Here is a 54660-nt window from a genome sequence, read left to right on the forward strand (position 1 = left end):
TCCCATTCAGCACCTAGAACGCCAATCGGGTGCCGGAAGGGGTGTATTCCATGATCACGGCAAAACAGTTTTTTATCTCCGCCACTTTGTGCGCAGCGATGGTTCCTTTGGGCGGCATAGCTCAGGCAGGCTTTTTTGAGGCTCAGGCTGAGGAGACCGGTCGCTACACGATGGAAGCGGTTGATGGCGGCTTTCTCCGGTTGGACACGCAGACCGGTGCAGTCTCCGTGTGCTCAGGTAGCGGTGACGCGTGGTCGTGCACGCCGGCTGAGGACGAACGCTCCAAGCTTGAAGAAGAAAACGCACAACTGCGTGCCGACAATCTCGTCTTGCGCGAACAGCTCAGCGAGCTTGGCGAAAAGCCGAAGGTGACAACGCCTGAGGATGTGGACGCGGCCATGGACGCCTTCGAGACCGTGGCGGAACGTTTCGCGCGCATCATCAAGATCATGCGTCGTGAGATGGAAGAGCTGGATCAGGATCTCAACGCCCCCGTTGATCCGGATACTGACGCAGCCAACTAGACGTATCGGCTACGCGCCGATGCCGTCCACAAGCTGACTCTCCAGATGCGCCCGCATGGCGTCGGGAATGCCGATGGCCTTGCGTGCCACCAGATCAAGCGTCACCGCAACCGCCTCAGCGGTTGCAACCGCTTTGCCGGTCTCCACGTCGAACATCCAGTGCGCCCAGGTATAGGTCTTGGGCCCCACATGCTTGAGACCACTGCGCAGGGTGAGAATATCCCCTTCCTTGGGCCAGCTGCGGTAGACGAAGCGGTATTCAAGTGCGGCGCCGCCGATATTGGGATCGTTTGACCGGTCGTCGCCACGGGTCTGCGACAGCAGATTGGCAATGGAGTCGGAGACCAGACCCATGAAATGCTGCTGGTTCATGTAGCCATGTGGGTTGCACTGGTTCGGTTTGACCGTGCCCTGCCACGTATAGACCATGCCCATGTCATCCGCCTGCGCCAGGGTCGGCGCATCGACAGGCGGTCCCATATCCAGACCGCGCGGCTGGCCATGGGCAGGCAATTCCACAGTGTGTGCATTGATGGCCGTATCCATGCTGGTCGGCAGGGGTTGCGGCTCTCGCGTCTGGGCGTCGACCAGAACAACATCCGCATTGATCGTGGCTGCCACGGTACCTGATGCGGAGTTGGTGAGTTCCTCATAGACTTTGAGCGTATCGCCCTCGCGCCCGGTGACGCCGCCTTCAAGCGTCAGGCCGGCGCCGGGCCGCTGCTCGCGGTGAAAACGGATGTGGTGTTCGCGCGGCAGTAGCACACGGCTGGTCTGGTGCGCGACAGTGGGGCCATGCCCCAGATGATGCGACAGCACCGACAGACCCTCATTGGCCTTGGCCACATAGAACTGAACATTCATGTGGCCCATATCGTCACATTCCCATGTCTGCACACTTGAGCGCAGCAGCGGCACCAGATTGGTCATCAAAGAAACTCCGAATACGAATTAAGCAAAATCAGTTTGGGGTATGGGCGGCTTGACGGCGCGGCGTGTGGACAGATCCATCATCACGCCGACGCCTTCCGCAATGAAGCAGCATGCGCCTGTCACAGCATCGAACCCCACATGTTTGTAGTGCAACGCCTTGCCGGTCGGTGGCGTGAAGCCAGTCACAATCTCAAGAGCGCGTCCAGGGGGAGCCGGTGCAAGGCGCGTAACCCGCAGCTCAAGCGAGGCCGTGCCAAGCCCTGCTTCCGCCTGCTGTCGGCGACCAAAACCCACGAGCGACCAAAGATGCGCCTGTGAGCGAGAGACGCGCTGCAGGAAGGCAGGGATCGTCATTTTGTCGTGCAGGCAGTCAGCTTCCTGGATGGCGGAAAGATGCGTTCGCGTCAGACCCTGCGCCTTTGCTTCAGCCAGAGAAAGGGCACTCGGCGTCTCCTGCGTAATCGAGCGCGGCTTTGCATCTTCGCTGATGTCAGCCGTAGGGGCTTCCGGCGCGCGACCTGAGGCATAGGTGCTCAGCGCAGTTGCACAGACAAGGCCCGTGCCGACATTCTCAATGCTATGCGCGAGCTGATCACTGCCCGTAGACGCCGACATCACCCGCACGCGGTCGCCTGTGAGCATCTCTTTGTGAAATCGCAGATGCATCTGCAGGGGAATGTTGTGGCGGCTTTCGCTGCCACCATTAAGCGCGGTCAGGACACGTGCCCCAGCCTCGGCCTTGGCGGCATAGTGCTGGATGTTCATGTGCCCCATCTCGTCGCATTCCGCGACGGCAACGGCGCTCAAAAAGCTTTCAATCATGGGAGAGATACTTGCAGGCGGGAGGGCAGATGAAAGAGTTCGTCCCCACTATGGCATGCGGCCAGACGCTTGTCAGACGTCTCATATGTGCGGGGTCATGCATGCCGGGTCATGTGTACCGGGCGATGAGGGCTGAAGCGACATCTGTGTCGTCAACGTCCAGGGACGCAAGACGACCGCTGGTCGATAGCTGGGCAAGGCCAACAAGCCCGCACCAAAGGGCGATCGTATCAAGAGCCTGACTGTTGGCGTCATCACTCCGCCTGCCGCCTGCACCGACACCGCGGTCGATCAGGCGCAGAATTGCGATAATGCGCCCGGTAAGTGCGCGTTCGGTAGCTTCCGGCACATCTCCACGGTGCGCGGCAATCAGAAGCGGCCCCACCCGATGAAGTGCCTGCGTGCACACAGATGCCTGAGCTTCCAGTCCGTCCTCCTCCTGGCGCATTGTTTTTGCCAGCTGGTCGAGTTCCTCAACGGCCATGGCCGCCAGAAGGGCCTCTTTCGAGGCGAAATAGCTGTAGACAGCCCCCGCCGTGTATCCGGCGCGCGCGGCCACAGCGCGCATTGTCAGGCTCGATGTTCCAGCCTCGTCCAGAAGATCAGCGGCGGCGGCGAGTATGTGCGCTGCTCGCGATTCCTGTCCCTGCGCCTTGCGGATCGCGCGCGCGGCCCTGGTTCCTGCTTCGACCATTTTTCGTCTCTTGGCTCCGAAAATTTGGCGAGAGTATGAACAGTGACCATAAAATTGAACAAAGGTCAAATTTTGCAGTATGCGGGTGCAAGGTGATTGCGTGGACGACGCGGTAAATGCACATAGTGCAAAATAATAAACGCCGTTCAATATAGCGTGCTGTATCGAGGAATCCCTAGAGAAGCCTTAGGAAGAACCGGTCGATCTGGGCCAGGGCTCTTTCGGCAAGTTCGCCTGGAAAGGCAATGAAACCATGCGCTCCGCCAGGGTACACACCAAGTTCCGCCTTGTTGCCCGCGGCCATCCATCGACCGTGCATGAACAAGGTATCGTCTAGCAGTCCATCACGTGTCCCGACCACAAACAGCGCGTCAGGCATGGCGCCGAGGTCTCCATACAAGGGAGAGATATCCGGTGACCGCAGATCAGACCCATCCGGAATGAACCGGTCCACGAAATGGGTGACATCGCGGGTGGAGAGGGTCGGCCCGGTATTCCCGAAAGCTCGCATGCTAGGTGTCATGCCAAGATCAAAACAGCCAAACGTCAGATTAGCCCCTTTGAAAGGCGTCATGCCGTGACGCTCCTTCAGCCTCAGCAGGGTCACAGCCGCCAGATGCCCGCCGGCGGATTCGCCACCAATAAAGAGCGGACCGCCAGAAAATTCAGCCGCATTGCGTACCAGCCACAAGGCAGCAGCCTCGCAATCGTCGGGGCCGGCAGGATAGGGGTGCTCCGGCGCCAGGCGATACTCTACGGAGATGCAGGCCAGACCGCAGGTGTCCGCCAACCGTTCAAGCAGTGAATCCTGCTGATTTGCGCCACCAAAGACCCAGCCACCCCCATGCAGATGCAGATAAACACCCTGCGCCTGACCTTTTTCGCCCTCTGGCTCAATAATGTGCAGCGTGATCTTGCCGCCGGGGCCGTCGATCTCAATATCTCGCGCTCGCTCGCTGACAGGCGCCGCTGGAAACGGTCCTTCGCCGCGTTCCCGCATGGCACGCGCTTCTGCGGCTGGCATCGACCAGGGATCAGCGGCGTTGGTCACAAGATCCATGATCACCGAATTGATCTCGTCTGTTTCCTTGGTCACTGCGCCGGACATGAAAAGTGCCGGATTGAGAACCGTAGGCTCCGGTGGAGTTGTCATCGTTGTCACCCATGGCATTGAGTCGAATTTCCAATGCTGAAGCTTAACGCCATGCTTGGACAAGCACAGCCCGTTGATGCCTGCCCCCGGAACAGCCGGTGCAATACCCCAGGTCAACAGTGTGCGCGAATGCCGCACTCCATCCCGAAGGGACGGTGACGCAGATCAATTACCCGCGCGCTTGGCAGGAGGAAAATCCCCCCATGGTTGACACACCATTCAACGAAAGAGGGGGACACGCATCATGCAGTCCAAACACATCGTCAACACACTCGCGGCCGCGCTTCTTGGCGCAACGGCCCTCACAATGCCTACATTCGCTGCTGCTGAAGACGGCGTAAGCGGACAGAGCCCATGGCAAATTCGCGCGCGCATCATCGGCGTCATTCCCGATGAGGATTCAAGCCTCACGCCGAACATCGGCAGCGTCGATGCGGATGCAGCCGTGGTGCCGGAGATCGACATCTCCTATTTCTTCACACCAAACATTGCAGCCGAGCTGATTGCTGCGACCTCGCCCCATGACATGAAGGTCAACCTGAACGGCGGTGGCTCGCTTGATCTCGGCGACGTATGGGTGCTGCCACCCACCTTGCTGCTGCAGTACCACTTCATGCCCGAAGGTCAGATTCGTCCGTATGTCGGCGCAGGCATCAACTACACGCATCTCTACAATGCTGATGATACGCCCGGCACAAGCGTCGACTATGACGGTGGTTTTGGCTGGGCCCTTCAGGCCGGTGTCGATGTCCCCATCGGTGGAAACTGGTCCTGGAACCTCGACGTGAAGAAAATCTTCGTCAATGTCGAAGCGACGGTGAACAGCGCAGTCAAAGCTGACGTGGACCTTGATCCATGGGTTGTCGGTACCGGTATCGGCTACCGCTTCTAAAACCGCGAACCATAAAAATGAGAAGGGCGGCGATCTTGCGATCGCCGCCCTTTTCCGTCTGGTCGTGTAAAGGCACTCCTAGTGGGTATGCGCAACCCCTGCGCCTGTCGGCACTCGGATATCTTCCACCATGTCCTGAACTTCCGCCGGTGGCGCTGCTGTAAACATCCGCACCGCAAACGCGACAAGGAAGTTCAGCACCATGCCAACGGTGCCGATGCCTTCTGGTGAAATGCCCAGGAACCAATGCTCTGACGAGTTGAGTTCCGGCGACACGAACTTGAAGAACACGATGTAAGCGAACGTGAAGGCGAGGCCTGTCACCATGCCGGCAATCGCACCCTCGCGGTTCATGCCCCGCATGAAGATGCCCATGAGGATGGCCGGGAAGAGCGATGCCGCAGCAAGCCCAAAGGCAAAGGCTACGACCTGCGCCACAAATCCCGGCGGATTTATCCCCAGATATCCGGCAACGCCAATGGCCACAGCCGCCGCAATACGGGCGTAACGCAGCTCCTGCTTGTCGGAGATGTTGGGCATAAGCGTCTTCTTCATGAGGTCATGACTGATGGAGGTGGAGACCACCAGCAGAAGACCCGCTGCGGTGGACAGGGCCGCCGCAAGACCGCCCGCCGCTACCAGAGCAATCACCCAGCCGGGAAGCTGCGCAATTTCCGGATTGGCCAGAACGAAGATGTCCCGGTCCACATAGATCTCATTGTCAGAGGCCGTTGGTGCATTGGACAAGGCCCGCTCGCCATTTGGACCAGCCTCACCTGTGTAGGCAGGTTTGCCTTCATAGGGTGCGCCGGCACCGTACTGGATGACGCCGTCATTGTTCTTGTCCATCCAGCCGATGAGACCGATCTGTTCCCAGTTCTTGAGCCATTCCGGCGCTTCCTGATAGGACGTGTTGTTGACCGTATCGATGAAGTTGATCCGGGCGAAAGCTGCTACCGCTGGGGCTGTTGTGTAGAGCAGCGCAATGAAGATCAGCGCCCACAAAGCCGAGACGCGCGCATCTGATACCTTGGGAACCGTAAAGAAGCGCACGATCACATGGGGCAAGCCTGCCGTGCCCACCATCAGGGCGAAGGTGATGGCAAAGACATCAATGACCGCCTTGGATCCTTCCGTATACGCCGTAAACCCAAGATCAACGAGCGTCGCATCCAGCTTTGCCAGCACGGACATGCCCGACCCATCCGCCATGGTCGAGCCAAGACCCAGCTGTGGAATAGGATTGCCGGTCACGAGAATGGAAATGAAGATGGCTGGAACGAGATACGCGAAGATCAGCACGCAATATTGTGCAACCTGCGTATAGGTGATGCCCTTCATGCCGCCGAGCACCGCATAGACGAACACAACCGCCATGCCGAGGATGACCCCAAGCTCGATATCCACCTCAAGGAATCGCGAGAACACGATGCCCACCCCGCGCATCTGCCCGGCTACATAGGTGAATGAGATAAAGATCAGGCAGATGACGCCGACAATGCGGGCCGTCGACGAGTAGTACCGCTCGCCGATGAAGTCCGGCACGGTGAATTGGCCGAATTTGCGCAGATAGGGTGCCAGCAACAGCGCCAGCAGCACATAGCCGCCGGTCCAACCCATGAGATAGACCGAGCCGTCATACCCCGCAAATGCAATGATGCCGGCCATGGAGATGAAGCTGGCAGCACTCATCCAGTCAGCTGCCGTTGCCATGCCATTGGCAATCGGGTGCACGCCGCCGCCTGCCACATAGAACTCGCTGGTGGAGCCCGCGCGTGACCAGATGGCAATGCCGACATAGAGCGCGAAAGACGCGCCGACGAAAATGTAAATCAGTGTTTGCGTTTCCATTGGTGTTCCCCCTTATCCCGATCTAGTCGTCGTCGACGCCGTAGCGCCGGTCGATGCGCTTCATTGCAAACACGTAGTACGCAATGAGGCCGATGAAGACGTAGATCGAGCCCTGCTGGGCCCACCAGAAACCAAGCTTGAATCCGAAGAACTGAATGCTGTTGAGCGGCTCGGCGAACAGAATGCCAAAGCCGAAGGACACAACAAACCAGATGACCAAAAGAATGCCGAGGAGCCTGAGATTGGCGTGCCAGTAGCCCCGCACATTCTCTTCGCTCAGAACATCCGCGTCGTGATGGTCATGGGCAGGCATGTTGCCGCCCTCATGATGGTAGACGGTCTTGTCTCCATCGCCTCCCTGCGAATTGGACATCAGCATCCCTCCCTAGCTTAGCCCGCATGGATTCTTGATCTTGTTTTGCGAAAGCCTAACGGCAGAAAACTCAAAAGGATACCGGGCGGACCTTGACCTGAATCAAGACTGGCGGGGCGCAATCATCAGCACATCACGAATGAGGGCCGTCACCGCGTCGGGATCATTTGCCTTTGTGTGTGGGTCAAGTTTCCTGATTTCCGGCGACAGGCTGAACACGGTGCCCGCGATCGAAACAATGGAATAGTGCAGCAGTGTCGGATCACCGGGGCGCACCAGGCCTGCTGCCTGACCTTCCTTCAGAAGGGCAATCGAGTTTTCGTACAAGCGGCGAAGGTGGGTTTCGACCAGCCACGTCAGACGCTCACTCTCGTGCTTGCCTTCATGCAGGATGATGCGATGCAGGTCGGCGTCCGCAGCAAATGTGTCCACGAGGGAGCGAATGGGGTTCATCAGACGTGTTTCATAGTCCGCATCATCCGGCATCCGGTCAGCAACATCGGTTAAGCCCCGCTCCGCCTGGGCGAACACACCATCCACAACCGCACGCCAGAGTTCTTCCTTTGACGCGAAGTGATAGAGCAGGAGGCTCTGCGCCACACCTGCGGATTCTGCAATGCGCCGTGTGCTGGCGGCTTCAAATCCTGCTTCTGCGAAGCGGGTTTTCGCGGCCTCGAGAATGCGTTCCCGAGCGCGTTCCTTTGACAGTTTTTGAGTGATGGCCCCGGTCCTTCTGGCGTGCGTGCCCCGATAGATACCGCAAAGATTGATCGTACGATCAGAAAAACTTGATCAATCGATCAGGAATGTCTAGATTTGATCGATCGATCAATTGATCTAAGCCCAGGACGCGGCCCATGCAGCGAGAGACCCACCTTCTGAGCGAACTCCATGCAGCCCGCTTCACCGGGGACGACCCCCAATACGCCCTTGTTGTGTCTCATGGCATCGGCGCCCATGGCGGCATCTACGACATCTTCTGTGAACATCATGCAGCGCGCGGCGCCGACATCTGGTCATACGATGCGCCGGGGCATGGCAAATCCACCACCAACCGCCCACGCGGGCAGTGGACGATGAAGGAGTGGGTACAGGCGAGCCGCGATTGGTCAGCGCACGTAAAACAGCAGACCGGCCTTCCGGTTTTCACCCTTGGCTCAAGTCTCGGCGTTGCTGCGGCCATTTCCGCAATCAATTCCAGTGATGTGACCGGAGCCATCTGCATGGGGTCTCCGGCGGTGCCCGGAGCGCCCATGTTCAATGAGATGGGCGAAGCGTGGCGCAGCGAACCTGTAAAGCAGGTGCTAGGTCAGCTGGGTCGCGCGGCACGCCTCGACATCAACGTGTTTTTCAATTTTGACGAAGACTACGGCTACGCCGGTGCCGGCGAACAAAAGCAGCTCGACCCATGGAACACCTGGTCCTATGACCTTGAATCCTGGGCTTCCTTTTTTCAGTACGAGCCCGAACAGCCGCCGGAAGAAAACACAAAGCCCGTGCTCTATGCGGCTGGCGAAAAAGACCCGAGCTTTCCGCCGGACGTGATCAAGCTGGCAGCGTCCGCCATTGGTGGCCCGGTCACAGTCAATATTTTTGAAGATGCCGGGCATCAGCTTATGCTGTTTGAGACCGCCCGTTTCTCAGACGCAGTGCATGACTTCTGCCTGTCGGCCCTCAACGGTAAGGATGCCTGATCATGGTCAAACCCAACGCCCTCCATCACCTCGCGCTTTCAACCGGCGACATGAAAACGCAGATTGAGTTCTTCACTGACGTCTTGGGTATGGAGCTGGTTGCCCTCTACTGGATGCACGGTGTTGAAGGCGCATGGCACGGCTTTCTCAATCTCAACAACAATTGCGCCGTTGCTTTTGTGCATACGGGCAAGAACCAGCAAATTGACCCGGTGATGGGTGTGTCCCATGCGGGTAACCCCGGTGAAAGTTCAGCACCGGGAACGATGCAGCATCTCGCTCTCAATGTGGACAGCACCGCTGACCTCATGGCCATGCGCGACCGTATCCGCTCGCGCGGCGTGCCTGTGTTTGGGCCAATACACCATGGCTTTTGTTCTTCGATCTACTTTGCCGGCCCGGAAAACCTGTCCCTCGAAGTCGCAACGTCTGCCGATGTGGAGCATCCCCTTTCCAGCGACATGTGGATCGATCCGGAAGTGGCTGCACTGGCGGGCATCTCCGCAGAAGACCTCAAGCGTTACAAGGCACCTGCCTTTTATGATGGCGCCAATGGCGATGTGCCGCAGCCCGAATATGACGCATCAAAGCCGCATCAGTTCTATCCCAAGGAAGTATATGATCTGATGCTGGGCACACCGGACGAAGCGCTGACACAAGCAGCCAGCGAAACCACACCTCCAAGGTTGGCGTCCGCATCAAAGCAACAGTGACCTCACACGACCAGTGAAAGCAGTCTCCCCATGAAGGCCATTATCGCAGGCGGCGGCATAGGCGGACTAATCGCAGCACTGGCCTTCCGGCACTTTGGTTGGGACGTCGAAGTTCACGAGCGTGCCGCTGAGCTCGGCGAAGTCGGAGCGGGTATCCAGATCAGCCCCAATGGCATGAAGGTGCTGCGGGCACTCGGCCTTGAAGACAGCATTGCGAAAAACGCTTTTGAGCCTGAAGCCTTGGAAATGCGCATGGGGCGCTCAGGGCGCCGCATATTTCGAGTGCCTGTAGGTGATGCAGCAGTGGCCCGCTGGGGTGCGCCCTATTTGCACGTCCACAGGGCCGATCTTGTGGAGGCCCTTGCCGCCGAGCTTGAAGATCGTGCACCCGACAGTGTGCGTCTGTCGTCTGCTGTGACCGGGTATGAACAATCGGCCAATGGCATCACGGCCCTGACCGACCAAGGCTTATCCGCTGAGGGCAACGTACTCATCGGCGCCGATGGTATCCATTCGGCAATCCGCGCGCAGATGCTGGGCCCAGAGGAACCGGTATTTACTGGCAACGTAGCGTGGCGTGCCGTTGTGCCCATTGAAAAACTTGGTGACTTGGCCCCGCCTCCGACAGCCTGCATCTGGCCCGGCCCCGGCCGCCATGCGGTGACCTATCGGTTGCGCCGGGGCACGTTGGCCAATCTTGTAGGTGTGGTTGAGCGTGATGACTGGCGCGGTGAGAGCTGGACAGAGCAGGGCACCCGCGAAGAGGCGCTGGCGGACTTTGCCGGATGGCACCCGATCGTCACCAATCTCATTGAGCAAGCAGACGCGCATTTCCGCTGGGCGCTTTTTGACCGCGCACCACTCAAGCAATGGAGTGATGGTCGCGCCACGCTGATGGGCGACGCAGCACATCCCACATTGCCCTTCATGGCGCAGGGGGCAGTGATGGCAATCGAAGACGCGTTTGTTCTGGCCAAAGCATGTGCAGATTCGCCGACCGACATTCCATCGGCGCTAGAGCAGGTCTATGCGTCGCGCATCAAACGGACCAGTGGCGTGCAACTGGGGTCCCGGGCGAATGCGGCCACCTTCCACAAGCCGACAGCTGCCGCACAACTCGCGACCTACGGTCCCATGTGGCTCGCAGGGCGCATCGCGCCAAACATCGTGCGCGCCCGCCAGGACTGGCTCTATGCGGAAGACGTGACCGCGCGGACGTGACGGGGCAAGACGGGGAGGCCTAGAGCCCCAATTGCCGTGCCGTCAGATCGCGCATGATTTCCTCTGAACCGCCGCCAATCGCGTTGACGCGCACCTCGCGATAGATGCGCTCCACACGACCACCACGCAGATAGCCATTGCCGCCAAGGATCTGCATGGCTTCACGCGCGCAGAACTCCATGGTTGTCGTTGCCTGCACCTTGAGCATGCTGAGATCAGCCACCGGTGTTTCACCTTGAGCAACGCGCCAGGCGCAAATCTCAAGGTAAGCCTGTGTTGCCTGAATGCGCTGATACATGTCGGCGATCTTGTGGCGGATCACCTGATGGTCCGCCAGCCGCTTGCCGAATGTCGTGCGCTCGCGCGCCCAGGCCGCTGCATCCTCAAGACACACGCGCGCCATGGCATTGGCGCCAGCAGCCATGCCTAACCGCTCACCATTGAAGTTCATCATGATGCCGATGAAGCCATTGTTTTCAGTGCCGATGAGGTTTGCTTTTGGCACTTTCACATCATCAAAATACAGCGCTGCGGTGTCTGACGCCCACCACCCCATTTTCTTGAGTGGCGTACGTGAGAAGCCGGGCATGTCTGCCTCGATAAGCAACAGCGAGATGCCCTTGGTACCCTCACCGCCGGTACGCACCGCAGTGGTGACATAGTCAGCCCGCATGCCACCGGTGATGAACATTTTCGAGCCGTTAACCAGGTAGTAGTCGCCTTTGTCCTCCGCGCGGGTATGGATGTTGGCCACATCTGACCCGCCGGACGGTTCGGTAATACCAAGTGCAATGTGCTTGTCGCCATCCAGCACTGGCGGCGCAATCCGCTCCTTCATTTCTTCCGAGCCGATATTGATGATCGGCGGCAGTCCGATGCCATGCACCATAAGGCTGGCGTTGATGCCGCCGGCACCGACGCGCGCGAGTTCCTCAGACGTCACTATGCTGTGGTAGTGGTCGATCCCTTCCTTGATGCCGCCATACTGCTCTGGATAGCCCATGCGCAACAGACCGACATCCGAGGCCTTCTTGTAGAGCTCTTCGGGAAATTCTTCGGCCTCATCCCACTGGGATGCATAAGGCATGATCTCTTTTTCAATCCACTTGCGCAGAGTCTGCCGCCATGCGTCATGGTCCTCGTTTGAAAACGGGGACGGGGCGCGGGTGGTGTCAAAGTTCAGATCAGGCAGAGATTTGAGCGGCTTGGCAGCTTGAGACATCGGGCGTGTTTCCTGTGGTTCTTGTTCTGGACGCGCGGGCCGACCACGCTGTGTGTTGCCGCCATTGTGCGCCACGTTTGACGCACGTCAACGCGCGCTTGTGTGGAGGCCGCATAGGGTGAGGGTGCCCCTGCGTCTCAGGGGAGCAACCCGGAGGCTTACAAGCCCATGGAAAAAGTGTGTTTGGACAAACTGACCGATATCGGTCAGTTGATTGAGTTCAATATGTCATCAGAAGCTGCAAAGAAACTGCAGGCCCTGCACATCTGTTCAGAGCGGTCGGACTGCCAGTATTGGCAGTCCTGCATCAACCGCGTCGAAGATTTGTGGAACCGGCAGATGTACGCAGCTGAACCGGCCAGCCGCCTGCCGTCCTAGACGCTTTAAGGGCCGGTCAGGAGATGAAGGCTCAAACTGCTGCTGAATAAGGCGGCGCAGGATCATATTCCATCGCCCGCTGGGTGGCACGCGCATGGTCGGGCCCATGAATTTGGCCAACAAGCCAAAGCGCCATGTCGATGCCGGCCGACACGCCTGCGGCCGTAACGACTTTGCCGTCGCGCACATAGCGTGTGTTCTCAAGAACCTCTGAGGCTTCGTCGCGCTTGCGCAACTGGTCAATGAACCCCCAATGGGTCGTGACGCGCTTGCCTTTGGCAGCACCTGATGCGGTTAGCAACAAGGCACCGGTGCATACGCTGGTTGTCCACGTGGTGGACTTATCAACCGCAGCAATCCACTCAAGCAAAGTCTTGTTCTCAACTTCCGTCCGCGTCCCCTGACCGCCTGGTACCAGCAGCACATCAAGGGCAGGCGCGTCTTCAATTGAAGTGTGGGACTCGATCACCATGCCTTTGCGGCATTTCACCTTGTCGCCATTCTCAGAAATCAGAACAACATTGTCCGGTTCGGGCTTGCCCTGAAGCGAAAACACCTCATTGGACATGGTGAACACTTCATAGGGCCCGACAAAATCAAGCTCTTCCGCATCATCAAAAATCAATAGTCCGATATTCATGAGGTGTCAGTCCTACTGCATACCTGGATGGGTGGGGGACGAAATATCGAGCGGCGTGACCGGCCCGTGCGGCCCCATCACCGGCATCCGTCGGAAGCGGGAGCGATAGTCAGCAGGGCTCACGCCCACGCGGCGATGAAACGCCCGGCGCATCTGTTCAGCGCTGGAAAAACCGCACGCCCATGCAATGGATTCAGTGTCGTCTGTGGTTTCTTCCAGATGACGACGAGCTGCTTCAACGCGTGCCACTTCCACAAAGCGGCCCGGTGTCAGACCCGTCTCGCTCACAAAGGCGCGCGCCAGCGTGCGTTCGCTCATATGCGCGCGCTCCGCCAGTGCAGGAACCGACAGATCCTCAGACACATTGTCGAGAACCCATTGGGCAATGTCGCCGATTTTGCCTTTGGCCGCATGTTGTGCGACCAGCTGTGCCGAAAACTGGGACTGGCCGCCCGGGCGGATCATGAAGAGGACGTGACGGCGCGCCACAGACAGTGCCATGTCACGCCCGCAGTCCTGCTCAACAAGTGCCAGCGCAAGGTCCATCCCCGCGGTGACGCCAGCTGACGACCAGATGTGGCCATCCCGCACATAAATCGAATCCGCATCAACCGTCAGTGTAGGGAACATTTTGGCAAGGACATCCGCCACGTTCCAGTGCGTCGTGACGCGACGCCCATCAATCAGACGGGCTTCAGCGAGAATGAACGTTCCGGTGCACACCGACGTGATGCGTTTGGCCTTGGCGCCTGCGCGCGCAACCACGTCCAGAACGGCAGGGTCGCGCATGGCAGCGGTGGTCCCGTGGCCGCCGGGAACCATCAACGTATGCAGCCCCTCCAGATACTCATCTGTGATGTCAGCAAAGCTGATATCGGCAACCATCTGCATGCCGGAGTTTGTTCTGAACGGACCGGCAGTTTCAGCGGCGATTGTCAGCTCATATTCGGGGTAATTTTCATGCGGCTTTGGTTGATAGCCATCCATCACCCAGGATGCGGGATTCAGCCGGGCATCGTTGACGCCGGCCAGAATTTCAAATGGCCCGGTGATGTCGAGTATCTGGACATCGTGATAGGCGATCATCAGCACCCGCTTGGGCGCTGGTGAAGCTGAATTCTCAGCATTTTGGCGCTTTTTTGAGGTCATGCGACCAGCATAAACGCGCGGGGTGTCTGGCGGAAAGGCCAAACACCCCACATATTCAGTCAACGCTCTCTTGGAATGCGGAAGGACGCAGGTCGGCCCTAGGCTTTGAGCGTGCACTTGCCGTTGTTGATCACCACTACATCGCGTTCCTTCAGGCGGGCGCGGAATGAGGCGATGTTTCCGTCTTTCCAGACATCCACCAGAATGGTTTCGCCTGGAAACACCGGTGAGGAAAAGCGAACGTCGAACCCGGTGATTGCTGTGTGGTCATAATCCGCCACAGACCCGAGAATGGCCCGGCAGCAGGTGCCATAGGTGCACAGCCCATGCAGGATGGGGGCAGGAAAGCCCGCCGCCGTCGCAAACTCCGGGTCTGCATGAAGCGGGTTGCGGTCACCGGACAGGCGATAGAGCAGGGCCTGGTCCGGGCGTGTGTCCACCTCGATGGTTTCGTCAGGTGCCCGATCAGGAATTGCATGCGGCTTTGGTGCGCCTTCGCTTGGACCGCCAAACCCGCCATCGCCGCGGGCAAAGGTGGTGCTGGTCAGCGTGCACAGGGCATCACCTGAATCCGCCAACCGGATGTCGGTCTCGGTCACAATGACCGCGCCTTTGTCAGCGCCCTTGTCATACGCACCGATGACCTTGCTGTCGGCGATGATGTCAGCGGCGGCGGGCAGTGGCCGGTGCAGTGTGAGCTTTTGCTCCCCATGCACGACCATCAGATAATTGATGCCGGAATCCCGCAGCGGCCCGGCGCCCCAGGCAATGACAGTTGCCATCGTCGGCACCGTCTTGAGGTCGCTTTCATAGACGTAAGGAAGTTCCTTGGGTGCGAGCGGGTCGCGCGCCATGCCTACGCCCAGCGCATAGAGCATTGTCTCACGGTCCCCATAGGAAAACCGCTCGTCCTTTGAAGTCAGAGACATGATGTGATCGTAGTCGATGGCCATTTTGTTTCCTCGATCTGTAGATTTTTGCGGGCATTTTTGCAGGTTTTCCCGGCTTTTTTGCCCGTCTTTTTGAAAAATATCTTTAAGTGTCTACTGCGAGACAGACGCCGCTCTACCTTTGGTACACTCTAGGTGGCGAACGGTGAGTCGTGGTGACCAGATGTCTCTGCGCTTTCCAGGTTGAATGTCACTTTTGGTGCGTCTCATGACACTTGATGCCAGCATTATTGACCACCCGGACCGCAAGCCTCAACAGCCGGTGGGACCCGAAGCGCCGTCGCGCGATTGGCCAGCCGGAGTTCTACGTCTTTTGGCGGGCGGCGCCACGCTGGGCATTTGGATTGCGATTGCAGTATTGATCTACTCAATCGTCTAGCGGCCCCATTGCCTGTAGGCTCTCCTGAAGTTTTCAGGGTGAGGAGACAGCATCATGGGTGTCGGCAGATTTCTTGGGCCTCTAAGCATTGGCACGTTGTTGGCGCTTTGGTGCGCGGTCGCCAGCGCCCATGAGCACGCCTCCGCCGCTGAGCCCAAGGGCGGCGTTCCACTCCCCGCGGCAGACACCACCGTTGTGACACCGCCGGAAGAAATGACCGAAGCAATCCGGGCGGTATTCCCTGAAAGCTATTCACAGTTCATGACCGTGAGCTATGAGCGTCAGGACGCAGGCACGGGGCGGGACCCGGAAATCTGGCCAAAGGCCGCGAGCTTCCTGGTTCCCGTCAAAGCCTTCGATGCGACAATCGCCACCGAGCTGGACAGTCGTGTCGCCGCCCTGATTGGCCGCATGCTCCGCCCCGATGACGCTCACTGTGAGGACGTGTCAGTGGGCGAGCCTGAGGAGTACGGCTGGATGGCCTGGCCGGACAAACAAGTCCGCAAGATCACCGTCACGTTCAACGTCGCATGCTGATGGTCAGCCAGCGGAGCGATCACCGATGAGCAGTTTGACGGGATCGCCCTTGGCATCCGCAATTGCCCACAGCAGATATGGCGTGAGGAACAGGATGCCCCCTACCTGCGCCAGCGGCATGAGTAGAATGCCGGCGGTTGAAAATTTGTGACGCCATCCAATCCAGATCGCCGACAGGGTCAGGTAGGCCAGAAAATCCACATTGAACTGGCCTGACCAGTTCAGGGCGGTGATGTTGCCAACAAACACTTCACTTAAATTCATGCCGGTCTGGCTTGCCGCCGTATATGTCAGCGCGGCAACTGCAATGAAGTAGAAAATGGCAACGATGCGAAGGACCATCATGGTGCGTTTCCTTGTCGATGTATTTGTTTGAAAGCTAGCTGGCAGTGGCACGCTGGCGGCCGAGCATGACAATTCTCATATCCCCCTCGGCGTCGTTGAGGGCCCACAGCAGGTAGAGCGGCAAAACGCCCATCCCGCCGAGCACGCCCAACACACCAAGTGCAAGGCCACCTGACGAGAAGTGATGACGCCACGCCATCCACAGACCGGACAGCAGCAGGAAGCCGAAGAAATCGAGATTGAACTGGCCCGGCCAGGTCATTTGCGCCATGTCGCCAAAAAAAATCTGAAACAGGCCCATGCCGTGATTGATGACCACGACCAATGTGTAGGCCGCCAGGACCAGCCAGAAGCCGATCAGAAAGAGCCGGAAAGCTGTCATCTTGTCCCCCAATCCTCATCCCGCGCCCCTCGTTTTGAACTGCGACGCGGTTGTTGAGATACCCTACCAGTGGAAGGGGGGCAGACAATTACCTCATGGGTAATGGCTGGTTCGGGCCCAAGCGTCAGTGCTCGCCGAGCACCTTCCACAGGCTGGTGGACTGGCAGATCAATTCGTCGCCCACAAAAAAGTCTGCAGCGCAGAAAACAACCGCCCGTGTCTTGCGGGTCAGGCGTGTGTGTCCCACCACAAGGTCGCCTTCCTTGGCCGTGCCGGTAAAACTCGTCTGCATGCTGAGGGTCACACAGGGGCGGCGCTTGGTGGCATTCCATGCGGTGCCGCCAACAATGGCATCCGCGAATGTCATCACCATGCCCGGGTGCAACTTGCCATCTGCATCCACATGGCGGTCATCTACAACAAAGGCTTCTTTGCGCACGATGCCGTCATTCTCCGCCACTTCGCTGTAGAGCGGACCAACAAAGGCCTCGAACGGATCACGCAGCTCCATGGGCTTGAACCCATCGAGATCCTGATCCGGGCGCGGACAGGGCAGGGCAGGGCGTTCATTGTCGCCCTTAAGAGCGTCGCGTGCTTCAGTCATGGCGCACCACCTTATAGACGCCGGTCGCTGCCATGAGCATGCGAGGCGCGTCTTCGCCCTCGGCTTGCGCCTGCACATCACACGACAAAAAGACAACACTGCGCGTCCGGCGCGTGATGAGTGCCGTGGCAGTGACCTTGTCGCCCAACTTGCCCGGGCCTGTGAAATCGCAATTGACTGACAAGGCTTCCACAGCCCCGTCGGCCGCTTCCCGCGCGGCACCGGCCAGAACAATGGAGGCAAACGACATCATCATGCCGCCGTGCAGCATGTCGGCCCCGTTCAGGTGCTGTTGGTCGATGGTGAAGCTCAACGTAAAGGCGTCGTCCGTACCGCTGACGCGTGTGACCGGGCCAACATAGGCCTCAAAACCTTTTGGCTGAGGACTCTCGAGTGAAGATGTCATGAGTATGGGTGCCTGCGGGAGTGCGGGGATAAATGATTTCGCGCTCTATGTAGCCCTGCAGTGGCTGGGTTAAAAGGGGGCATGCACCAGCACGCCCAGACACTCGCCGTTCGTACACCCGGCTCTGGCCTTTTCGACATCACGTCAAAGGTCGAAGCGGTGGTTTCTCAGTCGGCCATCACAAATGGGCTGGCCACACTATTCATCCGCCATACCTCTGCCTCCCTGACCATTCAGGAAAACGCGGACTCGGATGTATTGGTGGATCTGAAAAACTTCTTCGAGCGCATCGCGCCTTTCACTGACACCTATCAGCACGCGACCGAAGGGCCGGACGATATGCCAGCGCACATCAAGTCAGCCCTTACAGCAACGTCACTGAGCATACCCATCAGCGCAGGCCGTATGGCGCTGGGGACATGGCAGGGCATCTATGTATTTGAACATCGCACCCGCGCCCACGACCGGGACGTGGTTGTCCATGTCATGGGCGAGAAATGGCAGCGCCGCTAACATGCCGATACGAGGTCGGATGCTTCGGGCCTGAATCAAACGGCCAGTCTAGATGTTGAGCGGCGCCATGCTGATGGGGCCGATCTCATCAGCGGTGGGCTCCGCTTCACCGATCCAGCGCGCCGGGACACCCATATCAATGAGCGCATCGCGAACCACCTGAGTGCGGGCGTAAGGCCCGTCTTCTATGCTGAGCGTAACGCGGCTCAGTTCCAGATCCGTGACCTCTTCAGCGATGGCAGCAACCGCCACCTGCGCCGGATCAGTCAGGTCTGTGGTCCCAGCCGGGAAATAGACCACATAGGAATAGCCAAAGGGCGCGGTCTGACTTTCAGACATCATGCCCATAAGGTCTGCGCGGTCTTCATTGCTCGGGGCAGCAGCGGTGATGGTCACAGCAGAGGTGACGATGGCCATCTCTTCTGCAGCAGGTACCGCGTGTGTCGTATCAGTCCCGCTGGCAAAAGCGGCCATGCCGCCGAGCGTGAAAGCACCCAGACCAATAAGGCTCATAATTCCAATCTGACGGCGCATGACACAGCCTCCCATTTTGTCGTGTTGGATGTGCCGCAAACAGAGTGTCTTGGACCTTCCATCAGGCACTTTCGATGGTGATGAGTCTCGGGCCTGAATCCGGCAGCTGCATGATCTCTCCAAGGTGAACGATTGGTCATTTCATGGCTCAAATGCGGCAATGACGCAGGGGCAATCTGCTAATGCGCTGATTCCAATGGGTTATTGAATGTGACCGGGCATGCCCGAATTAACTCTTCCGGCCCGGCCCTGAACCCCTTATGGTTCGCGCCGACTTGCGGGTTTCAATTTCGTACCCGCTGCCAAACCAATTCCAGTGTGGCCCTGCCACTCTGCGCAGACTTTTCGCGCGGAACAGCACCCAAGACCCGATAATCAAGGGGCCGGCACAAATTCCAACAAGGAGTGACAGCATGAGAGAAGCAGTCATCGTTTCCACTGCCCGTACCGGTCTTGCAAAGTCCGGTCGTGGTGGCTTCAACATGACCCACGGCGCAGCCATGGGTGGCCACGCCCTCAAGCACGCCATCGAGCGCGCCAACATCGAGCCCGGTGAAGTCGACGACGTCATCATGGGTTGCGGCACGCCTGAAGGCGCAACAGGCCAGAACGTCGGCCGTCTTGCTGCCATCTGGGCCGGCTGCCCGGTCACCACATCCGGTGTGACCGTCAACCGTTTCTGCTCTTCAGGTCTGCAGACCATCGCCCTGGCCGCTGGCCGTATCGTCAATGACGGTGTGGACGTGGTTGCTGCCGGTGGCGTTGAATCAATTTCGCTGGTGCAGATGTCCGGCGCAATGAACCTCAACAACATCACCGAAGAAAAGCTGATGGAGAGCTACCCTGCTCTTTGGATGCCGATGATCGAAACTGCTGACATCGTGGCAGACCGCTACAATGTGAGCCGCGAAGCGCAGGACGAGTATTCTCTCCAGTCGCAGCAGCGCACAGCAGCCGCTCAGCAGGCTGGCAAGTTCGACGACGAAATCGTGCCAATGAACACGAAGATGAAAGTCGTCAATCGCGAAACCAAGGAAGAGTCGATTGTTGACTACGTCGTCGACAAGGACGAGTGCAACCGTCCGCAGACAACCCTTGAAGGCCTGAATGGCCTGCCGCCTGTCCGTGGTGAAGGCAACTACATCACAGCCGGTAACGCCTCACAGCTTTCCGATGGCGCCTCCATGGTCGTCATGATGGAACGCAAGGAAGCTGAACGTCGTGGCCTCGACATCATGGGTGCCTTCCGCGGCTTCCAGGTTGCTGGTTGTGAGCCAGACGAAATGGGCATTGGTCCCGTTTTCGCTGTGCCCAAGCTCCTCGACAAGGCTGGCGTCAAGAAAGACGACATCGACCTTTGGGAACTCAATGAAGCATTTGCGTCCCAGTGCCTCTACAGCCGTGACAAGCTGGAAATCGACAACGACAAGTACAACGTCAATGGCGGTTCCATCTCCATCGGTCACCCCTTCGGCATGACCGGCGCACGTTGCACCGGCCACCTGATGATCGAAGGCAAGCGTCGTGGCTCTAAGCTCGGCGTTGTGACCATGTGCATCGGTGGCGGCATGGGTGCTGCCGGCCTGTTCGAAATGTAATTTCGAGCAGACCTTGCTACAGTTGAAAGGCCCGGCAGCAATGCCGGGCCTTTTTATTTGGTATGTTCATAGCCATGCGCATTTTCCTGATTGCCCTTGTCTGCATCTTTGTCGCTCTGACCACAGCCTTTCTGGTCGGTCGCTATATGATGGCGGCCCGAGAGACGACGCAGCGGGCTGAAGCCCCGCTCGGCCCCTACACCCGCTTCGTTGAAACGCGATCGGGCCGGGTTCACGTCCTCGACCAAGGTGTGGGACCAGTTGTCCTGCTGATCCACGGCACTGGGCGATCAGTCGCGGACTGGCAGGAAGGCTTGGCGGATCGGCTGTCCGCGACCCACCGTGTCATCGCCATGGACTATTACGGACACGGCCTCTCTGACCGGAACCATGGCCTGAGCTATGGTCACGTCCTGTGGACGCAACAGGTTATTGACTTGCTGGATGCTCTCGGGATCGCCCAGGTTATCCTTGTCGGACATTCGGTCGGCGGCGTCATCGTCTCGCGCGTCGCGGCGGATCACTCCGAGCGCGTGTCCCATGTGGTGACGGTCGGAACCGGAATGGCGCTTGATCCGGCACAAATCGTGCCGCTGATCCCAGGCGCTGGAGAAATCGTCATGGGGAGTACGGATATCTTCGGCGATACTTTCTCCGACGCGCACCGAGAGCGTTTGGAGGTTGCCTATGACATCAAGGGCACGCGCGCCGCGTTGCTGACCTACATCCGCCGCCAATACACCATCGACGGACTGCGTTTGCTCTATGGCGTCTACGAAGAGATCAAGGCGCCCGTGCTTCATGTAAGCGGATCTGAGGACGCGTCGATCCCAAACGCAGCGGCTCGTGCCCTGTCTGAGCGCACCAACGGTAAGTTTGTATCTATTGACGGTATTGGTCACGACGTACATATCGAAGCGCCCGACCAACTGGCTGCCGAGATCATTCGATTTGTGGAGGCATACCCCAGTCCATGACCGACATACGATTTTTCGATGATTTTGAACTGGGCGAGCAATGGCCCATCTCTGAAACCTATGAGATGACGCGCGACGAAATTGTCTCGTTTGCAACCAAGTGGGACCCGCAGCCGTTTCACGTAGATGATGCTGCGGCAAAAAAGTCCGTTTACGGAACACTGACGGCTTGCGGCACCCATGTTCAGGCCGTAGTTCTGAAACTTGCACAGGCACTGCCCCACGAAACGGCCGTCATCGGCGCCCTGGGGTATGACGAAGTGCGTTTTCACAAGGCGGCCTGCCTTGATGACGTTCTCTCGCTCACCATCGAGTGCATCGAAAAACGCCCATCGTCGTCCAAGCCTGACCGCGGCGTCGTCAAAAACCGCCACACGCTTGTCAATCAGGCGGGCGAGACCGTGTTCTCCCAGACAACAACCCTGCTCATTACGCGCAAAACCTGAGCGGACATTTGCGCCACTCACAGCGTTTGGAGACAGCTCATGAGTGACCTCAAAATCAGTGCCTGTCGCATATTCGTTCCGGATGTGGCGGCATCTTTGCCCTTCTACCGAGATCTGCTGGGCCTGCCCGTGCGCGCCGTCGTCAATGACGACGGGTTTGCGGTGCTTGATGCAGGCATCATGCTGATCCTTGAGCCGGTGGGCGGTGACCCAGACCTCACCGCGCGATTTACCGGTGTATCCCTTGAAGTGGCCGATATGGACGCCGCCTATCAGGAGCTGCGGGGCAAGGGCGTTGAGTTCACCGATGCCCCTCACACCGCGGACTGGGGCGGCAAGATGGCTCATTTCACGGATCCCGGTGGCAATACGCTGACGATTGTGGAATATCCAAAGCAATAGAAATTCACCGACACTCGACAAATACAAGGAATGCGAAACATGGGACGCCTCACAGGAAAACGCGCCATCGTCACCGGAGCCGGGTCAGGCATTGGCCGCGCCGCCTCTCGCCGCTTTGCAGAAGAAGGCGCAACTGTCCTCGCCGTTGACCTCAACGCGGATGCAGTCGCTGAAACTGTGGTCGGACGAGAGCGCATGACGGCGGAAGTCGGTGACGTGTCCAGCGAGGACTACGTGTCCAATTCGGTCCGCGGTTTTGTGGATGCCAATGGCGGTATCGACATTGTGTTCGCCAATGCCGGCATCTCCGGTGGCTATGTGCCCCTGCATGAGCAGACGCCCGACTACTGGGAAGACATTCTGCGGATCAATCTCATCGGCCCGTTCCTCTATGTGAAGCACGCCAGCCCCTACATGATCGACCAGCACGCGGGCTCCATTATATGTACCGCGTCAGTAGCGGGGATACGCGCCAATGCCGGGGGCAATCCGTACTCTGCGTCCAAGGCGGGCGTCATCTCGCTGGTGCAGACGGTGGCTTATGATCTGGCAGGCACGGGCGTGCGTATCAATGCCATCTGCCCCGGCCTCATCGAGACCGGCATGACCAAACCAATTTTTGATATGGCCCGCGGCAAAGGCTCTGAAGACCGTATCGGTCAGATCAACCCTTTGAAACGTGCCGGACGCCCCGAAGAGATTTCAAACATGGCGCTGTTCCTTGCCAGCGATGAAGCATCCTACGTCAACGGCCAGGCATTCCCTGTGGATGGCGGCCTCTCCGGCTCGCACCCCTACGCCATGGGCGGTGGCCAGCAGCGCGCCTACAACAAAGCGAAAGACTAGATGACTGGGTTCCGCATCATTTCCGCCATTCTCGGCCTTGCCTTCGCAGGCTCCATCATCTGGGGCTTTGCAGACGGCAGGTCGGTGGTCCCCTTGATGGAGATCATGCTTGCCGAGCCGTGGGGCGTCGTGACCCTCGCGGACCTCTATCTTGGGTTTGTGCTGGTTGCCGGCATCATCATCCTGCTGGAACCCAACAGGACGACCGGCATCGCGTGGGGCGCCAGCGTCGTGATCCTCGGCAATGTCATCACCGCCGCATGGATCGTATTCCGGCTCCCCGGCGTGCTGGCGCGGCTGCGGGGCTAACGCCACCTCCGATAGACCCTTCGGTCAAGCCGAAGGGAGAGCGGTTTAGCGGAATGAGGTCACCTGATTCTCGCTTTCCCTCCGGCTTGACCGGAGGGCCCATCTGACGGGCCTCAAAGCCCCAGAACCATCTTCGCCATGATGCCGCGCTGAACTTCGCTCGACCCGCCATAGATTGTGCCGGCGCGGTTGTTGAGCATGGCCGGGACCTTGGTCATCACATCTGCACTGCCCACCGGTTCGACATTTGATCCAGGCTGACGCGCCTGCATCTGGTCCGGCAAGGCCAGATTGCCAATCGCCTCAACCGCCAGCAGGTCAAGCTCCTGGCGCAGCTCAGTGCCTGCCACCTTCAGCATGGAGGACGCTGGTCCCGGGTTCTGGCCATTGGACATGGCCGCCATGATGCGGTTTTCCGTCATCTCCTGCGCGTCCAGCGCCACTTCAAAGGCCGTCAGCTTGCTCGCAAAGGCATCATCCTCGGCAACGCTGCCCCCATCGCCATTGGACTGATTGGCCGCAAGCGACTTGAGCCGTTCGACGCCCACCCGCAGGCGAGGCGCGTAGGAGCCACCGCGTTCAAATTCCAGAAGATATTTGGCGACCGTCCACCCATCATCTTCAGCGCCCACGCGATTGGCCTTTGGCACGCGTACATTGTCGAAGAACACCTGATTGAACTCGTGGTCACCCGCAAGCGTGATGATGGGGTCAACCGTGATGCCCGGCGTATCCATATCAATCAGCACAAAGGTAATGCCCGTCTGCGGCTTGCCTGAGCTGTCCGTCCGCACCAGGCAGAACATCCGGTTCGCATCATGGGCATGGGTCGTCCAGATTTTCGTGCCGTTGATCACATAATCATCGCCGTCGCTCTCAGCCTTGCACTTGAGCGAGGCAAGATCAGAGCCTGATCCGGGTTCGGAATATCCCTGGCACCAGTAGTCCTCGCCGGACAGCATGCGCGGCAGATAAAAATCTTTCTGCTCCTGCGAGCCGTGGCCGATCAGCATGGGCCCACACATTTGCAGCCCCAGCGGTGACAGGGTCGGGGCTCCCGCACGCGCGCACTCAGACGAAAAGATATGCCGCTGCGTCACGGTCCAGCCCGTGCCGCCATATTCCTTGGGCCAGCTCGGCGCCACCCAGCCTTTGGCATAGAGCTTCTTGTGCCAGAGCATGTTCCATTTCTTGTCGGTGAAGATGCCACTGGTCAGACGGCCCGCCTCCCGCAGCTCATCGCTGAGTTCCGCATCCAGAAAGGCACGCACCTCCTGGCGAAAGGTTTCGTCCGCGGGGCTGAGGGAAATGTCCATGTGAGTGTCTCCGCTGTGTATCAGTGCTTGTGTGTTTCTGCGCTTGTTGTTTTCACCGGCCATTCTAGGATGCTTACCGAACAGAAACCAACTCATCAAAAGAACAGCAGGGAGCTTCACCATGGATCTGGGTCTCAAAGGCAAAAAGGCCATCGTTACCGGCGGCACGCGGGGCATCGGCCGCGCCATCGCCGAAACCCTGGCAGCAGAGGGCTGCGACGTCGCCATCTGCGCCCGCAACGCGGACCAGATCGCTGACGCCGTAAAGGACATGTCAGCGGCCCATGGCACCAAGGTCTGGGGTGATGTCGCAGACATCTCCGACGCCGACAGCCTGAAGGGCTTCATCGCCAATGCCGCCAAAGAGCTCGGCGGTATTGATGTGCTGGTCTCCAACGCCTCTGCCCTGGCCATCGGCAACACCGAAGCCGCCTGGAAGAGTGGCTTTGACATCGACATCATGGGCGCCGTGCGCTCCGTTGAAGCAGCGCTGCCCGAGTTGAAAAAATCCGCTGCCGCAAATGGCGATGCCGCCATCATCGCCATTGGGTCGGTCTCGTCCGTGTCAGCCACTGACGCCTCAGCCTATGGCGCCGTGAAGGGCGCCATGGTGCACCTCGTCAAGGGTCTGGCCAAGGAACTGGCCGGTGAACACGTGCGCGCCAATGTCGTGTCTCCCGGCACCGTGTATTTCGAAGGTGGCGTCTGGCACATGATCGAGGAAAACATGCCCGACATGTTCAAAGCCACCATGGCCCGCAACCCCATGGGCCGCATGGCGACCCCGCAGGACATTGCGAATGCAACTGCGTTCCTCGCCAGTCCCAAATCCTCCTTCACCACCGGCATCAACATGATCGTGGACGGTGCCATCACCGATCGCGTCAACTACTAGCGGCAAAGTCTAACGGCGCGTGAGAGTGCGGGGATACACATCCGATGATTTATGAGTTCGATGACATTCTGACGCGCGAGGAACTCGCCAAGGTCATAACCACGGTCAAGCACGGCGGCTTCCACGAGGGAGCCGCCGGCGCTGGCTGGCAGGCTGAATCCGTCAAACACAATGAGGAGTCCGACGGCGCGATCGTGCAGGAGGTCGCCAAGGTTGTGGGTCAGGCCCTTGCCCGATCCGACAAGTTCAAGGCCCTGGCGTGGCCCAAGCGTCTCGCCGGTTTTCTGGTCAGCCGCTACAAGCCCGGCATGACCTACGGCACCCATGTGGACAACGCGCTCCTCAACAATGCCCGGTCAGACATGTCGTTCACATTGTTCCTCTCGGAGCCCGACACCTATGAAGGCGGGGAGCTTGTGATCGAGCAGGGCGATGGTGAGCGCATCATCAAGCCGCCAAAGGGCCACATGGTTCTGTATTCAACCGGCGCGCTGCATCATGTGGCGGAAGTCACCAGGGGTGAGCGGCTGGCGGTGGTCGGTTGGGTGCGCTCTTACGTGCGTGATCCGGGTGCCCGCGAGATGCTCTATGACCTTGATTGCGTGATGCAGGACTTGAGAGACCGCCCGGACGACCGTCCGATCCTCGACCGGGTGGCCAAGGTACGCACAAACCTGTTGCGCCTGTGGGTGGATGACTAGACGCGCATCTTGGCGCGTGAATCCAGCGCTTCTTCTTTTTCGCGTTTGAGTTCGCGTGAAAGTTCCGCCATCACATGCTCCAGCTCTGCCGGCGCCACCGTGCCATAAGCGCCAACAATGCTTGAGATGACCGCCGGCACATAGCGCTGCGGTTCCATCTTGTCATCACCGGCCCGCGCACGTTCCTTGGCCGCGGCCGCCAGAGCGGCACCGAAGGCAGGACGCAGGCTCTTTGGCAGCCGCGTGCTGTCAAAAATGGATTTGAAGACGTCCCCATTGCCCGGCTCCATGGCCGCTCGGACATGATCCTGCGTGGTCTTCGCCAGGCGGGCAAACGCCATTTCCACAAACCGCAGGTCTCCGGAGCACAAGGAGCGCAGAAGCATGGTCGGCGTCAGCCGTCCGGTGCGATGCAGCACGCCCACAAATTCTTCGACCTTCTCATCGTCAATTTCACCGGCAGTCATTTCGGCAACCGCCTGTTCGCGCGCATGAGCCACAAGCTCTGACGCCATTTCAGCGGGCAGCTGTTCCTGCTGAACCAGGAAGCGCCGCATCTCGTTCGCCACATCTGATTCAAGCTGATCCGCCACCACTAGCGACACACAATGCAGGCAGGTTTCAGCGCTCAGGTCCGGGCGCTTGGCAACAAGGACCGGAATACGTTCATGGTCCTGATGGTCAGACAGCGCGCGCTGCAGGGCGTCGGCTGTGATGCGCGCCCCTTCATTCTCAAGCAGCACGCTCACAACATTCGAGTTGCCCGTATCAATCAGGGCACCGGACACCTGCTCGGACACGGTCGGACGCTGGGCAATCGCCACCTGCTTGTCTTCCACCTCTTCCGCGATCACGGAAATCAGCAGCTCGTCAGACAAATCCGGCCAATGCTGCAGAACCGGCACGCTGACCTCAGCCACATCCCGGGCCATGCGTTCGGCCATGCCAGTGGGCAAGAGCGGATAAAGGGAAATCTGACGGGCAAGCGCAGAGCGCACGAGCGTGTCTGCGTCTTCTGCCATGCGAACCACCACGTCTTCGGCAATGGTAGCTTCAACGCCCTGCAGTTTTCCCTCGGCCATGAGCTGGCCGATTTTGGTCACAGCGGATTCGCGATTGAGCGGCGAGTTATCGCGCTCAAGCTTCACGACGTCTTCGAAACCAAGTGGAGTGGTCATGGGATGGCTCCCGCCGCAATGGAGTTGAACTTGTTCAACTGCAGCGTGCATCCATCCCAGTAAAAACCACGTTAACCCGTAAAGGCCAGAGCGAGGGCCGGGACCAGCTGATCAGGCCGCCGGTTCATCGGATACCCGAACCAGCAACTTGCCGATATTTTCCCCGGTAAACAGCCGATCAAGCGCCTTGGGCGCGGTCTCCAGCCCATCCACGATGTCCGTGCGATATTTGAGCTTACCCTCTGCCAGCCACTGGCCCATTTCAGCCTGGCCTTCCGCAAAGCGCTCCAGAAAATCAATGATGATGAACCCTTCAACCCGGGCACGCTTCATCAGGATATTGCGGAACATGTAGGGCCCCGGCACGTCGCCTTCCGCATTGTAGGTCGAGATCAGTCCACACAGCGGAATGCGCGCATTGTCGTTGATCAGGGTAAGGACGGCATCAAGGATTTCGCCCCCGACATTCTCAAAGTTCACGTCAATGCCGTTGGGGCACTCGCGCCGCAGGGCCTCGAGCACGTTTTCCTTTTTGTAGTTGATGCAGGCATCAAACCCCAGATCATCCACAACCCATTTGCATTTTTCATCCGACCCGGCGATGCCCACCACACGGCAGCCCTTGATCTTGGCGATCTGCCCCACAGTGGAACCAACAGCGCCCGCTGCCGCAGACACCACAACTGTTTCACCGGCCTTCGGCTGACCGATTTCCAGCAGCCCGAAATAGGCCGTCATCCCGGTCGCCCCGAGCACACTCATGAAGGCGTCCAGCGGAATGCCCAGACCTGCCGGAATCTTGGAGACCCCCGTGCCGTCGGACACCGTGTAGTCCTGCCAGCCGCCCAGGCCCGGCACCACGATGTCGCCCACGTCAAACCCGTCGAGGTTGGACTGCTCAACAACCCCCAGCGTGCCGCCGCGCATCACATCGCCAATCTCCACCGGCGGCATGTACTGGTCCATGTCGCTCATCCAGATGCGGTTTGTAGGGTCGAGCGACAGATAAATCGTCCGGATCAGGATTTCGCCGTCGCCCGCCTCGGGCTTGGGCGCATCAACCAATTCCAGATCACCATCCGAAATGTCGCCTTCCGGTCGCTGCCGCAACACCCACTGCCGATTTGAATTACGCATCCTGTTTCCTCCGGTTGGATCTGGTTTTCATATGCTTTTTCAGACCGATGGTGACTCGGGGCTTGCCCTTTGACCAGTGCCAAAAGCCCCACACGCCAATGGCTGCAGAGGTAGACCAGGTTTATCCCCTCAATAGGGAGGGAGAACGGGAGCACCGCCGTGGCAGCCCGGCCGTTGTGATCAAAAAATCGTTCGAGTGCCGCTCGTAAGCAGCGCTCCCGTTACGAATGGTCTTCGGCTTTTGCACAAGCGATGGGGCAAGGCGTTACCTCACAGTGTTCCACCGCAGCCCTGCTACCGGTCACACATGCATTCCGACACCGGTCTGGCCATGTGTCGCGTCCGCATGCACGTCCACCGGGGCGATCTTACTCTACGCGCCGGGCCGAGCCTTCGCCGCCTTGTGGTCGTTTGCGTTCGTTACCCGCAAGCACCCCACAAGGCCATCCGCCCCCATGCCCAAGCCCGGACGGTCCGGGATGCCCTCAAGCACGAGGCGCACCCAGTATGAGGCCGCTCAAAGGACCGGGGATAGATTCCTGAAATTTTTTCCGTAGCCCCGGACCTGATCCGGGGCCTACTCGCAACCGATCAACTGCACAGCCACCGAGAGTGGACCCCGGATCAAGTCCGGGGATGCGGTAGTTTGATAGGAGACGTGAAGCCTTCAATCCTGCAATCGCACTTACCGCATCTCGGGCACACGCGCACGTGCATCCAGACCGCGATTGCTGTCCGTCGCCAGTTCCTTCACCAGCGCGCTGACTTCAGGGTGGTCCGCAATCGCTGACATCGTCACCAGCGTTTTGGCCACAGCTTCTGCATTGAGCGCAAAGCCGAACAGTTCTTCCTGGAAGGTCCGTGGTTTGGGGAAGGTACGCAGCTGAACGGGCGCGCCTTCCTCGATGCCCACCACTTCGCGGGCGGCTTCAATCGTTGTGCTGAACCCGCCCAGCTTGTCCACCAGACCCTTGTCCATGGCGTCTATACCAGCCCAGACACGGCCACGGGCAATCTCTTCGGTTTCAGCGGCAGACAGATTGCGCCCACCGGCTACACGGTCCTTGAAGTCTTCATAGGCCGTGCCAAGCCACGCAGTGAACCGCGCGCGCTGTGGATCACTGAAACGCGTATCCATCGCCCAGATGTCCGCATTGTCATTTGTCGAGACCGCATCCACATTGACGCCGATCTTTTCAAACAATCCGCCTACGGAGAATTTGGCGCCGATGACACCGATGGAGCCTGTGACCGTGGTCGGGTGCGCCACAATGACGTCTGCCCCCGCCGGAATGTAATAGCCACCGGATGCGGCCACGGAGCCCATGGAGGCGATGACGGGAATGTCCCGGGCCTGCACAGCGCGGATCGCGTCCCACACCTGGTCTGAGGCTGAGGCTGATCCACCCGGTGAATCAATCCGCACCACAATGGCTTTCACTTCTTCGTCGTCTGCCGCATCCAGAATGGCAGTGGCCATGGTGTCTGACCCGATCATCGGCTCACCACCAAAAGGCCCCATGGGCGGAGATTCGCCGGACACGATGGCCCCCTGGCCATACACAACAGCAATCACGTCGCCTTCACTTGATGTGGCTTCCGCAGCCGCATAGCTCGCCAGCGACACGAAGTCGGCGTCGTCACCAGCGGCAGCCAGCACGAGGTCAGCTACTTCGCGTTCATAGGCCAGCTTGTCGATGAGCTTTGCTTCAACAGCCGCAACCGCACCAAACGGCGCAACAGCCAGCGCCGCATCAAGGTCAGCCACGCTCATGTCGCGGCCAGCTGTAATGCTGTCCGCCATGCTGGAATAGATGACATCTACCAGCCGCTGATTGGCTTCGCGCTGGGGCTCGCTCATCTGCGTATCCGTAAAGGTGTCCATTGCACCCTTGTATTCACTGAACGCCACTTTCTCCGCGGTGACACCAATCTGGTCCAGCGCGTCGCGGGCATAGGTCAGGCGCGCGCTCAGGCCAGCAGGCATGAAGCTGCCGGTCGGCTGCATCCACACGGTGTCTGCCTGTGCCAGCACCTGGTAGTCGCCCAGCGCTTCAGGAGCGATGTCCTGCGTATAGCCATAAACCGGTTTGCCCGATGCCTTGAACGGCGCCATGGCTTCAAGAATTTCATTGGCGGTGGTCGAGCCCACAAAACCCATGCCGCCGCGAATGTAGAGCGCTTCCACGGTTTCATCCTCGGCCGCCTGCTTCAGCCCGTCATGCAGGCTGGCCAGCGTCAGGACTTCATGTCCGTCTGCGAAGGCAAAGAAGTTTTGCACCGGCTGCTGAAAAATCTGCTCTGACAGATCGATCACCACCACCTTGCGCTCTGGCAGGGGTTCCTGCTCCGGGGTGACGGACGACGCCACCATGGCCACCAGAATGAACGGCACAATGAACACCGCAATCAACAGGGCGGTCAAAACACCGGCGATGGTTATGAAGAACTGACGCATGATACTGCTCTCGCTTGGTCAATGGTGCCGCGCACCGGGTGGGCGACCTTCTGAAGATGTGGGCTACCTGAATTTGTCTGTGGCCGTAATGAACTCGTGAATGATGCCTGGCTCGGTTGCTGTATGGCCGGCGTCGGGCACGATCTTTAACTCGGCATCCGGCCATGCCTGTTTCAGCGCCCATGCTGTCATGACCGGGGTTACCACGTCGTAACGACCCTGAACCATGACGCAGGGAATGCCCTGCAGCTTGTGGGCATTGGCAATCAGCTGGCCGTCCGCATCAAAAAAGCCGTCATTGATAAAGTAATGGCACTCGATGCGGGCAAAGGCCTCCGCAAAATCATCCGCCCCAAAGCGCGCTTCGCGGTCGGGGTCGGGCAGCAGGGAGAGGGTTGAGCCTTCCCACGTGCTCCAGGCCCGCGCGGCTTCAAGGCGCACGGCTGCGTCGTCGCTGGTCAGCCGCTTGTAATAGGCGGAAATCATGTCGCCACGTTCGGCTTCGGGAATCGGCACCACATATTTTTCAAACGCTTCTGGATAGAGCGCCGCCGTGCCGTTTTCGCCAACGCGCCCGGCATAAAACCAGTCCAGCTCGACTTTGCGCAGGGTGAAGATGCCGCGCAGCACCATCTCCGTCACCCGCTCCGGGTGGGTTTCCGCATAGGCCAGCGCCAGGGCGGACCCCCATGAGCCGCCGGTGACCTGCCATTCATCAATGCCCAGTTCCTCGCGCAGCATTTCGATGTCTGCGACCAGGTCCCAGGTCGTGTTCTCACGCAGATCAGCATAGGGCGTCGATTTTCCACAGCCGCGCTGATCAAACAGGATGATGCGGTAAGCATCGGGATCATGGCTGCGGCGCATGGTTGGGTTGGAGCCACCCCCCGGGCCGCCATGCAGCACCAGCGCCGGCTTGCCGTCCGGATTGCCGCATTCCTCATAATAGATCTCGTGGATGTCGGAGACCTTGAGGCGGCCGGTTCGGTAGGGAGCAATCTCTGGATAGTTATCCCGGCGCAGGGCTGTGGAAGACGTATCGGGCATCGGCTTTGGCGGGCTCCGGAAAAGGCTTGAGGCAGGATGCGAGATGATCAGTTTGGCACGGAAATGTGCCGCTTCCACGTCATAGTGTGCGCCCCCCACATATAGGGGTCCCAGGGCCGCCAACCCACCCCCATTAACGGGGATAGACTTGTGGATAAGTCCGACCTGATGAGTGATTTGCACGTGTTTGCATTAACCTGTTGCACCCATAGGTGGAGGTGTTTGAGGGGTGCGACCCACTACATGTTGTGTCAGAGGGTCTAAATATGGTGGTTGGCGTGGTCGCCGTTAACCATTTGCATTTACGGTGGAAAAAAGTTTTTGCGCCCAATCCCATTAACCAAGCGGCGGAGCGCTGATTTGCAAACCTGTCAATGGGGTTTGTTCGCCCTTTTTTCGTTAACAGACTGACACAATCACTTGACGGTAAATCGCCTGCAGATACTATATCTCGTGTTGGCAGCCGGTTCGGCGGACTTCAAGAGGGGAGTCCAAAGCACCACGGGAGAGTGAAATTCTCTTTCGGGCCTGCCAGTCCGGCCAGAACGGTCGTTTCATAGACGTTTAGGCGTGTTTTCCGAGGTGTATTTCTCGGTGCGGGAGAGGTGTGCCCGGCGTCCAGCGGGTTGGTGAGAAGCAACAGCTGGATCAAGGGCGCAGGTAAAATTGCCAATTTAGGCACACGGTTTTTTGCAAGGCATGCGGGCCTTGACCGGGTACCATCGAGGGGGAGCAGAAGAAGTCATGTTTCAGACGCAGGCAGTTCAGTTTGAGAAGCGCGGCCGGGTAGAGGTAGATCGCACCCGCGACGCCCTGCTGACCGATTTTGGCCGTGAGACCCTCGTGGACCGGTATTTGATGCCGGGAGAAAGCTTCCAGGACCTGTTTGCGCGCGTCGCGTCTTACTATGGCGACGACGATGCCCACGCCCAGCGCATCTATGACTACATCTCCAAATTGTGGTTCATGCCCTCAACGCCCGTGCTGTCAAATGGCGGCACTGAGCGCGGCCTGCCCATTTCCTGCTTCCTGAACGAAGCAAATGACAGCCTCGACGGCATTGTCGGCCTGTGGAACGAGAATGTATGGCTCGCCTCCAAGGGCGGCGGCATTGGCTCCTACTGGGGCAATCTGCGCTCCATCGGTGAGACAGTGGGCGGTGTTGGCAAGACATCCGGCATCATTCCCTTCATCCGCGTGATGGATTCACTGACACTCGCTATTTCTCAGGGCTCACTGCGTCGTGGGTCTGCTGCTGTCTATCTCGACATCAACCACCCGGAAATCGAAGAGTTCATCGAGCTGCGCCGCCCCACCGGTGGTGACCCCAACCGCAAGGCGCCCAACCTGCACCACGGCGTTGTGATCTCTGACGCGTTCATGCGCGCTGTTGAGAATGACGAAGAGTGGGCACTGGTCAGCCCCAAAGACGGCGCCGTCATGCGCTCTGTCGGTGCGCGTGATCTGTGGATTCGCCTGCTCATGGCCCGCATTGAAACGGGCGAGCCTTACATGCTGTTCGGCGACCACGTGAACAAGGCCGTGCCCGAGCACCACAAGCTCGCCGGCCTCAACGTGAAGATGTCCAACCTGTGCTCTGAGATCACCCTGCCAACCGGCATTGATCACCTGGGCGAAGAGCGCACGGCTGTGTGCTGCCTCTCCTCGGTCAACGCAGAACTCTATGACGAATGGTCGGGCGAAGAGCTCTTCATCGAAGACATCATGCGCTTCCTCGACAATGTCCTGCAGGACTTCATCGACCGCGCACCGGACGCCATGTCCCGCGCCCGCTATGCCGCCGAGCGTGAACGCTCCGTTGGTCTGGGCGTCATGGGTCTGCACTCCTACTTCCAGTCCAAGATGATCCCGTTCGAAAGCGTGATGGCCAAGGTCTGGAACAAGCGGATTTTCCAGCACATTGATGAGCAGGCCTCTGCAGCATCACAGAAGCTGGCCAAAGAGCGCGGGCCGTGCCCGGATGCTGCCGATTACGGCATCATGGAGCGCTTCTCCAACAAGACAGCCGTCGCGCCAACCGCGTCCATCTCCATCATCTGCGGTGGGACCTCGGCAGGCATCGAGCCGTTTGCCGCCAACGCCTATACCCACAAGACTCTGTCCGGCTCCTTCAGTGTACGGAACAAGTACCTGAAAATGCTGCTCGCAGAAAAAGGCATGGATGACGCGGACACCTGGTCTTCCATCACCATCAATGGCGGCTCTGTCCAGCACCTCACCTTCCTGAGCCAGGACGAGAAGGACGTGTTCAAGACCGCCTTCGAACTGGATCAGCGCTGGGTTGTTGAACATGCCGGCGACCGCTCAGAGCACATCGACCAGTCTCAGTCAGTCAACGTGTTCCTGCCCGCAGACGTGCACAAGCGCGACCTGCATCAGATTCACATGCTGGCCTGGAAGCGGGGCGTGAAGTCGCTCTACTACTGTCGCTCCCTGTCGATCCAGCGGGCTGAAAAGAAAGAAGAAGCGCCGCTCGTCGCAGCCAATGTGGAAGTCGCCCAGTTGCCGCTTCGCCAGCTCGACGATCTGCCGCTGGCTGCTGCTGCTGCCGACGGTCAAGCCGTCGCCATCAACCCGGCAGAATCCAACGATTACGACGAGTGCCTCGCCTGCCAGTAGGCCCGCGCACCTTCAAGACACACAAAGCCCGCGCGTTCTTTTGAACGACGCGGGCTTTTTGTATTTCGGCTTCTGTACGCCTATTGCGGGTTGGATGTGATCAGACACTATTTGTGGTGACAAAACACCTCCTCAACACACAATATAGTGGGCGTGCGCGCCGGTTCGCGCTATGTAAATGTTAACAACAATTCGCCAGTGACTCGCACGCACATCTCGCACGCACATTCGGAACGCAAGCTCATGACCCTTCTTGACGAACGCCTCACCTACAAGCCCTTCCGTTATCCGTGGGCCTATGAAGCATGGCTCACCCAGCAGCGCATTCACTGGCTGCCCGAAGAAGTGCCCATGGCCGAGGACGTCAAGGACTGGCATCACAAGCTCGACGACAAGGAGCGCAATCTGCTGACACAGATTTTCCGCTTCTTCGTGCAGGCCGATGTGGAAGTAAACAACTGCTACATGAAGAACTACATGGGCGTGTTCAAACCCACCGAAGTTCTGATGATGCTGTCTGCCTTCTCCAACATGGAAACCATCCATGTGGCCGCCTACTCGCATCTGCTTGATACGCTGGGCATGCCGGAAGTCGAATACGAAGCCTTCCTCAAATATGCCGAGATGAAGGACAAGTATGACTTCATGCAGGAGTGGGGCACGGAGACAAAGTCAGACGTTGCCAAGACGCTGGCAGTGTTCGGTGGCTTCACTGAGGGTGTGCAGCTGTTTGCGTCCTTCGCCGTGCTGATGAACTTCCCGCGTTTCAACAAGATGAAGGGCATGGGCCAGATCGTCACCTGGTCGGCCCGCGATGAGAGCCTGCACTGCAACTCCATTCTGCGCCTGTTCCGCACCTGGGTGGATGAGTTCCCCGACTGCTGGGATGAGCAGACACAGCGCGATGTCTACAAGGCGTGTGAAACCATCATCCACCACGAAGACGCCTTCATCGATCTGGCGTTTGAAATGGGCGGCGTCGAAGGCCTCGATGCCCAGGGCGTAAAGGACTACATCCGCTACATCGCCGACCGTCGCCTGAGCCAGATCCGCCTGCAACCGATCTACGGCATTGAGAAGAACCCACTGCCCTGGATGGACGAAATGCTCAACGGCATCGAGCACACCAACTTCTTCGAAAACCGCGCCACGGAATATTCCAAGGCCTCGACCCGCGGCAGCTGGGAAGACGCATTCGCAGACTAAGGTCAGCGAACATCACAAACACAAAAGAACCCGGCCGGTGCATACCGAGCCGGGTTCTTCGTTCTAGGCCGCCAACGCCCCCAGCTTCTCGGCCTTGCCGATCCAGCGGCTGATCTTCTTGTCGCTGGCGAGCTTCACTGAGCCCCACTGCAGGATGTTCTTGGACTTGATGCCGCAGAAATCCAGCACCTGGTTCTTGATGACCCGGCGGCCGGGGCTGCGATAGAGCAGGGTGTCGAGCAGCGGCGGTGTGTCGGACGTGATGATGGCGTCTGCCGTCTTGCCTTCCAGCAGCTTGTCCCATTTGACGCCGCGCTGGTGATATTTGAACGCAAAACCCGGTGTCAGCGCACGGTCCAGCACCGCCTTGGCCTTGGTAGGCATCGCGCCCCACCAATAGGGATGCACGATCATCACATGATCCGCCCAGCGCATATTGGCCTGCCACTGCAACAGGTCCGGCTCAAGCGCCCCGCTTGAGCCGATCTCAGCCTTGGTGTCGTCCGCATAGGGATCATCGTAGCCCTCAAAATTGAGATCAAACGCCATGTCGCTCAGATCCATGCGGCGGATCTCCGCACCCTGGCGTGCAGCGCCTGCGGCATAGGCATCAGCAATGCCGCTGTTCAAAGTGTTGGCTTTGGGGTGTGCCACCCAGATGAATATTTTCTTCGCTGAATTGCTCATGTCACCGGCTCCTGTTGCGGTTGTGCTTGACACCATGTCAAGTTGACACGGTGACAAGTAGGCAGTACTTTACACCATGTCAAGTGAGCAATCAGATACCCGTCACAAAATTCTGCAATCCGCCAGCGATCTGCTGGAAAACGGCACGCCAGGCGACGTCCGCATGTCGGATGTTGCCAAGGCCGCCGGCATCAGCCGGCAGGCGCTTTACCTGCATTTTCCCAACCGCGCAGATCTGCTGATCGCCACAGTGCGCTATCTCGATCAGCTCAATAATGTGGATAAAGTCCTGGCACCCAGCCGGGCCGCTACGTCCGGCATTGAGCGGCTGGAACTCTTTATCGAGGCTTGGAGCAACTACGTCCCCAAGATCTACGGCAATGCCCGCGCTCTCATAGCCATGAAAGACACGGACGATGCCGTCGCCGCCACCTGGGAAGATCGCCAGCAGGCCATTCGCCATGGCTGCGAGGCTGCCATCAAGGCTCTGAAGAAGGACGGAACCCTCTCTCCCAACCACACGGTCAAACAGGCCACAGACATTCTATGGATGCTGGTCTCCATCCAGAATTGGGAGCACCTGACAAAAACCTGCGGCTGGTCGCAAAAGCGCTGTGTGGACATCACAACCCAGATGGCAAAGACCCTCCTGGTGGTCGAGCAGCCGACCTAGATGGCTGCCGGGCCAGGTTGGGTATCCCCAATCACCTGCCCAAGGGCCTCAAAGTCAGCCTTGAGCGGTGACGTCTTGCGAAAGGCCAGACCCACCAGGCGCGACGGCTCAGGATTTTCAAACCGCATGACGCGCACTTGATTGCGCGCAGCTTCAAGACCCACACTCATTTCCGGCAGCAGCGTCTGCCCCATGCCGCTGGCCACCATCTGCACAAGGGTGGACAGACTGGAGGCCCCAAAGGAGTCCGCATTGTCCGTGCTGCGAAGGGAACAAAAGCTCAAAGCCTGCTCTCGCAGACAATGCCCTTCTTCCAGCAACAGCAGCGGCGCATCATCAAGTGCGTCAATGCGGGCGCGTTTACGCTTGGGGGCGGGCACATCCGCCGCTGTCGCCAGCAAAAACCGGTCCTCAAACAGCGCAATCGTCTCAAGGCCGACCGCGTCCACCGGCAACGCCAGCAACGCCACATCAAGTGTGCCATCTTCAAGCTGTGCCAGCAGATACTCGGTCAGGGTCTCGCGAATACGCAGTTCCAGATGGGGATAGCGCGCCTGTAGTTCCGGCAGAACGGTGGGCAGCAGATAAGGTGCAATGGACGGAATGACCCCCAGCCGCAGCCGCCCGGTCAAAATCCCGCGCCGCTGGGACGCAAAGTCAGACAAGCCTTCAATCTGCTGCAGAATGCCCGCGGCCCGCACCGCAATCTCCTCACCCGCATCCGTCAGCCGTATCGTCCGGCCACGCTCCACAAGCGCTACACCCAGTTCGCGTTCCATTTCCTGTATCTGCATCGACAGAGCAGGCTGTGTCACCGCACGGTCTTCCGCCGCACGCCCGAAATGTTTCAGCCGCGCCACCGCATCGAAATACAAAAGCTGTTTGGTTGAGATCATATCCATAAGATATTCTGATCGAATGGCTCAGTAAATACGATTGGAGCTTATTTTTGAGTGTCGATACATTTGTGTCATCGGCTCACGCAAGGATGAGCCCACATGTTCGGAGGAGATGACCCATGAGTGACGCACAAGCATCCGGCTGCCCCTTTCACGGCGGCGCCAGCGGCGCGGCAGCCAATACACGGTCCAACCGTGACTGGTGGCCAAACCAGCTCAATCTCAAAATCCTGCACCAGAACTCTGCCAAGTCCGATCCCATGGACCCGGACTTCAACTATGCAGAAGCCTTCAAGTCGCTCGATTTTGCTGCGCTGAAAAAAGACCTGACCGCCTTGATGACCGACAGCCAGGACTGGTGGCCGGCTGACTACGGCAATTACGGCGGCCTGTTCATCCGCATGACCTGGCACGCGGCTGGCACCTACCGCACCGGTGATGGTCGCGGCGGCGCAGGCACCGGCATGCAGCGCTTTGCCCCCCTCAACTCCTGGCCCGATAACGGCAACCTCGACAAGGCCCGCCGCCTGCTGTGGCCGATCAAGCAGAAATACGGCAACAAGATTTCCTGGGCCGACCTTCTGGTGCTCGCGGGAAATGTTGCGATCGAATCCATGGGCGGTAAGACCTTTGGCTTCGGCGGTGGCCGCGTGGATGTCTATGAGCCGGAAGAAGACACCTATTGGGGTCGTGAAACCGAATGGCTGATCGGCAGCGACAATCCTGAAAGCCGCTATGGCGGTGGTCGTGACCTCGACAGCACCGACAGTGCAGCAGCCGAGCTGGAAAACCCGCTCGCCGCCGTGCAGATGGGCCTCATCTATGTGAACCCGGAAGGCCCTGACGGCAAACCGGACCCGCTGGCCTCTGCCCGCGATATCCGCGAAACCTTCGCCCGCATGGCCATGAACGATTACGAAACCGTGGCCCTGACGGCCGGTGGTCACACCTTTGGCAAAATGCATGGCGCTGGCGACGCTGCCAATGTGGGTGTCGAGCCCGAAGGCGGTGCCATTGAGGCGCAGGGCTTTGGCTGGCTCTCCACCTATAAGAGCGGCAAGGGTGGCGACACCATTACGTCCGGCCTTGAAGGTGCGTGGACGCCCAACCCCGTCCAGTGGGACAACGGCTACTTCGATGTGTTGTTCAAGTATGACTGGGAACTGACCAAGAGCCCGGCCGGTGCTCACGTGTGGACGCCCAAGGACCTCCAGGAAGAGGACATGGCCCCGGACGCCGCTGACGGATCGAAGAAGGTTCCCATCTTCATGTCCACTGCGGACATGGCCATGCGCATGGACCCGGCCTACGAAAAGATCTCCCGGCACTTCCATGAAAACCCGGCAGAGTTTCAGGATGCGTTCGCCCGCGCCTGGTTCAAGCTCCTGCACCGCGACATGGGCCCGGCCGGTCGTTATCTCGGTCCGGAAGTCCCGTCAGAAGAACTGATCTGGCAGGACCCGATCCCTGAAGCCACGCACCCGGTCATCACCGTGGCAGATGCGGATCATCTGAAGAGCCAGATCGCAGCAACCGGCCTCACGGTGTCCCAGCTGGTGTCAACGGCCTGGGCGTCGGCCTCGACCTTCCGCGGCTCCGACATGCGTGGTGGTGCCAATGGTGCCCGTCTTCGCCTCGCACCGCAGAAGGACTGGGCGGTCAACAAACCTGCGGAGCTCGCCACAGTGCTGGCTAAGCTGGAAGCCGTGCAGACTGCGTTCAACGACGCCCAGACTGACGGCAAGCAGGTGTCTCTCGCTGACGTCATCGTGCTCGCCGGCAACGTCGGCATCGAGCAGGCTGCCAAGGCAGCCGGTCACGAGGTCAACGTGCCGTTCAATCCCGGTCGCACCGATGCGAGCCAGGAGCAGACAGACGTTGAGTCCTTTGCGGTGCTTGAACCTGCAGCAGACGGTTTCCGCAACTATGCCCGGGCAAAGTTCTCGGTGTCAGCGGAAGAGCTGCTGGTGGACAAGGCGCAGTTGCTGACATTGTCCGCGCCCGAAATGACGGTGCTGGTTGGCGGCATGCGCGTGCTCGACACCAATGCGGATGGCTCCAAACATGGGGTGTTCACAAGCACACCGGGTGCGCTGACGAATGACTTCTTCGTCAACCTCCTCGACATGGCAACCGCGTGGAAGCCGGTCGATGCGGACGAAGAAGTCTTCGAAGGCCGCGACCGTGCCACCGATGCGGTGAAGTGGACGGGCTCTCGTGTTGACCTGGTCTTTGGCTCCAACTCGCAGCTGCGGGCGCTGGCCGAGGTCTATGCCCAGGACGACGCGAAGGAAAAGTTCATCGTCGACTTCGTGCTTGCCTGGACCAAGGTTATGGAAGCGGACCGCTTCGACCTCAAATAGGTCACGCCGCACACGCAACAGGGAAGGGCCGGGCAGCAATGCCCGGCCTTTTCATTATCCGTTCAGCATCACCAGTTTGCCCACCAGCTTGCGATCAAGCTGGTCACGCAGGGCCTGTGGGAGGTCTGCCATGGGACGGGTGATCACCGGTGCCGGTGTCAGTTTCCCATCCCCGATCCATCCCAGCAGCGTGCCGAACTGTTCCATGGCCACTGCCGGATTCGCCCGCACTTCACCACCCCAGTCAGCGCCGACGATCGAGCAGCGCTTGAGCAGGGGAATGTTCAGCCCGACCTTGGGAATGTCACCCGCCGCAAAACCCACCACCAGATGCCGCCCGCCCGGCGACAAAGACCGCATGGCCGCTTCTGCCAACGTGCCGCCGACCGGGTCATAGACAAGATCAAGCCCGGTCTCCTTGGTCAGGGTTTTGAGCGCATTACGCCAATTGTCCTGCGTATAGTCCACGGCTTCGTCCGCACCTGCCGCAATGGCAGCTTCGCGCTTGGCGTCAGTGGATGCCGCTGCGATGACCCGCAGGCCCATGGTCTTGGCAACTGCGATCGCCGCCTGACCCACACCGCCTGCCGCTCCCAGCACCAGCGCGGTCTCTCCCGCCTGCGCCTTGCCGCAATCACGCCACGCATAAATCGCCGTGGCATAGGAGATGGCAAACCCTGCAGCCAGTTCGTCACTCAATCCATCCGGTGTGGGGATGCACCCCATCGCCGGGGCCACCAGTTTGTCCGCATAGGCGCCGGGCGCGGTGCCCATTACCCGCTGACCAACGGCAAGGTGTGTAACCTTGTCACCAACCGCACTCACCACACCGGCAAACTCGTTGCCCGGTACATAGGGGAGGGGAGGCTTCACCTGATAAAGCCCTTGAACCAGCAGCCCGTCCACAAAGCCGACGCCCGCCGCCGTCACATTCACCACCACGTCATGGGGACCAGGCACCGGATCAGGCATATCCTTGAATGTGAGGTCCTCTGGTGGGCCAAACGCCTCAACGACTGCAGCTTTCATGTTTGTGATCTCCACTGGCTGTGTTTTCCCAGTCATGCGGGGTAACGTGCAGCTTGTCTAGGCGGAGGGGCTACTCAATGGTGCGTGCGTTTTCAGGATTTGTCGCCGGTGCATCCGCACTGCTGCTCGCAGGCTGCGTTTCATGGGACTGGTCGGAGCCGGATGATTTCTTTGCGTTCTACGAATTGCCCGAACAACCGCAGATGGCCGATGCCACCTTCTGCCACGCCTATGGCTGTCAGGTGCGCTCGCAGGTTGATCTGCGGCCCCACTGGCAGGCCGTGCGCGCTGAATTCGCCAATGTGAAAACCGCTTCGGAAGAGCGATACGCCATGGCGCAGGCCGTGGGTGTGATTGAAACCGCCGTCGGCCCCATTCTTGGCACGGCGGATGATCCCGGCGGCGTGCTCAACGCGTCATGGTCCGGCGACCCGGCCTATCAGGACTGCATCGACGAAGCCGCCAACACCACAATGGTTCTTGTGCTGATGGAACAAGACGGCCTGATCCGCCACCACAATCTTCATTCACCGTCCATTCGCGGCGCGTTCATTGACGGCCGCTGGCAGCACTACACCGCCGTGATTGAAGAAACAGCCACAGAAGAACGCTACGTCGTCGACAGCTGGTTCCGCACCAATGGCGAACCGGCCTACGTCATGCCGTTTCAGGAATGGTACACGGGCTACGGCATTCCCGCTGACGCCTAGTTCCTATCGCCGCGTCAGCCGCAGCAGTAGTAGTGCGACCACGCTCATCACCAGCACGGAGACGGCGCCCGCCCATACGCCCGTTTCAAGAAATGGTGCGGCAGCTGCCGTGCACAGGGCGGTGGCGGCCATGGACGCAAACAGGATGAACGCACTGGCGCGCGCTGCATGGCTGGGCATCATGTCGATGGCACGCGCAAACCCGGCGCCGCCCCGCAGCCCAAGGCCGATGCAGGTGGGCACCGCCGCCAGCGCATGCATCCACCATAGGGGCTGGGCTGCCAGCAACGTGTATCCCACCAGCAGAATGCCGCCTGCGATCTGTAGCTGATTGCCCACGACGATGAGACGGTCAGCCCCCCAACGCCGCACCAGCTTGCCGGTCATCTGGGCGGCGACAAGAAAGACACCAACCCACAATATCTGTGTGCCGACAAAAGCAGACGGTCCGCTGTCCATATGCAGCCGCAGCAGGGCCGGCGTGCTGAACACGAGCCCCAGAAACCCGCCAAGAGCAGCCGCATGAGACAGCGCATAGCCCATATAGGCCGGGTGCCGCAGCAACGCGGTGTATCCCAGCAGTGCACCCACAAGATCACGGCCCTGTTTCGGCCGCTCCCGCGGCATCGCCAGGAAGGCAATGATGCCCGCAGGAATGGTGATGATCGCCAGCAGCCAGAAGTTCCACGCCCAGCCAAACGTGATGAAGATCCACGCGCCCAGTATCGGAGCAAAGGCAGGGATCACCGCGTCAATGGAGCCGATGATCGACATGGCATGGATGGCGCGTGCTTCTTCAAACAGGTTGCGGATCAGCGGCGCCGTCAGTGCGGCACTGGCAGCCCCCGCGGCCCCCTGCACGAAGCGGGCAGCAATCAGCGCGTCAGCACTTTGCGCCATGGCGCAGGCAATGGTGGCCGGCACGAACAAGGCAACCGATGTCCCAAGCACGGCGCGCCGTGAATAGATGTCGCCAAACGCGCCCATGAAAATCTGGGAAATGGCAAAGCCCGCGGCAAAGGCGACGAGCGTCATCTGCGCGGATTCAAGGCTGATCCCCAAAATCTCCGGCAGCGCGGGAACCGATGGCAAATAGAGGTCCGTCGCCGCCAGCGCCAGCATGTTGAGCGCCACGATAGACCCGAGCATCAGCGCCCGCCGGCGCGGCGACACAGTCTCAGCGTAGGTCTCTATCGGGTGATCATCAGCGTTGGTCACGGCGGCGTCCTCAAACAGGGCCGCGCACTATCGGGCTCGTGGGCGGAAAATTACAGCCCGAACTCTGACATATCTACTATGCGCCCCTGCTCGATGGAGCGGTGGGCTGCCAGCCCCATGGCCACAGAGCGCAACCCGTCCCCCACAGACACCAAAGGCTTTGTGCCCGAGCGGATGGCGTCCTGAAACGCCAGATGCTGGTAGTAGGACGCCCCATGGTGATGCCCCGCATCCAGCACCTTCTGATCCACCTCAATATGCGTCCGCACGGTGTCGTTGCCGGTGTTGAGCGTGTGGGCCAGCTCGCTTTGCGGAATGGTCACTTCCAACGCGCCCTTGGTGCCGGTGACGGTCAGGTGCTCGCGCTGCTCCAGCGCGGTTACAAACATGCACAGCTCGTGGCAGGCCCGCACCCCATTGTCGAATTCAACAATCACAAACGCATTGTCCATGATGTCCGGTGTCTTGCCGTCATAGGTCTCGTCCAGATGGTTCACGTCCTGCCCGCCTGACGCCATCACGCGGCGCGGCTCGGAGCCGATGATGTGGCGCATCAGATCAAAGAAGTGGCAGCTCTTCTCCACCAGCGTCCCGCCGGAGTTCCGGTTGAACCGGTTCCAGTCGCCGACCTTTTGGAGAAACGGAAAGCGATGCTCCCGGATGGTCAGCATCTTCACGTCGCCCACAGCGCCCGCGCGGATTTCATCCACAAAACGTGTCACCGGCGGCATCCAGCGATACTCAAGGCCCATCCAAACCACACCGGGATGGGTGGACGCTGCCAGCTCGATCCACTGGCAATCATCAAAGGTGGTGCATAACGGCTTTTCGATCAGCAGATGCTTGCCGGTTGCCAGCGCATCCTCCACCACGTCCTTGTGGGTGTGGTTCGGCGTCGCGATGATCAGCGCATCAAAGCTGTCCGGTTTGGCAAACAGGTCGCGATAGTCCGCGTAAAGCTCAATCGGCTTGCCCTCCATGGTGAGCTTCGCCCAGTCGCGCGAGCCTTCATGGGGGTCAGCCGCGGCCACCACTTCCGCCCCATCGATAATCGCGATGTTGCGAATATGCTCATTGCCCATCATCCCCGCGCCAATGATGGCGTAGCGGATCGTTTCGCCCATACCGTTGCACTCCAGCCTGTGTTATGGGGTGCAGTCTTATGCGACCTGCCAGAGGAAATAAATGTCCGAAATCGTGATCGACAGGAATCCGCGTGCTCTCGGGGCGAGCGATATCAAGGTTGCGCCCATCGCCTATGGCATGTGGCGCTTTGCCGGAACCACCGGTGCCCAGGCAGAAATAGACGCCAACGCCAAGGTCGAAGGCGCGCTGGAAGCCGGCATCACGCTTTTCGATACAGCAGACGTCTACGGTCTGGATTCCGATGCCCCCTTCGGCGCGGCGGAAGAACTGTTCGGCCACGTCCTCAAGGCGCGACCCGCTTTGCGTGACCAGATGGTGATTGCCAGCAAGGGCGGCATCATTCCGGGTACCCCCTATGACAGCAGTGCAAAATATCTGCGTGACGCGTGCGAAGCATCCTTGAAGCGCCTGCAGATCGAGACAATCGACCTCTATCAGGTGCATCGCCCCGACCTGCTCACTCATCCCGCAGAGCTGGCGGACACGCTTCAAACCCTGCGCAAGGAAGGCAAGATCCGCGAATACGGCCTTTCCAATGTGACGGCGCACCAGATATCGGCCCTGCAGGCCCATCTCGATCACCCCATGGCCACCCAGCAGCCGGAACTGTCAGCCCTTGCCATCGAGCCCGTGACCGACGGCGTTCTTGACCTGTGCATGGCGACCAACATGACGCCCCTGGCCTGGAGCCCGCTTGCCGGTGGCCGCCTGATGCTGCACGCATCAGAAGCGCCCACATCGCAATTGTCTGATGTGATCACCACGCTGGACAAACTGGCGGACAAACACGCCGCCAGCCGCACCGCCATCGCCCTGGCCTTCGTGCTGGCGCACCCGTCAAAGCCCGTCGCCATCATCGGCAGCCAGACCCCGGCCCGCATCGCCGACGCCATGAGCGCCCTCGATGTAACTCTCAGCCGCGAAGACTGGTATTCCGTCTACGAGGCCGCGCTGGGCGCGCCGCTTCCCTAGGAAATGCACTCCATGACAAATCCTGTTGAAATCTCCTGGTTCTCCGCCCTGTGCGACGATGATGCCGAGTTTCTTGGCACCCAGGACCCGGCTTTTCTGTCCACCTTCGAGCACTGCAAGGAAATTGTGGATGCTGCGGAGGCAGGTGGCTTTGACAATATCCTGCTGCCGTCCGGTTTCTCGCTGGGGATTGATCCTGTTGCGTTCGCGGCAGGCGTTGCCCCCACGGTCAAGAACATGCGCCTGCTGCTGGCCGTGCGCTGCGGCGAGATGTGGCCGCCGCAACTGGCGCGCCAGATTGCAACTCTGGACCAGATGCTCGGCGGCCGTCTGACCGTCAATATCATTTCTTCCGACATGCCGGGACAGACCATGGAGTCCGCGCCGCGCTATGGCCGCACGCTCGAGGCCATGGAGATCGTCCGTACACTTCTTGATGGCAAGCCCGTCGATATCGACGGCGAGCATTATCAAATGCAGCTGGACCCCATGCGCATCGGCACGGTGTCGGGCAAATGCCCGCCTTTCTATTTTGGCGGCATGTCCCCGGCCGCCCGCGAAGTCGCCGCCAAGGGTGCTGATGTTTTCCTTATGTGGCCGGACACCAAGGACAAGGTGCAGGCGCTGGTGGATGACATGCGCACCCGCGCGGCAAACCATGGCCGCGAACTCAAATTCGGCTACCGGGTGCATGTGATCGTGCGCGAGACCGAGGAAGAGGCGAGGGCGCACGCCCGCCACATCATGTCCAAGCTTGATGTGGAGGAGGGCGAAAAGCTCCGCGCCCGCGCGCTGGACGCAACGTCTGAAGGCGTCCGCCGTCAGGCCATGATGCGCGACGGCGCGGATGACGAAGGCTTTGCCGAGGAAAATCTGTGGACCGGTATCGGCAAGGCACGCTCAGGCTGTGGCGCGGCCATCGTCGGCAACCCGGATCAGGTGGCCGCCAAGCTTGAGATGTACCGCGAAATGGGCTTTTCCGCCTTCATTCTGTCAGGCTACCCCCACGCGAAGGAGGCCGAGTACTTCTCCCGGCTTGTGCTGCCGAAGATCAATCACGGCCCCCTGTTGAACGCGCGCAGCTAACCACTAAACCTTGCCGTAAGGCAGCATCCGCTGGAACACCTTGTCCCGGTCGATGAGCCAGTGCTTCATGGCCGCCGCCACATGCACGATCAGCAGCGCTGACAGCGCCAGCCCGCCAATGGCGTGCATCACGTGGAATACCTGCGTCAAAGCCGCGTCAGACGGTGCCAGGCCTGTGAGGTTGATCAGGCCATAAGGCTTGATGTCCCCATCCACATAGGTCAGCGCGTGTGAGATGCCGATGATCGGTTGATAGATCAGCAGCGCATACAATCCGTACACGTTCCATTTCGACGCCGTCTTCTGCCAAGCTGGCATGCTGTCAGGGTAGGCGGGCGGCGTATGCGTACGGCGATACCGGATGCGATAGAAGGTCAGCAGCAGTACCACGATGCCATTGCCGGAATGGATCATCAGCGTCTGCAACCGCTCATCCAGCGGCATGCCTTCAAAGCCCGGCGGAATGACGCCGAACGAAAACAGGATTGCCACCAGCACCAGCAGCGCTGTCACCCAGTGAATTGTCTTGGCGGTGCCCGAAAACTTTTCCGAAGCCATGAGTCTGTCCTCCCCTGTTCCGGCATGACCATGCCGGTAGTAGGAGTATGGGGAGGCGTGCGGAGGGTTCAAGCAATAATTTGATCGGTCGATCAGAAAGTGGCAAAAACCGTTAGTATTCAGCCCTTTAGTTCAGGCTGCCCGGTTTCAGGATCTGTGACGATCAGGGGCAGGCCGGCTTTTTTCCACTCACCCAGCCCACCGGCCATATGCGTTGCCTCCGCTGCGCCGCCCTCAAAACACTTTTGAGCCGCCATGGCGGATCGTTTGCCGACACCGCAATGCAGGATCACCGGCTTGCCGCCTGTGGGCAGAGCAGATGCATCAAACGTCGACAGGGGAAAATTGAACGCGCCGGGAATACGCTCGGCGCCATATTCGCGCGGCTCACGCACATCAATGACGACTACGTCGCCCGCATCCATCTTCGCCTTGACCTCGGCAGGTGACAGCTCGTGCAGAATTTTGTCGCTCATCGGCGAAACTCCTCATGTCTTTGGCTATTTACGCAACACGCATTGCATCCACTGGTACCTTTGGGAGCGGCACCTTACGTAGCGTGTGCACCGCCACCTCATAGTCAACGGTGCTGTATTTTCAATTATTGAACAATGAGCCAGATCATATGCCCGACAAACAGCGCGTCGAACGCTTTATTGACGCAGTCGTCCATGGCGACCACGTGGAGGCCATCCGCGATTTCTATCATGAGGACGCCACCATGCAGGAAAACCTCGGCGAGCCACGCCGGGGCCGCGACACACTCATGGCGCACGAGGCCAAGGCCCTGTCCAACATGCAAAAGATGGAGACGAAGCCCGTCGCCACGTTCCTCGTGGACGGTGACAATGTGGCCATCCGCTGGACCTTCATCATGACCGACAAGGCCGGTACTCGCCGCCAGCTGGAGGAAGTGTCCCTGCAGCGATGGGACGGCGACCGCATCGCGAGCGAGCAGTTCTACTATGACAGCAAAACCGCCTGGCAGATGATGGACGACTAGTCAGCCTCCGCCAATATTATCATGTTCCAACAATGTATTGCAGATGGAGACTTCCAAGTTAAATTTGCAAAAAGGAACTTACGGAAACACCAAGGAGGACGTGATTTGGAAAAGAGGTATCAAGTCTTTGTAAGTTCAACATATGCAGATCTAAAAGATGAAAGAAATGAGATCATTCGGACACTTTTGAACTTGGATTGCATACCTGCAGGTATGGAGATTTTTCCTGCTTCCGATGATGAGCAGTGGAGGTTCATTCAAGGAGTTATCGATGATTGCGACTACTATATAATAGTAATTGGGGGTAGATACGGATCGTTGTCAGAAGATGGCATAGGATATACTGAGAAAGAATTCGACTACGCTGTGGCGAAGGGGATTCCAGTGCTTGCTTTTATTCATTCAAAACCTGATTCTATTTCGGTCGAAAAGTCTGATATTGACCCAGTATTACGAGCGAAACTAGACGACTTTCGAGAAAAGGTATGCACTGGACGCTTGGTAAAGATGTGGGAAGATTCCTCAGGGCTTGCTGGCCTAGTTACCGTAAGTCTTGTTGATGCAATCAAGAGGTTTCCTGCGGTTGGTTGGGTGCGAGGTGAAGGGGTGGCAAGCGAAGGTTTGCTCAGGGAAATAAATGAGCTGAGAAAGGAAAATGACTCTCTGAAAGACGAAGTAAATCAAATCAGCAAATCAAATTTACCAGATATCGAAGATATAGCCGGATTAGACGAAAAATTTTCGATACGATATACTTATCCGGGCAGGTATTCAGTAGAAAAGGGCGTGTATGAGTGTACATGGGGCGAAATATTATCGGCAATTGGACCTAAGTTAGAAGAATACCCCACCGACACAATAATGAGTTACGCACTTGGAAATTATTTAAAGGGAAAGGGCCGTAGCGCAAATCTATCTGTGAATATTCAAGATATTGAAACAATACGAATACAGTTTTCAGCCTTGGGACTTATAAGTACAAGCTATACTAAAACAACCGCCGGTACTATGGGGCTTTTCTGGCGACCCACGAAACGGGGACTATCAAAGGCAATGGAGTTGCGCGTGGTTCGGTCGACAAAACCTGACGCCTAGACCTTTCGCACCGGATCAGACCCATCCCAGCTGTCCGCCGCATCGCGGATGGACTGGAAGAACTTGCCCTTGCGGCCATTGGTTTCCGACAACTCGATGACGCTGCCGGGATGGTCCTGCTGTGTAAAATACACAAAGCGCCCATCGGCACCGATCTGGCCGGAATGACCGACCTCAAATCCGCGGTCGGTCATCTGCACCATGTCGCGGTCAAAATCTGCCGTCCAGAACGCCACATGCTGCAAGCCTTCGTGGCCCGCGTTCAGAAAATCCAGATACATCGACGGCGCATCATTGCGCTGCTGGATGAGTTCGATCTGCAGCGGTCCGGAATTGGCCAGCGCAATGCTCATCTTCACGTCTGACGGCTTGCCGCCATACTCAAAATTACTGACCGGCACGTCCTCAATGTAGAAGAACGGCCCGACGCCCATCACCTCGGTCCAGTGGCGCATGGCGCGCTCGATGTCGCGAACCACATAGCCGTTCTGGCGGATGTCGCCTAAAAACCTGCTCATTGATTATTCCGCCGCAGCCGGTATCTGTGCCGCCGCCGGACGCGCCTGACTGCCGCGAATGAGCTTGCCGCCCAGCACACCGGTCGGCTCCCCATCGCGGAACGCCACGGCGCCCGAAATGATGCTGGCCGTATAGCCGCGCGTCTTCTGCACAAAGCGTTTGCCGCCTGCGGGCAGGTCATAGACGATTTCCGGCTTGTCCATGGTGAGGTTGTCAAAGTCGATGACATTGACGTCCGCCTTCATGCCCGGCGCCAGCACGCCACGGTCATAGAGACCCACAAGCTCTGCTGTCTTTTTCGTCTGTCCACTGATGATCCACTCAAGCGGCAGCTTGTCGCCGCGTGACCGGTCGCGGCCCCAATGGGTCAGCATGGTGGTAGGGAAGCTGGCATCGCAGATGATGCCCACATGCGCGCCGCCGTCGCTCAGGCCGAAAGTGGTGTTGGGATGCTTCAGCATTTGCTCCACGTACGACAGATCGCCCGGCAGATAGTTCATCAGCGGGAAGTAGATCAGTGCCTTGCCGTCATCTTCCGCCATCCAGTCCAGCAGCACGTCGCGTGGGTCGCGGCCGTCCCGCTTGGCGTGGGCCTCCACGCTGTCTTCCGGCGCCGGCTCGTAGTTCGGCGGGCTGCCCAGCGGGAACATCTTGTGGAACCAGGTGAACAGCTGCGTTGAAATCTCGCCTTCCTTGAACTCGACTTTTTCAGCCAGCAGGCGTGACCGGAAATCAGGGTCCTTGAGTGCTGCCACCTGCGCTTCGAGCGTCCGGGGCATAATCTCGTGCCACGTCTTGTAGAGCAGGAACGGGTTGAGAGACGCCGTCAGTCCCATCACCACGCCGGTGGGGCGGGCGGGCACCTGGCCACGCATGGGCAGGCCGGCCTTGTTGGCATCAGCAATCTTGTCCAGCACCTGTTTCCAGGTGTCCGGATGCCGGTCGTCTTGTTCAATGGTGAGCGACAGCGGACGGCCGGAAATTTCCACCATGTTGCGCAACATGCCGAACTCCCAGTCCACGTCGCGGAAGTCGGCAATGAGCTGAATGACACCCTTGCCGGAGCGTTTCATCGCTTCGGCAATGCCATTGAGTTCCATCTCTTCCGCCTTGTAGGTCGGCGTATGTTCGCCATCCTTGTCGCGGTGCTTTTCCGTGCGGGAGGTGGTGACACCCAGCGCCCCGGCCTCAAGGGCGTCTTCAACCAGCGCCCCCATCTTGTCCGTGTCTTCACGCGTCGCAGGCTCAAGCCGCGCGCCACGTTCGCCCATCACATAGGCACGCAGCGCGCCGTGCGGCACCTGCAGACCCACATCCAGCGCAAGCGGAGATTTTTCGACCACATCCATGTAGTCAGGAAAACTCTCCCAGCCCCACTTGATGCCCTCGGCAAGCGCCGTACCCGGAATATCTTCCACACCCTCCATCAGGCCGATGAGCCATGAGTGACGGTCCGGCGCGCAGGGCGCAAAGCCAACCCCGCAATTGCCCATGATGGCGGTGGTGACACCATGAAAGGTGGAAGGCTGCAGATAGGGGTCCCACGTGACTTGGCCGTCATAATGCGTATGCGCATCCACAAAGCCCGGCGTCACGATCTGGCCCTTGGCATCAATCTCTTCGCGGCCCGCATCCGTCACTGTGCCGACGATGGAAATCGTCGTGCCGTCAATGGCCACATCAGCTTCATAAGGCTTGCCGCCCAGCCCGTCATAAACGAGCCCGTTCCTGATCACGAGATCATGCATCGAGGGTTCCTCCACCTGATAACTGAATGTCTTGATGACTTTGTTTCTGATTGGAAGCGAGTGTAGCTCTTTCCAGCGCTCCGCCAAGCAATTGCGCGTTTATTTCTATTTGAGAAACAATAATTCCCCATTTATCCGGTTAATCCCGTAAGGGAAAACATCCATCTTGGTCCCATCAGCAATTCAGCAGCGCCTTCCCGGCGCCGCGAGCCCAAATGGAGAGATCAGATGTTCAACCGCAACAAAGACACCGCAGCCCCGTTCACTGTCCTGCACATTGATGCCAGCGCCAGAAAGTCAGGCTCCGTGAGCCGGGATCTCAGCGACCGCATCGTCTCAGGACTGATGAGTGGCAACAAAGACGCCAAGCTCATCCGCCGCGACCTCGCCGACGGCGTCCCCTTCATCGACGAAACCTTCACCGCCGCCATCAACACGCCGGAAGACCAGCGCACGGCAGCGCAGAAAGACGCCCTGGGCGTCTCGGACCAACTGGTCGCGGAACTACAGGCCGCCGACGCCATCGTGATCGGCTCCCCGATTTACAATTTTAGTGTCCCGGCGGTGTTCAAGGCATGGATCGATCAGGTGGCCCGCGCAGGGGTGACCTTCAGCTACACGGAAAATGGCCCCGTTGGTCTGCTGGAAAACAAGAAGGCCTATGTCGCGCTAGCCTCCGGCGGCACGCAGGTCGGCTCCGACATCGACTTTGCATCCGGCTGGATCAAGCACGTCATGGGTTTCATCGGCATCCATGATGTGGAGCTGGTCGCCGCCGATCGCACCATGATGGACGACCAGTCCGTCGCCCGCGCCGAGGCTGCTGTGGAAAATCTGGCTGCATAGCAGCGCCGCAACCAGGCAGGAGGTGCAGTCACCTCCTGCCTATTTCGGAATGACCGGCACCAGCAGATGCGAGTCATAGTCCCCGCCGGTGTGGATGACATGTTGTCCCGCATTCACGGTTGTCTTATGTGCCAGCGCCATATGGTCCATCTGATCACGGCCCTGCACGGACACCTCAAGGGTTTCGCCCGGCATGAATCTGGTGCCGCTGGGCAGGATCTCGATCTCGACAGGCACGATCTCGCCACTGGACAGCGGCAGGCTGCGCTCATGGGCCAGCACCGGTTGCGCCGGGGTCGAGCGATCCGGGTCGAGTTCACGCTGCGACACCCGCAGCCAGCCAAGCGCGACCGGCCCCTTGGTGTAGCTCGCCTTGGCATAGAAAGTGATTTCCTCGCCCGAAGCATCGTATTTCCGGATTGCCACGAAGAGGTCCATGTCATCGGCCCCCTCAGCCTCAACCCATAGCTTGAGCTTCATGTTGCCGGTCAGCTCCGTCTCCTCGCTGAATGTCTTGCGGAAGACGGCACCACCCTCCACGGCGTCGTACCGCTTCACGGCACTGTCCGTAGGTTGACTGTCAGCCAATGCATCTGTGGCGGCATCCAGGTAGAGCGGCGTCAGCACTGTGGCGGGCAGGGGCCAGGTGTCTTCGCTGCGCACGCTGTAGGTATCAAGCGTGTCACGCACCTCCAGCCGGACGCGCGGTCGGGTGTCAAAGCCGTTGTCCGCGCCTTTGAGGAAGTGGTCGAAGAAGGCCGTCTGCATCTCCAGCGCCTCGGGGCTGTAATAGACGTCCCATTTGGGCTGCCCGTGCGTGTAGAGCCACTTCTGCTGCGATCCGATGCGCTTGAAACCCTCAAACGAACCGCGCGTATGCATGCCGTGGTCAGACCAGCTCGCCGCGATCAAAGCCGGGACCGTGATCTCCTCCAGCGCAATGCCTGACGGCGGCATCACGTTTTCCTGCAGCCACTTCATCAGCATCGGTCTTTCACCGGCAAAATTGACGATCGCTGCTGGCGGCAGATTGATGTCATTGGCCTTGCTGCGCACCCGCGTCAGCCAGAACTCGGTAAAGGCTGTTTCCGGAATGCCGCCATGAAACAGGACTTCGCGATAATTGTCGCTCTGGCCTTCCCACGGCATGATCGCCTTGAGGTGCTCAGGTGCACTGCTGGCAGCCACCCATTGGGCGATGGCGAGGTACGAGACCCCCGTCAGGCCCACATTGCCGTTGCTCCAATCCTGTGTCCCGGCCCAGGTGATGGCGTCATGAAAGTCATGCCGGTCCTGCATGCTCAGCACGCTGGCCACGCCTTCGGATTTTCCATAGCCACGGCTGTCCAGCGTCACCACCGCATAGCCCTGCTGCACCCAATAGGCCGGGTCCGGACCTTCCCAGGGGGTCCATGGGCTCACTTTGATCTGGCCCATGTTATATTCGGGCGTCGCATTGCGGCGGATGTAATCCGGATACTGGTTCGGGCCTTCGTCCTTATGGTAGGCGGTCAGCATCATCACCACGGGGAAGGGCCCTTCCGGCTTCGGGCGATAGACATTGGCGGACAGCCGAACGCCGTCGCGCGTTTCAACGCCTACGTTCCGGTCAATGATGACCTGGTCTTCAAGTCCGGAAATGTCCTTGATGATGATCGGGCTGTCCGGCGTGCCGATGAAGTCGGACAGGTCGGACGGCTCATGCAGCTCAGGTCCCGAACTGAAGATGACTGCAATCCCCGCAATCAGAATGGCCACGATGCCGGCCGTCACGATGAATAACTTTCTCATTGTCATTTCCTTCTTCGAACTGGATGCCCGCGTCTATGTGGTTTTGGGGAACAGGGTGCTCAGCACACGGTTGATATGCGCCTCGACGCCGGCATCGCCCGCGATGTCATCGCGGTAGAACTTGTTGGTGAAGGGTGCGAGAGCGAAGGGAACCGAGCAGAGCATCACCAGAAAGATGAAGAACGACTCCGGATCGTGCTCTGTGAGATATCCGGCCTTTTGCACCCGCTCGAACACCGGCGTGATCAGCTC

59 protein-coding genes (1 of these 59 cut by a window edge) are annotated in these 54660 nt (G+C 59.2%); 27 read left to right on the forward strand and 32 right to left on the reverse strand.

What is annotated here, in order from left to right; translation table 11 throughout:
* The first annotated feature begins 50 nt into the window (after positions 1–50).
* A complete protein-coding gene (locus ABXH05_RS09675) occupies positions 51–524 on the forward strand; it encodes a hypothetical protein (RefSeq protein WP_353560818.1) in 474 nt (157 codons plus the stop codon).
* 9 nt (positions 525–533) lie between these two features.
* Here ABXH05_RS09675 and ABXH05_RS09680 read toward each other — a convergent pair whose 3' ends face one another.
* The 4 genes from ABXH05_RS09680 to ABXH05_RS09695 form a co-directional block, all read right to left on the reverse strand.
* Complete coding sequence (locus ABXH05_RS09680; protein ID WP_353560819.1) at positions 534–1454, reverse strand: acyl-CoA thioesterase; 921 nt, start codon at positions 1452–1454, stop codon at positions 534–536.
* A gap of 21 nt (positions 1455–1475) precedes the next feature.
* Positions 1476–2279: a thioesterase family protein gene (locus ABXH05_RS09685; RefSeq protein WP_353560820.1), complete on the reverse strand. Its 804-nt coding sequence runs from the start codon at positions 2277–2279 to the stop codon at positions 1476–1478.
* 109 nt (positions 2280–2388) lie between these two features.
* The gene (locus tag ABXH05_RS09690; protein ID WP_353560821.1) at positions 2389–2973 is read right to left on the reverse strand and encodes a TetR/AcrR family transcriptional regulator; all 585 of its coding nucleotides are present in this window, start codon (positions 2971–2973) and stop codon (positions 2389–2391) included.
* A 175-nt stretch (positions 2974–3148) separates the two neighbouring features.
* Positions 3149–4126, reverse strand: coding sequence for an alpha/beta hydrolase (locus ABXH05_RS09695; RefSeq protein ID WP_353560822.1), 978 nt, complete (start codon positions 4124–4126; stop codon positions 3149–3151).
* Between the two features lie 244 nt (positions 4127–4370).
* On the opposite strand from ABXH05_RS09695, the gene ABXH05_RS09700 reads away from it, so the two are divergent.
* Complete coding sequence (locus tag ABXH05_RS09700) at positions 4371–5018, forward strand: OmpW/AlkL family protein (protein ID WP_353560823.1); 648 nt, start codon at positions 4371–4373, stop codon at positions 5016–5018.
* 78 nt (positions 5019–5096) lie between these two features.
* Here ABXH05_RS09700 and ABXH05_RS09705 read toward each other — a convergent pair whose 3' ends face one another.
* From ABXH05_RS09705 to ABXH05_RS09715, 3 genes are all read right to left on the reverse strand, one after another.
* Positions 5097–6869, reverse strand: coding sequence for a sodium:solute symporter family protein (locus ABXH05_RS09705; RefSeq protein ID WP_348137170.1), 1773 nt, complete (start codon positions 6867–6869; stop codon positions 5097–5099).
* 22 nt (positions 6870–6891) lie between these two features.
* Entirely contained in the window at positions 6892–7242 is a 351-nt protein-coding gene (locus tag ABXH05_RS09710; RefSeq protein ID WP_353560824.1) for a DUF4212 domain-containing protein, read from the reverse strand.
* 102 nt (positions 7243–7344) lie between these two features.
* Positions 7345–8013: a TetR/AcrR family transcriptional regulator gene (locus ABXH05_RS09715; protein ID WP_353561001.1), complete on the reverse strand. Its 669-nt coding sequence runs from the start codon at positions 8011–8013 to the stop codon at positions 7345–7347.
* Between the two features lie 86 nt (positions 8014–8099).
* Here ABXH05_RS09715 and ABXH05_RS09720 point away from each other — a divergent pair, with 86 nt between their 5' ends.
* Genes ABXH05_RS09720 through ABXH05_RS09730 form a run of 3 tightly spaced genes read left to right on the forward strand, consistent with a single transcriptional unit; the run spans position 8100 to position 10870 of the window.
* Positions 8100–8936: an alpha/beta hydrolase gene (locus tag ABXH05_RS09720; protein WP_353560825.1), complete on the forward strand. Its 837-nt coding sequence runs from the start codon at positions 8100–8102 to the stop codon at positions 8934–8936.
* 2 nt (positions 8937–8938) lie between these two features.
* Positions 8939–9649 carry a VOC family protein gene (locus ABXH05_RS09725; RefSeq protein ID WP_353560826.1) on the forward strand — a complete coding sequence of 237 codons (711 nt, stop codon included), beginning with the start codon at positions 8939–8941 and terminating at the stop codon, positions 9647–9649.
* A gap of 30 nt (positions 9650–9679) precedes the next feature.
* Positions 9680–10870 carry an FAD-dependent monooxygenase gene (locus ABXH05_RS09730; protein ID WP_353560827.1) on the forward strand — a complete coding sequence of 397 codons (1191 nt, stop codon included), beginning with the start codon at positions 9680–9682 and terminating at the stop codon, positions 10868–10870.
* A 19-nt stretch (positions 10871–10889) separates the two neighbouring features.
* On the opposite strand, the gene ABXH05_RS09735 is transcribed toward ABXH05_RS09730, so the two are convergent.
* Entirely contained in the window at positions 10890–12092 is a 1203-nt protein-coding gene (locus tag ABXH05_RS09735) for an acyl-CoA dehydrogenase family protein (protein ID WP_353560828.1), read from the reverse strand.
* Between the two features lie 168 nt (positions 12093–12260).
* Here ABXH05_RS09735 and ABXH05_RS09740 point away from each other — a divergent pair, with 168 nt between their 5' ends.
* The gene (locus tag ABXH05_RS09740) at positions 12261–12470 is read left to right on the forward strand and encodes a hypothetical protein (protein ID WP_353560829.1); all 210 of its coding nucleotides are present in this window, start codon (positions 12261–12263) and stop codon (positions 12468–12470) included.
* Positions 12471–12501: 31 nt separating this feature from the next.
* Here the strand turns inward: ABXH05_RS09740 and ABXH05_RS09745 are convergent, their stop codons facing one another.
* The 3 genes from ABXH05_RS09745 to ABXH05_RS09755 form a co-directional block, all read right to left on the reverse strand.
* Positions 12502–13110 (reverse strand): DJ-1/PfpI family protein, encoded by a 609-nt coding sequence (locus ABXH05_RS09745; protein WP_353560830.1) that lies wholly within the window; start codon positions 13108–13110, stop codon positions 12502–12504.
* A 12-nt stretch (positions 13111–13122) separates the two neighbouring features.
* Entirely contained in the window at positions 13123–14259 is a 1137-nt protein-coding gene (locus ABXH05_RS09750; RefSeq protein WP_353560831.1) for a GlxA family transcriptional regulator, read from the reverse strand.
* A gap of 98 nt (positions 14260–14357) precedes the next feature.
* On the reverse strand, positions 14358–15212 hold the full coding sequence (locus tag ABXH05_RS09755; RefSeq protein ID WP_353560832.1) for a MaoC/PaaZ C-terminal domain-containing protein: 855 nt from the start codon (positions 15210–15212) through the stop codon (positions 14358–14360).
* 205 nt (positions 15213–15417) lie between these two features.
* On the opposite strand from ABXH05_RS09755, the gene ABXH05_RS09760 reads away from it, so the two are divergent.
* On the forward strand, positions 15418–15588 hold the full coding sequence (locus ABXH05_RS09760; protein ID WP_353560833.1) for a hypothetical protein: 171 nt from the start codon (positions 15418–15420) through the stop codon (positions 15586–15588).
* 54 nt (positions 15589–15642) lie between these two features.
* The gene (locus tag ABXH05_RS09765; RefSeq protein WP_353560834.1) at positions 15643–16125 is read left to right on the forward strand and encodes a hypothetical protein; all 483 of its coding nucleotides are present in this window, start codon (positions 15643–15645) and stop codon (positions 16123–16125) included.
* Between the two features lie 3 nt (positions 16126–16128).
* Here the strand turns inward: ABXH05_RS09765 and ABXH05_RS09770 are convergent, their stop codons facing one another.
* The 4 genes from ABXH05_RS09770 to ABXH05_RS09785 all read right to left on the reverse strand — a co-directional run bounded on the left by ABXH05_RS09770 (position 16129) and on the right by ABXH05_RS09785 (position 17862).
* Entirely contained in the window at positions 16129–16470 is a 342-nt protein-coding gene (locus tag ABXH05_RS09770) for a hypothetical protein (protein ID WP_353560835.1), read from the reverse strand.
* A 34-nt stretch (positions 16471–16504) separates the two neighbouring features.
* Positions 16505–16852 (reverse strand): hypothetical protein, encoded by a 348-nt coding sequence (locus ABXH05_RS09775; RefSeq protein ID WP_353560836.1) that lies wholly within the window; start codon positions 16850–16852, stop codon positions 16505–16507.
* A 124-nt stretch (positions 16853–16976) separates the two neighbouring features.
* Positions 16977–17456: a PaaI family thioesterase gene (locus ABXH05_RS09780; protein ID WP_348137196.1), complete on the reverse strand. Its 480-nt coding sequence runs from the start codon at positions 17454–17456 to the stop codon at positions 16977–16979.
* Positions 17449–17862, reverse strand: a complete 414-nt coding sequence (locus ABXH05_RS09785; RefSeq protein ID WP_353560837.1) for a PaaI family thioesterase — start codon at positions 17860–17862, stop codon at positions 17449–17451. Before ABXH05_RS09785 ends, ABXH05_RS09780 begins: the two co-directional genes overlap by 8 nt.
* An 81-nt stretch (positions 17863–17943) precedes the next feature.
* Between ABXH05_RS09785 and ABXH05_RS09790 the strand changes: the two genes are divergently transcribed.
* Positions 17944–18375 carry a secondary thiamine-phosphate synthase enzyme YjbQ gene (locus ABXH05_RS09790; RefSeq protein WP_353560838.1) on the forward strand — a complete coding sequence of 144 codons (432 nt, stop codon included), beginning with the start codon at positions 17944–17946 and terminating at the stop codon, positions 18373–18375.
* A 48-nt stretch (positions 18376–18423) separates the two neighbouring features.
* On the opposite strand, the gene ABXH05_RS09795 is transcribed toward ABXH05_RS09790, so the two are convergent.
* Positions 18424–18909, reverse strand: coding sequence for an OmpA family protein (locus ABXH05_RS09795; RefSeq protein ID WP_353560839.1), 486 nt, complete (start codon positions 18907–18909; stop codon positions 18424–18426).
* Positions 18910–19322: 413 nt separating this feature from the next.
* Here ABXH05_RS09795 and ABXH05_RS09800 point away from each other — a divergent pair, with 413 nt between their 5' ends.
* The 6 genes from ABXH05_RS09800 to ABXH05_RS09825 all read left to right on the forward strand — a co-directional run bounded on the left by ABXH05_RS09800 (position 19323) and on the right by ABXH05_RS09825 (position 23487).
* The gene (locus ABXH05_RS09800) at positions 19323–20507 is read left to right on the forward strand and encodes an acetyl-CoA C-acyltransferase (RefSeq protein ID WP_353560840.1); all 1185 of its coding nucleotides are present in this window, start codon (positions 19323–19325) and stop codon (positions 20505–20507) included.
* Between the two features lie 74 nt (positions 20508–20581).
* Positions 20582–21484 (forward strand): alpha/beta fold hydrolase, encoded by a 903-nt coding sequence (locus ABXH05_RS09805; protein ID WP_353560841.1) that lies wholly within the window; start codon positions 20582–20584, stop codon positions 21482–21484.
* The gene (locus tag ABXH05_RS09810; protein ID WP_353560842.1) at positions 21481–21930 is read left to right on the forward strand and encodes a MaoC/PaaZ C-terminal domain-containing protein; all 450 of its coding nucleotides are present in this window, start codon (positions 21481–21483) and stop codon (positions 21928–21930) included. The genes ABXH05_RS09805 and ABXH05_RS09810 overlap by 4 nt, the downstream gene beginning before the upstream one ends.
* A 39-nt stretch (positions 21931–21969) precedes the next feature.
* Positions 21970–22332, forward strand: a complete 363-nt coding sequence (locus ABXH05_RS09815) for a VOC family protein (RefSeq protein WP_353560843.1) — start codon at positions 21970–21972, stop codon at positions 22330–22332.
* Positions 22333–22371: 39 nt separating this feature from the next.
* Positions 22372–23178 (forward strand): SDR family NAD(P)-dependent oxidoreductase, encoded by an 807-nt coding sequence (locus ABXH05_RS09820; protein ID WP_353560844.1) that lies wholly within the window; start codon positions 22372–22374, stop codon positions 23176–23178.
* A complete protein-coding gene (locus ABXH05_RS09825; RefSeq protein WP_353560845.1) occupies positions 23179–23487 on the forward strand; it encodes a DUF1475 family protein in 309 nt (102 codons plus the stop codon).
* A 113-nt stretch (positions 23488–23600) separates the two neighbouring features.
* Here the strand turns inward: ABXH05_RS09825 and ABXH05_RS09830 are convergent, their stop codons facing one another.
* The gene (locus ABXH05_RS09830; RefSeq protein WP_348137220.1) at positions 23601–24803 is read right to left on the reverse strand and encodes an acyl-CoA dehydrogenase family protein; all 1203 of its coding nucleotides are present in this window, start codon (positions 24801–24803) and stop codon (positions 23601–23603) included.
* Positions 24804–24924: 121 nt separating this feature from the next.
* On the opposite strand from ABXH05_RS09830, the gene ABXH05_RS09835 reads away from it, so the two are divergent.
* Together ABXH05_RS09835 and ABXH05_RS09840 are read left to right on the forward strand one after the other, a co-directional pair.
* The gene (locus ABXH05_RS09835) at positions 24925–25698 is read left to right on the forward strand and encodes an SDR family NAD(P)-dependent oxidoreductase (protein WP_353560846.1); all 774 of its coding nucleotides are present in this window, start codon (positions 24925–24927) and stop codon (positions 25696–25698) included.
* A 44-nt stretch (positions 25699–25742) separates the two neighbouring features.
* Complete coding sequence (locus tag ABXH05_RS09840; protein WP_353560847.1) at positions 25743–26399, forward strand: Fe2+-dependent dioxygenase; 657 nt, start codon at positions 25743–25745, stop codon at positions 26397–26399.
* Here ABXH05_RS09840 and ABXH05_RS09845 read toward each other — a convergent pair.
* The 4 genes from ABXH05_RS09845 to pip form a co-directional block, all read right to left on the reverse strand.
* A complete protein-coding gene (locus ABXH05_RS09845; RefSeq protein WP_353560848.1) occupies positions 26396–27577 on the reverse strand; it encodes a DUF2336 domain-containing protein in 1182 nt (393 codons plus the stop codon). The genes ABXH05_RS09840 and ABXH05_RS09845 overlap by 4 nt on opposite strands.
* Before the next feature lie 111 nt (positions 27578–27688).
* Positions 27689–28714, reverse strand: a complete 1026-nt coding sequence (locus ABXH05_RS09850; RefSeq protein ID WP_043948316.1) for an NADP-dependent oxidoreductase — start codon at positions 28712–28714, stop codon at positions 27689–27691.
* A gap of 685 nt (positions 28715–29399) precedes the next feature.
* A complete protein-coding gene (gene sppA / locus ABXH05_RS09855; protein WP_353560849.1) occupies positions 29400–31172 on the reverse strand; it encodes a signal peptide peptidase SppA in 1773 nt (590 codons plus the stop codon).
* Between the two features lie 63 nt (positions 31173–31235).
* Entirely contained in the window at positions 31236–32219 is a 984-nt protein-coding gene (gene pip / locus ABXH05_RS09860; protein ID WP_353560850.1) for a prolyl aminopeptidase, read from the reverse strand.
* A 744-nt stretch (positions 32220–32963) separates the two neighbouring features.
* Between pip and ABXH05_RS09865 the strand changes: the two genes are divergently transcribed.
* Both ABXH05_RS09865 and ABXH05_RS09870 read left to right on the forward strand, forming a co-directional pair.
* Complete coding sequence (locus ABXH05_RS09865) at positions 32964–34859, forward strand: ribonucleoside-diphosphate reductase subunit alpha (RefSeq protein ID WP_348137234.1); 1896 nt, start codon at positions 32964–32966, stop codon at positions 34857–34859.
* Between the two features lie 243 nt (positions 34860–35102).
* On the forward strand, positions 35103–36065 hold the full coding sequence (locus tag ABXH05_RS09870; RefSeq protein ID WP_043948323.1) for a ribonucleotide-diphosphate reductase subunit beta: 963 nt from the start codon (positions 35103–35105) through the stop codon (positions 36063–36065).
* Between the two features lie 63 nt (positions 36066–36128).
* On the opposite strand, the gene ABXH05_RS09875 is transcribed toward ABXH05_RS09870, so the two are convergent.
* Positions 36129–36752, reverse strand: coding sequence for an NAD(P)H-dependent oxidoreductase (locus ABXH05_RS09875; protein WP_353560851.1), 624 nt, complete (start codon positions 36750–36752; stop codon positions 36129–36131).
* Between the two features lie 76 nt (positions 36753–36828).
* Here ABXH05_RS09875 and ABXH05_RS09880 point away from each other — a divergent pair, with 76 nt between their 5' ends.
* Complete coding sequence (locus tag ABXH05_RS09880) at positions 36829–37425, forward strand: TetR/AcrR family transcriptional regulator (RefSeq protein ID WP_353560852.1); 597 nt, start codon at positions 36829–36831, stop codon at positions 37423–37425.
* Here the strand turns inward: ABXH05_RS09880 and ABXH05_RS09885 are convergent.
* Entirely contained in the window at positions 37422–38327 is a 906-nt protein-coding gene (locus ABXH05_RS09885) for a LysR substrate-binding domain-containing protein (protein WP_353560853.1), read from the reverse strand. The genes ABXH05_RS09880 and ABXH05_RS09885 overlap by 4 nt on opposite strands.
* Before the next feature lie 116 nt (positions 38328–38443).
* Here ABXH05_RS09885 and katG point away from each other — a divergent pair, with 116 nt between their 5' ends.
* Positions 38444–40687 (forward strand): catalase/peroxidase HPI, encoded by a 2244-nt coding sequence (gene katG / locus ABXH05_RS09890; protein ID WP_353560854.1) that lies wholly within the window; start codon positions 38444–38446, stop codon positions 40685–40687.
* A 54-nt stretch (positions 40688–40741) separates the two neighbouring features.
* On the opposite strand, the gene ABXH05_RS09895 is transcribed toward katG, so the two are convergent.
* Complete coding sequence (locus ABXH05_RS09895; RefSeq protein ID WP_353560855.1) at positions 40742–41716, reverse strand: NADPH:quinone oxidoreductase family protein; 975 nt, start codon at positions 41714–41716, stop codon at positions 40742–40744.
* A gap of 77 nt (positions 41717–41793) precedes the next feature.
* Between ABXH05_RS09895 and ABXH05_RS09900 the strand changes: the two genes are divergently transcribed.
* Positions 41794–42426, forward strand: coding sequence for a hypothetical protein (locus tag ABXH05_RS09900; protein WP_353560856.1), 633 nt, complete (start codon positions 41794–41796; stop codon positions 42424–42426).
* Positions 42427–42429: 3 nt separating this feature from the next.
* Here ABXH05_RS09900 and ABXH05_RS09905 read toward each other — a convergent pair whose 3' ends face one another.
* Both ABXH05_RS09905 and ABXH05_RS09910 read right to left on the reverse strand, forming a co-directional pair.
* A complete protein-coding gene (locus ABXH05_RS09905) occupies positions 42430–43644 on the reverse strand; it encodes an MFS transporter (RefSeq protein WP_353560857.1) in 1215 nt (404 codons plus the stop codon).
* Between the two features lie 50 nt (positions 43645–43694).
* The gene (locus ABXH05_RS09910) at positions 43695–44768 is read right to left on the reverse strand and encodes a Gfo/Idh/MocA family protein (protein WP_353560858.1); all 1074 of its coding nucleotides are present in this window, start codon (positions 44766–44768) and stop codon (positions 43695–43697) included.
* Positions 44769–44829: 61 nt separating this feature from the next.
* Between ABXH05_RS09910 and ABXH05_RS09915 the strand changes: the two genes are divergently transcribed.
* Both ABXH05_RS09915 and ABXH05_RS09920 read left to right on the forward strand, forming a co-directional pair.
* On the forward strand, positions 44830–45762 hold the full coding sequence (locus ABXH05_RS09915) for an aldo/keto reductase (protein WP_353560859.1): 933 nt from the start codon (positions 44830–44832) through the stop codon (positions 45760–45762).
* Positions 45763–45774: 12 nt separating this feature from the next.
* Positions 45775–46848 carry an LLM class flavin-dependent oxidoreductase gene (locus tag ABXH05_RS09920; RefSeq protein WP_353560860.1) on the forward strand — a complete coding sequence of 358 codons (1074 nt, stop codon included), beginning with the start codon at positions 45775–45777 and terminating at the stop codon, positions 46846–46848.
* 3 nt (positions 46849–46851) lie between these two features.
* On the opposite strand, the gene ABXH05_RS09925 is transcribed toward ABXH05_RS09920, so the two are convergent.
* Both ABXH05_RS09925 and ABXH05_RS09930 read right to left on the reverse strand, forming a co-directional pair.
* Positions 46852–47406, reverse strand: a complete 555-nt coding sequence (locus tag ABXH05_RS09925; RefSeq protein ID WP_348137265.1) for a cytochrome b — start codon at positions 47404–47406, stop codon at positions 46852–46854.
* Positions 47407–47525: 119 nt separating this feature from the next.
* Complete coding sequence (locus ABXH05_RS09930) at positions 47526–47882, reverse strand: rhodanese-like domain-containing protein (protein WP_353560861.1); 357 nt, start codon at positions 47880–47882, stop codon at positions 47526–47528.
* A 149-nt stretch (positions 47883–48031) separates the two neighbouring features.
* On the opposite strand from ABXH05_RS09930, the gene ABXH05_RS09935 reads away from it, so the two are divergent.
* Both ABXH05_RS09935 and ABXH05_RS09940 read left to right on the forward strand, forming a co-directional pair.
* Positions 48032–48409 (forward strand): nuclear transport factor 2 family protein, encoded by a 378-nt coding sequence (locus ABXH05_RS09935; protein ID WP_353560862.1) that lies wholly within the window; start codon positions 48032–48034, stop codon positions 48407–48409.
* A 105-nt stretch (positions 48410–48514) separates the two neighbouring features.
* Complete coding sequence (locus ABXH05_RS09940) at positions 48515–49504, forward strand: DUF4062 domain-containing protein (protein ID WP_353560863.1); 990 nt, start codon at positions 48515–48517, stop codon at positions 49502–49504.
* On the opposite strand, the gene ABXH05_RS09945 is transcribed toward ABXH05_RS09940, so the two are convergent.
* Together ABXH05_RS09945 and ABXH05_RS09950 are read right to left on the reverse strand one after the other, a co-directional pair.
* Positions 49501–50022, reverse strand: coding sequence for a VOC family protein (locus ABXH05_RS09945; RefSeq protein ID WP_353560864.1), 522 nt, complete (start codon positions 50020–50022; stop codon positions 49501–49503). The genes ABXH05_RS09940 and ABXH05_RS09945 overlap by 4 nt on opposite strands.
* Before the next feature lie 3 nt (positions 50023–50025).
* Positions 50026–51771, reverse strand: a complete 1746-nt coding sequence (locus ABXH05_RS09950; RefSeq protein ID WP_353560865.1) for an N-acyl-D-amino-acid deacylase family protein — start codon at positions 51769–51771, stop codon at positions 50026–50028.
* A 228-nt stretch (positions 51772–51999) separates the two neighbouring features.
* On the opposite strand from ABXH05_RS09950, the gene ABXH05_RS09955 reads away from it, so the two are divergent.
* On the forward strand, positions 52000–52617 hold the full coding sequence (locus ABXH05_RS09955; RefSeq protein ID WP_353560866.1) for an FMN-dependent NADH-azoreductase: 618 nt from the start codon (positions 52000–52002) through the stop codon (positions 52615–52617).
* 39 nt (positions 52618–52656) lie between these two features.
* Here ABXH05_RS09955 and ABXH05_RS09960 read toward each other — a convergent pair whose 3' ends face one another.
* Together ABXH05_RS09960 and ABXH05_RS09965 are read right to left on the reverse strand one after the other, a co-directional pair.
* The gene (locus ABXH05_RS09960) at positions 52657–54408 is read right to left on the reverse strand and encodes a CocE/NonD family hydrolase (protein WP_353560867.1); all 1752 of its coding nucleotides are present in this window, start codon (positions 54406–54408) and stop codon (positions 52657–52659) included.
* Between the two features lie 33 nt (positions 54409–54441).
* On the reverse strand, positions 54442–54660 hold the end of the coding sequence (locus ABXH05_RS09965) for a TetR/AcrR family transcriptional regulator (protein WP_353560868.1). 432 nt of this gene lie beyond the right edge of the window; the window shows 219 of its 651 coding nt (coding positions 433–651); its start codon lies off the right edge, out of view — the gene reads right to left on this strand; its stop codon occupies positions 54442–54444.

Origin of the sequence: Pyruvatibacter sp. HU-CL02332, assembly GCF_040362765.1 — a bacterium.
Taxonomy (GTDB): Bacteria; Pseudomonadota; Alphaproteobacteria; order CGMCC-115125; family CGMCC-115125; genus Pyruvatibacter.

Excerpts from the sequence above, each read along its gene's own strand:
- ABXH05_RS09730 (WP_353560827.1), top strand. The coding sequence starts at position 9,680 with ATGAAGGCCATTATCGCAGGCGGCGGCATAGGCGGACTAATCGCAGCA.
- ABXH05_RS09900 (WP_353560856.1), top strand. The coding sequence starts at position 41,794 with ATGGTGCGTGCGTTTTCAGGATTTGTCGCCGGTGCATCCGCACTGCTG.
- ABXH05_RS09740 (WP_353560829.1), top strand. The coding sequence starts at position 12,261 with ATGGAAAAAGTGTGTTTGGACAAACTGACCGATATCGGTCAGTTGATT.
- ABXH05_RS09785 (WP_353560837.1), bottom strand. The coding sequence starts at position 17,862 with ATGACATCTTCACTCGAGAGTCCTCAGCCAAAAGGTTTTGAGGCCTAT.
- ABXH05_RS09880 (WP_353560852.1), top strand. The coding sequence starts at position 36,829 with ATGTCAAGTGAGCAATCAGATACCCGTCACAAAATTCTGCAATCCGCC.
- ABXH05_RS09910 (WP_353560858.1), bottom strand. The coding sequence starts at position 44,768 with ATGGGCGAAACGATCCGCTACGCCATCATTGGCGCGGGGATGATGGGC.
- ABXH05_RS09865 (WP_348137234.1), top strand. The coding sequence starts at position 32,964 with ATGTTTCAGACGCAGGCAGTTCAGTTTGAGAAGCGCGGCCGGGTAGAG.
- sppA (WP_353560849.1), bottom strand. The coding sequence starts at position 31,172 with ATGCGTCAGTTCTTCATAACCATCGCCGGTGTTTTGACCGCCCTGTTG.
- ABXH05_RS09800 (WP_353560840.1), top strand. The coding sequence starts at position 19,323 with ATGAGAGAAGCAGTCATCGTTTCCACTGCCCGTACCGGTCTTGCAAAG.
- ABXH05_RS09885 (WP_353560853.1), bottom strand. The coding sequence starts at position 38,327 with ATGGATATGATCTCAACCAAACAGCTTTTGTATTTCGATGCGGTGGCG.
- ABXH05_RS09760 (WP_353560833.1), top strand. The coding sequence starts at position 15,418 with ATGACACTTGATGCCAGCATTATTGACCACCCGGACCGCAAGCCTCAA.
- ABXH05_RS09875 (WP_353560851.1), bottom strand. The coding sequence starts at position 36,752 with ATGAGCAATTCAGCGAAGAAAATATTCATCTGGGTGGCACACCCCAAA.
- ABXH05_RS09780 (WP_348137196.1), bottom strand. The coding sequence starts at position 17,456 with ATGACTGAAGCACGCGACGCTCTTAAGGGCGACAATGAACGCCCTGCC.
- ABXH05_RS09805 (WP_353560841.1), top strand. The coding sequence starts at position 20,582 with ATGCGCATTTTCCTGATTGCCCTTGTCTGCATCTTTGTCGCTCTGACC.
- ABXH05_RS09775 (WP_353560836.1), bottom strand. The coding sequence starts at position 16,852 with ATGACAGCTTTCCGGCTCTTTCTGATCGGCTTCTGGCTGGTCCTGGCG.
- ABXH05_RS09960 (WP_353560867.1), bottom strand. The coding sequence starts at position 54,408 with ATGAGAAAGTTATTCATCGTGACGGCCGGCATCGTGGCCATTCTGATT.
- ABXH05_RS09795 (WP_353560839.1), bottom strand. The coding sequence starts at position 18,909 with ATGCGCCGTCAGATTGGAATTATGAGCCTTATTGGTCTGGGTGCTTTC.
- ABXH05_RS09925 (WP_348137265.1), bottom strand. The coding sequence starts at position 47,406 with ATGGCTTCGGAAAAGTTTTCGGGCACCGCCAAGACAATTCACTGGGTG.
- ABXH05_RS09700 (WP_353560823.1), top strand. The coding sequence starts at position 4,371 with ATGCAGTCCAAACACATCGTCAACACACTCGCGGCCGCGCTTCTTGGC.
- ABXH05_RS09735 (WP_353560828.1), bottom strand. The coding sequence starts at position 12,092 with ATGTCTCAAGCTGCCAAGCCGCTCAAATCTCTGCCTGATCTGAACTTT.
- ABXH05_RS09755 (WP_353560832.1), bottom strand. The coding sequence starts at position 15,212 with ATGGCCATCGACTACGATCACATCATGTCTCTGACTTCAAAGGACGAG.
- ABXH05_RS09840 (WP_353560847.1), top strand. The coding sequence starts at position 25,743 with ATGATTTATGAGTTCGATGACATTCTGACGCGCGAGGAACTCGCCAAG.
- ABXH05_RS09695 (WP_353560822.1), bottom strand. The coding sequence starts at position 4,126 with ATGACAACTCCACCGGAGCCTACGGTTCTCAATCCGGCACTTTTCATG.
- ABXH05_RS09945 (WP_353560864.1), bottom strand. The coding sequence starts at position 50,022 with ATGAGCAGGTTTTTAGGCGACATCCGCCAGAACGGCTATGTGGTTCGC.
- ABXH05_RS09690 (WP_353560821.1), bottom strand. The coding sequence starts at position 2,973 with ATGGTCGAAGCAGGAACCAGGGCCGCGCGCGCGATCCGCAAGGCGCAG.
- ABXH05_RS09680 (WP_353560819.1), bottom strand. The coding sequence starts at position 1,454 with ATGACCAATCTGGTGCCGCTGCTGCGCTCAAGTGTGCAGACATGGGAA.
- ABXH05_RS09815 (WP_353560843.1), top strand. The coding sequence starts at position 21,970 with ATGAGTGACCTCAAAATCAGTGCCTGTCGCATATTCGTTCCGGATGTG.
- ABXH05_RS09705 (WP_348137170.1), bottom strand. The coding sequence starts at position 6,869 with ATGGAAACGCAAACACTGATTTACATTTTCGTCGGCGCGTCTTTCGCG.
- pip (WP_353560850.1), bottom strand. The coding sequence starts at position 32,219 with ATGCCCGATACGTCTTCCACAGCCCTGCGCCGGGATAACTATCCAGAG.
- katG (WP_353560854.1), top strand. The coding sequence starts at position 38,444 with ATGAGTGACGCACAAGCATCCGGCTGCCCCTTTCACGGCGGCGCCAGC.
- ABXH05_RS09935 (WP_353560862.1), top strand. The coding sequence starts at position 48,032 with ATGCCCGACAAACAGCGCGTCGAACGCTTTATTGACGCAGTCGTCCAT.
- ABXH05_RS09955 (WP_353560866.1), top strand. The coding sequence starts at position 52,000 with ATGTTCAACCGCAACAAAGACACCGCAGCCCCGTTCACTGTCCTGCAC.
- ABXH05_RS09845 (WP_353560848.1), bottom strand. The coding sequence starts at position 27,577 with ATGACCACTCCACTTGGTTTCGAAGACGTCGTGAAGCTTGAGCGCGAT.
- ABXH05_RS09710 (WP_353560824.1), bottom strand. The coding sequence starts at position 7,242 with ATGTCCAATTCGCAGGGAGGCGATGGAGACAAGACCGTCTACCATCAT.
- ABXH05_RS09835 (WP_353560846.1), top strand. The coding sequence starts at position 24,925 with ATGGATCTGGGTCTCAAAGGCAAAAAGGCCATCGTTACCGGCGGCACG.
- ABXH05_RS09930 (WP_353560861.1), bottom strand. The coding sequence starts at position 47,882 with ATGAGCGACAAAATTCTGCACGAGCTGTCACCTGCCGAGGTCAAGGCG.
- ABXH05_RS09830 (WP_348137220.1), bottom strand. The coding sequence starts at position 24,803 with ATGGACATTTCCCTCAGCCCCGCGGACGAAACCTTTCGCCAGGAGGTG.
- ABXH05_RS09920 (WP_353560860.1), top strand. The coding sequence starts at position 45,775 with ATGACAAATCCTGTTGAAATCTCCTGGTTCTCCGCCCTGTGCGACGAT.
- ABXH05_RS09870 (WP_043948323.1), top strand. The coding sequence starts at position 35,103 with ATGACCCTTCTTGACGAACGCCTCACCTACAAGCCCTTCCGTTATCCG.
- ABXH05_RS09950 (WP_353560865.1), bottom strand. The coding sequence starts at position 51,771 with ATGCATGATCTCGTGATCAGGAACGGGCTCGTTTATGACGGGCTGGGC.
- ABXH05_RS09720 (WP_353560825.1), top strand. The coding sequence starts at position 8,100 with ATGCAGCGAGAGACCCACCTTCTGAGCGAACTCCATGCAGCCCGCTTC.
- ABXH05_RS09675 (WP_353560818.1), top strand. The coding sequence starts at position 51 with ATGATCACGGCAAAACAGTTTTTTATCTCCGCCACTTTGTGCGCAGCG.
- ABXH05_RS09810 (WP_353560842.1), top strand. The coding sequence starts at position 21,481 with ATGACCGACATACGATTTTTCGATGATTTTGAACTGGGCGAGCAATGG.
- ABXH05_RS09820 (WP_353560844.1), top strand. The coding sequence starts at position 22,372 with ATGGGACGCCTCACAGGAAAACGCGCCATCGTCACCGGAGCCGGGTCA.
- ABXH05_RS09915 (WP_353560859.1), top strand. The coding sequence starts at position 44,830 with ATGTCCGAAATCGTGATCGACAGGAATCCGCGTGCTCTCGGGGCGAGC.
- ABXH05_RS09765 (WP_353560834.1), top strand. The coding sequence starts at position 15,643 with ATGGGTGTCGGCAGATTTCTTGGGCCTCTAAGCATTGGCACGTTGTTG.
- ABXH05_RS09745 (WP_353560830.1), bottom strand. The coding sequence starts at position 13,110 with ATGAATATCGGACTATTGATTTTTGATGATGCGGAAGAGCTTGATTTT.
- ABXH05_RS09895 (WP_353560855.1), bottom strand. The coding sequence starts at position 41,716 with ATGAAAGCTGCAGTCGTTGAGGCGTTTGGCCCACCAGAGGACCTCACA.
- ABXH05_RS09750 (WP_353560831.1), bottom strand. The coding sequence starts at position 14,259 with ATGACCTCAAAAAAGCGCCAAAATGCTGAGAATTCAGCTTCACCAGCG.
- ABXH05_RS09770 (WP_353560835.1), bottom strand. The coding sequence starts at position 16,470 with ATGATGGTCCTTCGCATCGTTGCCATTTTCTACTTCATTGCAGTTGCC.
- ABXH05_RS09850 (WP_043948316.1), bottom strand. The coding sequence starts at position 28,714 with ATGCGTAATTCAAATCGGCAGTGGGTGTTGCGGCAGCGACCGGAAGGC.
- ABXH05_RS09685 (WP_353560820.1), bottom strand. The coding sequence starts at position 2,279 with ATGATTGAAAGCTTTTTGAGCGCCGTTGCCGTCGCGGAATGCGACGAG.
- ABXH05_RS09725 (WP_353560826.1), top strand. The coding sequence starts at position 8,939 with ATGGTCAAACCCAACGCCCTCCATCACCTCGCGCTTTCAACCGGCGAC.
- ABXH05_RS09790 (WP_353560838.1), top strand. The coding sequence starts at position 17,944 with ATGCACCAGCACGCCCAGACACTCGCCGTTCGTACACCCGGCTCTGGC.
- ABXH05_RS09825 (WP_353560845.1), top strand. The coding sequence starts at position 23,179 with ATGACTGGGTTCCGCATCATTTCCGCCATTCTCGGCCTTGCCTTCGCA.